This window comes from Autumnicola edwardsiae, from assembly GCF_031846505.1.
GTDB classification, from domain to species: domain Bacteria; phylum Bacteroidota; class Bacteroidia; order Flavobacteriales; family Flavobacteriaceae; genus Autumnicola; species Autumnicola edwardsiae.
Genome location: NZ_JAVRHP010000005.1, coordinates 1 through 57,671, shown reverse-complemented (window position 1 = coordinate 57,671; position 57,671 = coordinate 1). Strand labels below are relative to the sequence as shown.

Annotated in this window: 57 protein-coding genes and 5 tRNA genes (1 of these 62 running past the window's edge); 10 read left to right on the top strand and 52 right to left on the bottom strand. The window is 38.4% G+C overall.

What is annotated here, in order from left to right; genetic code table 11:
* The 22 genes from rpoB to RM529_RS01980 form a co-directional block, all read right to left on the bottom strand.
* Positions 1-541: the start of a DNA-directed RNA polymerase subunit beta gene (gene rpoB / locus RM529_RS02085; protein WP_311483089.1), read on the bottom strand. It extends 3,272 nt beyond the left edge of the window; only the first 541 of its 3,813 coding nucleotides appear in the window; the start codon lies at positions 539-541; the stop codon falls past the left edge of the window.
* A gap of 134 nt (positions 542-675) precedes the next feature.
* The gene (gene rplL / locus RM529_RS02080) at positions 676-1,050 is read right to left on the bottom strand and encodes a 50S ribosomal protein L7/L12 (protein ID WP_311483088.1); all 375 of its coding nucleotides are present in this window, start codon (positions 1,048-1,050) and stop codon (positions 676-678) included.
* 57 nt (positions 1,051-1,107) lie between these two features.
* Positions 1,108-1,629 carry a 50S ribosomal protein L10 gene (rplJ, locus tag RM529_RS02075; protein ID WP_311483087.1) on the bottom strand — a complete coding sequence of 174 codons (522 nt, stop codon included), beginning with the start codon at positions 1,627-1,629 and terminating at the stop codon, positions 1,108-1,110.
* A 9-nt stretch (positions 1,630-1,638) separates the two neighbouring features.
* Entirely contained in the window at positions 1,639-2,337 is a 699-nt protein-coding gene (gene rplA, locus RM529_RS02070; protein WP_311483086.1) for a 50S ribosomal protein L1, read from the bottom strand.
* A gap of 19 nt (positions 2,338-2,356) precedes the next feature.
* Positions 2,357-2,794: a 50S ribosomal protein L11 gene (rplK, locus tag RM529_RS02065; protein ID WP_311483085.1), complete on the bottom strand. Its 438-nt coding sequence runs from the start codon at positions 2,792-2,794 to the stop codon at positions 2,357-2,359.
* Positions 2,795-2,869: 75 nt separating this feature from the next.
* Entirely contained in the window at positions 2,870-3,421 is a 552-nt protein-coding gene (gene nusG, locus RM529_RS02060) for a transcription termination/antitermination protein NusG (protein WP_311483084.1), read from the bottom strand.
* Between the two features lie 10 nt (positions 3,422-3,431).
* The gene (gene secE, locus RM529_RS02055) at positions 3,432-3,629 is read right to left on the bottom strand and encodes a preprotein translocase subunit SecE (protein WP_311483083.1); all 198 of its coding nucleotides are present in this window, start codon (positions 3,627-3,629) and stop codon (positions 3,432-3,434) included.
* A 123-nt stretch (positions 3,630-3,752) separates the two neighbouring features.
* Positions 3,753-3,825: transfer RNA gene (locus tag RM529_RS02050), tRNA-Trp, on the bottom strand.
* A 59-nt stretch (positions 3,826-3,884) separates the two neighbouring features.
* The gene (gene tuf, locus RM529_RS02045) at positions 3,885-5,072 is read right to left on the bottom strand and encodes an elongation factor Tu (protein ID WP_311483082.1); all 1,188 of its coding nucleotides are present in this window, start codon (positions 5,070-5,072) and stop codon (positions 3,885-3,887) included.
* Positions 5,073-5,130: 58 nt separating this feature from the next.
* Positions 5,131-5,202, bottom strand: a tRNA-Thr gene (locus tag RM529_RS02040).
* Positions 5,203-5,481: 279 nt separating this feature from the next.
* Positions 5,482-5,554 (bottom strand) — tRNA-Gly (locus RM529_RS02035).
* A gap of 66 nt (positions 5,555-5,620) precedes the next feature.
* Positions 5,621-5,702: transfer RNA gene (locus tag RM529_RS02030), tRNA-Tyr, on the bottom strand.
* Positions 5,703-5,914: 212 nt separating this feature from the next.
* Positions 5,915-5,988 (bottom strand) — tRNA-Thr (locus tag RM529_RS02025).
* A gap of 98 nt (positions 5,989-6,086) precedes the next feature.
* On the bottom strand, positions 6,087-6,389 hold the full coding sequence (gene hpf, locus RM529_RS02020) for a ribosome hibernation-promoting factor, HPF/YfiA family (protein ID WP_311483081.1): 303 nt from the start codon (positions 6,387-6,389) through the stop codon (positions 6,087-6,089).
* Positions 6,390-6,422: 33 nt separating this feature from the next.
* Positions 6,423-7,313 (bottom strand): tyrosine-type recombinase/integrase, encoded by an 891-nt coding sequence (locus RM529_RS02015; RefSeq protein ID WP_311483080.1) that lies wholly within the window; start codon positions 7,311-7,313, stop codon positions 6,423-6,425.
* A 147-nt stretch (positions 7,314-7,460) separates the two neighbouring features.
* On the bottom strand, positions 7,461-7,655 hold the full coding sequence (gene rpsU, locus RM529_RS02010; RefSeq protein WP_311483079.1) for a 30S ribosomal protein S21: 195 nt from the start codon (positions 7,653-7,655) through the stop codon (positions 7,461-7,463).
* Between the two features lie 392 nt (positions 7,656-8,047).
* On the bottom strand, positions 8,048-9,217 hold the full coding sequence (locus tag RM529_RS02005; RefSeq protein ID WP_311483078.1) for an acyl-CoA dehydrogenase family protein: 1,170 nt from the start codon (positions 9,215-9,217) through the stop codon (positions 8,048-8,050).
* A 79-nt stretch (positions 9,218-9,296) separates the two neighbouring features.
* Positions 9,297-10,163, bottom strand: coding sequence for a ComEA family DNA-binding protein (locus tag RM529_RS02000; protein ID WP_311483077.1), 867 nt, complete (start codon positions 10,161-10,163; stop codon positions 9,297-9,299).
* Positions 10,164-10,177: 14 nt separating this feature from the next.
* Positions 10,178-12,256: an amino acid carrier protein gene (locus tag RM529_RS01995; RefSeq protein WP_311483076.1), complete on the bottom strand. Its 2,079-nt coding sequence runs from the start codon at positions 12,254-12,256 to the stop codon at positions 10,178-10,180.
* A gap of 157 nt (positions 12,257-12,413) precedes the next feature.
* Entirely contained in the window at positions 12,414-12,644 is a 231-nt protein-coding gene (locus RM529_RS01990) for a PspC domain-containing protein (protein WP_311483075.1), read from the bottom strand.
* Between the two features lie 16 nt (positions 12,645-12,660).
* Positions 12,661-13,941 carry a DUF2851 family protein gene (locus RM529_RS01985; RefSeq protein ID WP_311483074.1) on the bottom strand — a complete coding sequence of 427 codons (1,281 nt, stop codon included), beginning with the start codon at positions 13,939-13,941 and terminating at the stop codon, positions 12,661-12,663.
* A gap of 46 nt (positions 13,942-13,987) precedes the next feature.
* A complete protein-coding gene (locus RM529_RS01980; protein ID WP_311483073.1) occupies positions 13,988-14,692 on the bottom strand; it encodes an SGNH/GDSL hydrolase family protein in 705 nt (234 codons plus the stop codon).
* A 209-nt stretch (positions 14,693-14,901) separates the two neighbouring features.
* On the opposite strand from RM529_RS01980, the gene RM529_RS01975 reads away from it, so the two are divergent.
* Positions 14,902-15,150: a hypothetical protein gene (locus tag RM529_RS01975; protein WP_311483072.1), complete on the top strand. Its 249-nt coding sequence runs from the start codon at positions 14,902-14,904 to the stop codon at positions 15,148-15,150.
* Positions 15,147-15,527: a hypothetical protein gene (locus RM529_RS01970; RefSeq protein ID WP_311483071.1), complete on the top strand. Its 381-nt coding sequence runs from the start codon at positions 15,147-15,149 to the stop codon at positions 15,525-15,527. The genes RM529_RS01975 and RM529_RS01970 overlap by 4 nt, the downstream gene beginning before the upstream one ends.
* A 22-nt stretch (positions 15,528-15,549) precedes the next feature.
* Here the strand turns inward: RM529_RS01970 and RM529_RS01965 are convergent, their stop codons facing one another.
* Both RM529_RS01965 and RM529_RS01960 read right to left on the bottom strand, forming a co-directional pair.
* Positions 15,550-16,557, bottom strand: a complete 1,008-nt coding sequence (locus tag RM529_RS01965; RefSeq protein WP_311483070.1) for a PLP-dependent cysteine synthase family protein — start codon at positions 16,555-16,557, stop codon at positions 15,550-15,552.
* 102 nt (positions 16,558-16,659) lie between these two features.
* The gene (locus RM529_RS01960; RefSeq protein ID WP_311483069.1) at positions 16,660-17,892 is read right to left on the bottom strand and encodes an ABC transporter permease; all 1,233 of its coding nucleotides are present in this window, start codon (positions 17,890-17,892) and stop codon (positions 16,660-16,662) included.
* Positions 17,893-17,901: 9 nt separating this feature from the next.
* Here RM529_RS01960 and RM529_RS01955 point away from each other — a divergent pair, with 9 nt between their 5' ends.
* A complete protein-coding gene (locus RM529_RS01955) occupies positions 17,902-19,140 on the top strand; it encodes an exo-beta-N-acetylmuramidase NamZ family protein (RefSeq protein WP_311483068.1) in 1,239 nt (412 codons plus the stop codon).
* A 112-nt stretch (positions 19,141-19,252) separates the two neighbouring features.
* Here the strand turns inward: RM529_RS01955 and RM529_RS01950 are convergent, their stop codons facing one another.
* From RM529_RS01950 to RM529_RS01935, 4 genes are all read right to left on the bottom strand, one after another.
* Positions 19,253-19,555, bottom strand: coding sequence for a helix-turn-helix domain-containing protein (locus RM529_RS01950; RefSeq protein ID WP_311483067.1), 303 nt, complete (start codon positions 19,553-19,555; stop codon positions 19,253-19,255).
* 43 nt (positions 19,556-19,598) lie between these two features.
* Complete coding sequence (locus tag RM529_RS01945; RefSeq protein WP_311483066.1) at positions 19,599-19,940, bottom strand: type II toxin-antitoxin system RelE/ParE family toxin; 342 nt, start codon at positions 19,938-19,940, stop codon at positions 19,599-19,601.
* Positions 19,941-20,067: 127 nt separating this feature from the next.
* Positions 20,068-20,910 carry a thioredoxin family protein gene (locus RM529_RS01940; RefSeq protein ID WP_311483065.1) on the bottom strand — a complete coding sequence of 281 codons (843 nt, stop codon included), beginning with the start codon at positions 20,908-20,910 and terminating at the stop codon, positions 20,068-20,070.
* Positions 20,911-20,972: 62 nt separating this feature from the next.
* Complete coding sequence (locus RM529_RS01935; RefSeq protein WP_311483064.1) at positions 20,973-21,464, bottom strand: YkgJ family cysteine cluster protein; 492 nt, start codon at positions 21,462-21,464, stop codon at positions 20,973-20,975.
* Positions 21,465-21,475: 11 nt separating this feature from the next.
* On the opposite strand from RM529_RS01935, the gene RM529_RS01930 reads away from it, so the two are divergent.
* Both RM529_RS01930 and RM529_RS01925 read left to right on the top strand, forming a co-directional pair.
* A complete protein-coding gene (locus tag RM529_RS01930) occupies positions 21,476-22,189 on the top strand; it encodes a class I SAM-dependent methyltransferase (protein WP_311483063.1) in 714 nt (237 codons plus the stop codon).
* A gap of 80 nt (positions 22,190-22,269) precedes the next feature.
* Positions 22,270-23,040, top strand: a complete 771-nt coding sequence (locus RM529_RS01925) for a hypothetical protein (protein ID WP_311483062.1) — start codon at positions 22,270-22,272, stop codon at positions 23,038-23,040.
* Positions 23,041-23,338: 298 nt separating this feature from the next.
* On the opposite strand, the gene recQ is transcribed toward RM529_RS01925, so the two are convergent.
* Complete coding sequence (gene recQ / locus RM529_RS01920; RefSeq protein ID WP_311483061.1) at positions 23,339-25,537, bottom strand: DNA helicase RecQ; 2,199 nt, start codon at positions 25,535-25,537, stop codon at positions 23,339-23,341.
* Positions 25,538-25,620: 83 nt separating this feature from the next.
* Here recQ and RM529_RS01915 point away from each other — a divergent pair, with 83 nt between their 5' ends.
* The 4 genes from RM529_RS01915 to lptB are packed head-to-tail and all read left to right on the top strand — an operon-like array spanning position 25,621 to position 28,570.
* The gene (locus RM529_RS01915) at positions 25,621-26,586 is read left to right on the top strand and encodes a KpsF/GutQ family sugar-phosphate isomerase (protein WP_311483060.1); all 966 of its coding nucleotides are present in this window, start codon (positions 25,621-25,623) and stop codon (positions 26,584-26,586) included.
* On the top strand, positions 26,586-27,440 hold the full coding sequence (tatC, locus tag RM529_RS01910) for a twin-arginine translocase subunit TatC (RefSeq protein WP_311483059.1): 855 nt from the start codon (positions 26,586-26,588) through the stop codon (positions 27,438-27,440). Before RM529_RS01915 ends, tatC begins: the two co-directional genes overlap by 1 nt.
* Positions 27,430-27,783: a carboxymuconolactone decarboxylase family protein gene (locus tag RM529_RS01905; protein ID WP_311483058.1), complete on the top strand. Its 354-nt coding sequence runs from the start codon at positions 27,430-27,432 to the stop codon at positions 27,781-27,783. Before tatC ends, RM529_RS01905 begins: the two co-directional genes overlap by 11 nt.
* 46 nt (positions 27,784-27,829) lie before the next feature.
* The gene (gene lptB, locus RM529_RS01900; protein WP_311483057.1) at positions 27,830-28,570 is read left to right on the top strand and encodes an LPS export ABC transporter ATP-binding protein; all 741 of its coding nucleotides are present in this window, start codon (positions 27,830-27,832) and stop codon (positions 28,568-28,570) included.
* Positions 28,571-28,750: 180 nt separating this feature from the next.
* Here the strand turns inward: lptB and RM529_RS01895 are convergent, their stop codons facing one another.
* The gene (locus RM529_RS01895) at positions 28,751-29,515 is read right to left on the bottom strand and encodes a CDP-alcohol phosphatidyltransferase family protein (protein WP_311483056.1); all 765 of its coding nucleotides are present in this window, start codon (positions 29,513-29,515) and stop codon (positions 28,751-28,753) included.
* 676 nt (positions 29,516-30,191) lie between these two features.
* On the opposite strand from RM529_RS01895, the gene lnt reads away from it, so the two are divergent.
* Positions 30,192-31,778 carry an apolipoprotein N-acyltransferase gene (lnt, locus tag RM529_RS01890; protein WP_311483055.1) on the top strand — a complete coding sequence of 529 codons (1,587 nt, stop codon included), beginning with the start codon at positions 30,192-30,194 and terminating at the stop codon, positions 31,776-31,778.
* 210 nt (positions 31,779-31,988) lie between these two features.
* Here lnt and RM529_RS01885 read toward each other — a convergent pair whose 3' ends face one another.
* From RM529_RS01885 to RM529_RS01780, 22 genes are all read right to left on the bottom strand, one after another.
* On the bottom strand, positions 31,989-33,383 hold the full coding sequence (locus RM529_RS01885) for a sugar transferase (protein ID WP_311483054.1): 1,395 nt from the start codon (positions 33,381-33,383) through the stop codon (positions 31,989-31,991).
* 40 nt (positions 33,384-33,423) lie between these two features.
* A complete protein-coding gene (locus tag RM529_RS01880; protein ID WP_311483053.1) occupies positions 33,424-34,434 on the bottom strand; it encodes a glycosyltransferase family 4 protein in 1,011 nt (336 codons plus the stop codon).
* A 6-nt stretch (positions 34,435-34,440) separates the two neighbouring features.
* Positions 34,441-35,454: a glycosyltransferase family 4 protein gene (locus RM529_RS01875; RefSeq protein WP_311483052.1), complete on the bottom strand. Its 1,014-nt coding sequence runs from the start codon at positions 35,452-35,454 to the stop codon at positions 34,441-34,443.
* A complete protein-coding gene (locus tag RM529_RS01870; protein ID WP_311483051.1) occupies positions 35,408-36,736 on the bottom strand; it encodes an O-antigen ligase family protein in 1,329 nt (442 codons plus the stop codon). Before RM529_RS01870 ends, RM529_RS01875 begins: the two co-directional genes overlap by 47 nt.
* An 82-nt stretch (positions 36,737-36,818) precedes the next feature.
* Positions 36,819-39,197: a glycosyltransferase family 4 protein gene (locus RM529_RS01865; RefSeq protein ID WP_311483050.1), complete on the bottom strand. Its 2,379-nt coding sequence runs from the start codon at positions 39,195-39,197 to the stop codon at positions 36,819-36,821.
* A gap of 1 nt (position 39,198) precedes the next feature.
* Positions 39,199-40,137 (bottom strand): glucosamine inositolphosphorylceramide transferase family protein, encoded by a 939-nt coding sequence (locus RM529_RS01860; protein ID WP_311483049.1) that lies wholly within the window; start codon positions 40,135-40,137, stop codon positions 39,199-39,201.
* A gap of 57 nt (positions 40,138-40,194) precedes the next feature.
* A complete protein-coding gene (locus RM529_RS01855) occupies positions 40,195-41,193 on the bottom strand; it encodes a glycosyltransferase family 2 protein (protein WP_311483048.1) in 999 nt (332 codons plus the stop codon).
* A 59-nt stretch (positions 41,194-41,252) separates the two neighbouring features.
* Positions 41,253-42,791 carry a glycosyltransferase family 2 protein gene (locus tag RM529_RS01850; protein ID WP_311483047.1) on the bottom strand — a complete coding sequence of 513 codons (1,539 nt, stop codon included), beginning with the start codon at positions 42,789-42,791 and terminating at the stop codon, positions 41,253-41,255.
* 420 nt (positions 42,792-43,211) lie between these two features.
* Positions 43,212-44,351 carry a glycosyltransferase family 4 protein gene (locus RM529_RS01845; protein ID WP_311483046.1) on the bottom strand — a complete coding sequence of 380 codons (1,140 nt, stop codon included), beginning with the start codon at positions 44,349-44,351 and terminating at the stop codon, positions 43,212-43,214.
* On the bottom strand, positions 44,342-45,421 hold the full coding sequence (locus RM529_RS01840) for a glycosyltransferase family 4 protein (protein WP_311483045.1): 1,080 nt from the start codon (positions 45,419-45,421) through the stop codon (positions 44,342-44,344). Before RM529_RS01840 ends, RM529_RS01845 begins: the two co-directional genes overlap by 10 nt.
* The gene (locus tag RM529_RS01835) at positions 45,418-46,821 is read right to left on the bottom strand and encodes a hypothetical protein (RefSeq protein ID WP_311483044.1); all 1,404 of its coding nucleotides are present in this window, start codon (positions 46,819-46,821) and stop codon (positions 45,418-45,420) included. Before RM529_RS01835 ends, RM529_RS01840 begins: the two co-directional genes overlap by 4 nt.
* A gap of 105 nt (positions 46,822-46,926) precedes the next feature.
* Positions 46,927-48,045, bottom strand: a complete 1,119-nt coding sequence (gene neuC, locus RM529_RS01830) for a UDP-N-acetylglucosamine 2-epimerase (RefSeq protein WP_311483043.1) — start codon at positions 48,043-48,045, stop codon at positions 46,927-46,929.
* Between the two features lie 18 nt (positions 48,046-48,063).
* Positions 48,064-49,110 (bottom strand): N-acetylneuraminate synthase family protein, encoded by a 1,047-nt coding sequence (locus RM529_RS01825; protein ID WP_311483042.1) that lies wholly within the window; start codon positions 49,108-49,110, stop codon positions 48,064-48,066.
* 1 nt (position 49,111) lies between these two features.
* A complete protein-coding gene (locus RM529_RS01820) occupies positions 49,112-49,768 on the bottom strand; it encodes an acylneuraminate cytidylyltransferase family protein (RefSeq protein WP_311483101.1) in 657 nt (218 codons plus the stop codon).
* A gap of 61 nt (positions 49,769-49,829) precedes the next feature.
* Positions 49,830-50,738, bottom strand: coding sequence for a glycosyltransferase family 2 protein (locus tag RM529_RS01815; protein ID WP_311483041.1), 909 nt, complete (start codon positions 50,736-50,738; stop codon positions 49,830-49,832).
* Positions 50,739-50,740: 2 nt separating this feature from the next.
* Positions 50,741-51,991, bottom strand: coding sequence for a UDP-glycosyltransferase (locus tag RM529_RS01810; RefSeq protein ID WP_311483040.1), 1,251 nt, complete (start codon positions 51,989-51,991; stop codon positions 50,741-50,743).
* Between the two features lie 144 nt (positions 51,992-52,135).
* Positions 52,136-52,486 (bottom strand): GIY-YIG nuclease family protein, encoded by a 351-nt coding sequence (locus tag RM529_RS01805; protein ID WP_311483039.1) that lies wholly within the window; start codon positions 52,484-52,486, stop codon positions 52,136-52,138.
* A gap of 200 nt (positions 52,487-52,686) precedes the next feature.
* Positions 52,687-53,859 (bottom strand): non-hydrolyzing UDP-N-acetylglucosamine 2-epimerase, encoded by a 1,173-nt coding sequence (gene wecB, locus RM529_RS01800; protein ID WP_311483038.1) that lies wholly within the window; start codon positions 53,857-53,859, stop codon positions 52,687-52,689.
* Positions 53,860-54,837 carry a glycosyltransferase family A protein gene (locus RM529_RS01795; protein ID WP_311483037.1) on the bottom strand — a complete coding sequence of 326 codons (978 nt, stop codon included), beginning with the start codon at positions 54,835-54,837 and terminating at the stop codon, positions 53,860-53,862.
* Positions 54,834-55,742, bottom strand: a complete 909-nt coding sequence (locus tag RM529_RS01790) for a glycosyltransferase (RefSeq protein ID WP_311483036.1) — start codon at positions 55,740-55,742, stop codon at positions 54,834-54,836. Before RM529_RS01790 ends, RM529_RS01795 begins: the two co-directional genes overlap by 4 nt.
* Entirely contained in the window at positions 55,726-56,667 is a 942-nt protein-coding gene (locus RM529_RS01785; RefSeq protein WP_311483035.1) for a glycosyltransferase family 2 protein, read from the bottom strand. Before RM529_RS01785 ends, RM529_RS01790 begins: the two co-directional genes overlap by 17 nt.
* 19 nt (positions 56,668-56,686) lie before the next feature.
* Positions 56,687-57,634, bottom strand: coding sequence for a glycosyltransferase family 2 protein (locus tag RM529_RS01780; RefSeq protein ID WP_311483034.1), 948 nt, complete (start codon positions 57,632-57,634; stop codon positions 56,687-56,689).
* Positions 57,635-57,671: the final 37 nt, after the last annotated feature.

The window sequence follows — 57,671 nt, the reverse complement described above, 5'->3', positions numbered from 1 at the left end:
CAAATTCTATCCATGATCCTTTAAAAGGAATAACACGGGCAGAATAAAGTTTTGTTCCATTAGCATGGAAAGATTGTCCAAAGAAAACCCCCGGCGAACGGTGTAACTGAGATACCACTACACGCTCTGCACCATTGATACAAAAGGTACCACTTGGGGTCATATAAGGGATAGTTCCCAAATAAACGTCCTGCACGATGGTTTCAAAATCTTCATGTTCCGGATCTGTACAGTAAAGCTTCAACCTCGCTTTAAGCGGAACACTGTAAGTCAAACCACGCTCGATACATTCCTGGATGGAATATCTTGGCGGGTCCACAAAATAATCTAAAAATTCTAGTACAAATTGGTTACGGGTGTCCGTAATTGGGAAGTTCTCTAAGAAGGTATTATACAGACCTTCATTTCCCCGCTCTTCTGATTTTGTTTCTAATTGAAAGAAGTCCTGAAATGACTTGATCTGGATATCCAGAAAGTCAGGATAGTCAGGCCTATTCTTTACAGAAGAGAAACTCAATCTTTCAGTTTGCTTTGCTAACATCTATGGACGGAATTATAATTTGTTATATATATGGAGTGCGTTACAAGGACTGTGCCGTTATATACGCAAAAGGGTTTAGACCTTCAGGAGCGAATCCTGAGGCCTAAACCTAAATAATATTGCTTTTGTCAAGCTTATTTAAGCTCAACCTCAGCTCCTGCTTCTTCTAACTGTGCTTTTAATGCTTCAGCTTCATCTTTAGTAACACCTTCTTTTACTGGGGCAGGTGCACCATCAACTAATCCCTTAGCGTCTTTAAGACCAAGACCAGTAAGTTCTTTTACAAGTTTAACTACTGCAAGCTTAGCACCTCCCGGAGCTTTAAGGATTACATCAAATTCAGTTTGCTCTTCAGCGGCTTCTTCACCACCTCCGGCACCACCAGAAACAGCAACAGCTGCAGCTGCAGGCTCAATACCATATTCTTCTTTTAGAATATCAGCTAACTCATTAACTTCTTTTACAGTCAAGTTAACCAATTGTTCTGCGAAATCTTTTAAATCTGCCATTTTTCTATCGTTTTAAAAAGTTCTTTAATTTATAATTGTTAAAAAGTGCGTACGTATCTATCCTTCTTTTTCAGAAAGGGTTTTCAGAATTCCGGCTATTTTACCGCCACCAGATTTAAGTGCTGAAACAACATTTTTAGCAGGTGATTGCAACAATCCGATGATATCTCCAATAACTTCTTCTTTAGATTTGATATTTACAAGGGCATCCAGGTAATTATCGCCTACATATACAGCTTCTTCAACAAAAGCTCCTTTTAGAAGAGGCTTATCAGATTTTTTTCTGAATTCTTTTATAACTTTTGCCGGAGCATTTCCGGTTTCAGATAACATTATTGAGGTATTACCCTTAAGTACTGATGGGAGATCTGCGAAATCCTTATCAGTTGCTTCCATGGCTTTCGCCAATAATGTATTTTTAACTACCGATAGCTTAATATCTGCCTTAAAACAAGCTCTTCTCAAATTAGAAGTCGCTCCTGCATTTAATCCAGAAATATCTGCTAAATAGATGGTTGGAGAATCAGCTAACTGGGCAGTTAAATCTTTTATTACTTGTGATTTTTCTTCTCTTGTCATAATAACTTATTATTGCTCAGTAAACCTTTTAGTGTCAATTGCCACACTCGGGCTCATGGTGCTAGCCATATAAATACTCTTTATATAGACACCCTTAGCAGCCTGAGGCTTCAACTTTACCAGCGTAGTTAATAATTCTCTTGCGTTACCAGCAATTTTTTCAGCATCAAAAGATGCTTTTCCAACTGCAGCGTGAACAATACCTGTTTTATCAACTTTAAAGTCAATTTTACCAGCCTTAACATCAGATACTGCTTTCCCAATATCCATAGTTACTGTACCGGTTTTTGGGTTAGGCATTAAACCTCTTGGACCAAGAATACGGCCAAGGGGACCTAATTTTCCCATTACACTAGGCATTGTGACGATAACGTCAACATCTGTCCACCCACCTTTGATCTTCTCAAGATATTCATCCAATCCAACGTAATCAGCACCTGCTTCTTTCGCCTCCTCTTCTTTATCTGGAGTTACAAGAGCCAGGACCTTAACATCTTTTCCGGTACCATGAGGAAGTGTAACCACCCCTCTAACCATTTGATTCGCTTTACGTGGATCTACGTTCAAACGAACGGCCAAATCCACAGAAGCATCAAAGTTCTCGTTGGAAACTTCTTTTATTAAAGCTGAAGCTTCTGCCACCGAATATAGCTTACCGCTTTCGATTTTAGATTGAGCTTCCTTTTGCTTTTTAGTTACTTTTGCCATTTCTTAATTTCTTTTAGGATTAAAACGGTGCACTACCTTTTACAGTTATTCCCATTGAACGTGCTGTTCCGGCAACCATTTTCATCGCAGATTCTACAGTAAATGCATTTAAGTCCTGCATTTTATCTTCTGCAATAGCTCTAACCTGATCCCAAGAAACACTTGCTACTTTTTTTCTGTTAGGTTCCCCAGAACCTTTTTTAGATTTAGATGCTTCCAATAACTGTACTGCTGCAGGAGGAGTCTTGATAATAAAATCAAAAGACTTATCACCATAAACAGTAATCGCAACAGGCAATACTTTACCTTGTTTATCCTGTGTTCTCGCATTAAATTGCTTACAGAACTCCATGATATTAACTCCGGCAGCACCTAAAGCAGGTCCAACTGGTGGTGAAGGGTTAGCAGCACCTCCGCGAACTTGTAGTTTTACAACTTTACTTACTTCTTTTGCCATTTTCTAAATTTTTAGGTGATAGTTTGTTAGAGTGGAAGCTTTAAAAAACTATCAAAAAATATGTAACAAATATTGTTATACTTTTTCTACTTGCATGTAGCTCAATTCAAGTGGTGTCTTTCTTCCGAAAATTTTCACCATTACCTCAAGCTTACGTTTCTCTTCATTTATCTTCTCAACCGTTCCGTTGAAACCATTAAAAGGACCATCAATCACTTTTATAGTTTCACCTATAGTGAATGGGATTGCGACGTTGTCTTCCTTTACAGAAAGTTCGTCCACTTTACCTAACATACGGTTTACCTCAGATTTCCTAAGCGGTACAGGATCACCTCCTTTTGTTTCACCTAAAAATCCAATTACTCCGTTTATCCCTTTTATAATGTGCGGAATCTCTCCAATAAGATTTGCTTGCACCATAATATATCCTGGAAAGTAAACACGTTCTTTATTCACTTTCTTTCCATTTCTTATCTGAATAACCTTTTCTGTTGGAACAAGAACCTGATCTACCTGATCTTCAAGGCCGTGATGAGAAATCTCTCTTTCAATATAATCCTTGACCTTATTTTCCTGACCACTAACGGCACGAACTACATACCACTTTTTATCCTTTACCTCTGCCATTTGTACTTTTTTAAGATTTAATCCATTCGAAATACTGCTCTATTGCAGAGCTAAACAAAGAATCAACACCCCAAACTGCCAATGAGAAAATAATGGAAAATACAGCAACCAAGATAGTTAATCGCTGAGCCTCAGGCCAGCTTGTCCAGGTAACATGGTTTTTTAACTCGTTATAAGATTCTGATATGTAATTAACAATTCCTGCCATTTCTTGATTTATTTGCACGGATTGAGAGGCTACCTTCGACTTTTCTCAGGACAGGCTTCTCGCCACAATTTTTCTAGATATCCTGAAAATTTAAGGCTCCAATAAAGAACCAATTTTCTTTTGCACGGGTTGAGAGGCTCGAACTCCCGACACCTGGTTTTGGAGACCAGTGCTCTACCAACTGAGCTAAACCCGTAGATATAAAGGAAGGTATCCCGATTTGCAGCGGGATACCTTTATATATTCAATCCTGGATTAATCTAGAATCTCAGTTACCTGACCAGCACCTACAGTTCTACCACCTTCACGGATAGCAAAACGAAGTCCCTGGTTCATAGCAATAGCCTGGATCAATTCAACCGTAATTGTAAGGTTATCTCCCGGCATTACCATTTCAACTCCTTCTGGAAGACTAATTGTTCCAGTTACATCAGTTGTACGAACGTAGAACTGTGGACGGTAGTTGTTATGGAATGGAGTGTGACGTCCACCTTCTTCTTTCTTCAGGATATAAACCTCAGCTTTAAATTTAGCGTGTGGCGTTACAGAACCTGGCTTAGTAATTACCATACCTCTTGAAATCTGAGATTTCTCAATACCTCTAAGAAGAATACCAACGTTATCTCCAGCTTCACCTCTATCTAATATCTTACGGAACATTTCAACCCCTGTAATTGTAGAAGTAAGTTTACCAGCTCCCATACCGATAATCTCTACAGGATCCCCGGTGTTAGCTACACCAGTTTCAATACGACCTGTAGCAACAGTACCACGACCTGTAATAGAGAATACATCTTCGATAGGCATCAAGAAAGACTTATCAACATCACGCTCAGGTAGTTCGATCCAGCTATCTACAGCTTCCATCAAATCAAGAACAGATTTTGACCATTTCTCATCACCTTCCAAAGCTCCAAGTGCAGAACCTGAAATTACAGGACCATTATCACCATCATACTCATAAAAAGAAAGAAGGTCTCTTACTTCCATCTCAACCAATTCCAATAATTCTTCATCGTCAACAAGGTCAACTTTATTCAAGAATACCACGATTCTTGGAATACCAACCTGACGTCCTAAAAGGATGTGTTCACGAGTTTGCGGCATAGGACCATCTGTTGCAGCCACCACAAGGATAGCACCGTCCATTTGAGCAGCACCAGTAACCATGTTCTTTACATAATCGGCGTGACCAGGACAGTCAACGTGTGCGTAGTGACGGTTTGCAGTCGAATACTCTACGTGAGAAGAGTTAATGGTAATACCTCTTTCCTTCTCTTCAGGAGCATTATCAATTTGATCAAAAGCACTTGCTTCTGAATAACCAGCATCAGCCATTACTCGTGTAATCGCTGCAGTTAAAGTTGTTTTTCCGTGATCTACGTGTCCAATTGTACCAATATTAAGGTGCGGTTTGGAACGATCATAAGTTTCCTTTGCCATAATTAATACTTATTTAATCTTAGTTATATATTAGTGTTCAATTTTATACAAAAACAAGAGCCAACGACGAGAATTGAACTCGTGACCTCTTCCTTACCAAGGAAACGCTCTACCCCTGAGCTACGTCGGCTTTTAAAAGAGGCACTTCAAATACCCCGGCTCACAATTCACTATACCGTAAACAACAAAAATAACCCCAAACCTTATCAGGTTTTTAGGTTAATTATTACCTACAACAAAACAGAAAGTTTCATTACCTTCTGTTCTCAAATCCCAAGCCTGCAAATAAACAAAACAGAAGAATCGCAATCTAAATCAATTCTTTTCCTGAAATCGTCCTGAAGCAGAGAATTAAATTCACCACCTCTTCACAAAGCCATCACGAACTCAAAGTTCCAGACTTTTTTAGAGCGGGAGACCGGGTTCGAACCGGCGACATTCAGCTTGGAAGGCTGACGCTCTACCAACTGAGCTACTCCCGCATTCAAACGATAAAAGGCGCAAGAATTAATGTTTAACATTAGACCTTTAACCTTTTTCATTTTTTGTGGGGAGAGCAGGATTCGAACCTGCGAAGTTAAAAACAGCAGATTTACAGTCTGCCCTCGTTGGCCGCTTGAGTATCTCCCCAATTCAATTTTACACAATTTCACAGAACCATTATCGTTTTACCGACTCAGCCTTGTGATGGTATTTTTGCGGCTGCAAATAAATGTAAATTTACATTACCATCCAAAGCATTTCTTTAAAATTTTAAAGAACTTTCATCACAGTATTCAGGATCAATATCATACAACTGAAATATCACCGAAATGATCTGTAAATATCCTTCAAAATTTCAGAGCCGATGGAGGGACTCGAACCCACGACCTGCTGATTACAAATCAGCTGCTCTAGCCAGCTGAGCTACATCGGCCTTTCACTATTTTCTTCAATAAAAAAGCCCGCTATTTCTAACGGACTGCAAATGTAATTAAATTATTTATTTCTCAAAACATTTAAATAAAAAAATGCTTAAGCATGTGCACTCATTTTTTCTTTTTTCTTAATCAATTGCCGTTGCAGAGAACTAACACAATCATCTACACATTCTTCAAACCTCTTACAGGTCTTTTTCACCATTATATCGCCCCCGGGAATACTTAATAAAATTTCTGTTATCTTATTTTCCTTACCACTTGTGTTCTGAACTTTCAGATATACATCTGCAAAGACGATCTTGTCATAATAATTTTCAAGCTTGTCCAGTTTCCTTTGGATAAAATCTACCAGTTTCTTATCAGCATTAAAGTTGACGGATTGCACATTTACTTTCATGTTCTATAGATTTAGTTAAACAAATGGTTGAAATTAATCTTTCTTATTCCTGGGGTGAGCTAATTGGTGCACTTTAGATAGTTCCGAAATACTGTTATGAGTATAAACCTGGGTTGAAGCAAGGCTCGAGTGACCCAATAGTTCTTTTACAGCATTAAGATTCGCACCCTTATTGAGCAAATGAGTAGCAAATGAGTGGCGTAAAATATGAGGGCTCCTCTTTAACTTACCAGAAACCTTACTAAAATAATTATTAATAAGTCGATAAACAAAACTTTCATAAAGTTTCTTCCCACTATCTGTTATAAAAAAATAACTAGTTCCCGTGTGTTCTGCCGTTGCCGGTCTTTTATCCAGGTAAATTTCTATAGTCTCAAGAACAGATGGTAATAATGGCAAATAACGCTCCTTATTCCATTTACCTAAGACCTTCAGCATTTGGTTTTTGATATCTACATCATTGATCTGCAGCTCGATTAATTCAGCACGCCGTATTCCGGTGGAATAAAGGAGTTCGATAATCAATTTGTCGCGAATACTGCTAAAATCATCACCATCAACGAAATCCAAAACACTACCCACTTCTTTTTCTGAAAACGGAACCTGCACCTTTCCGCCCGTCTTTAAGGCTTTATGTTTTGCCAAAGGCGAAAATTCTATTTGTTTTGTCTTAAGGAGAAAACGGTAATATGATTTTAAAGAAGATATTTTCCGATTAATACTACGGTTCGAAATCCCGCTGTCAACCAGCCGCACGATCCAGTTTCGTATTTCCTGATAACTTATTCTGGAAATATCCTCTTCTTCATATTCCTGAAGAATAAATTCTGAAAATGATTCCAGATCATTTTTATAAGCTGTGACAGTATGAGCCGAATAATTCTTTTCAAGCTGAAGATAATCGATAAAGTGAGAATAGGTCATAAAAAAAACTGTTGGTAAACAAAGTTATAAAACTTTAATTTACCAACAGTTCATATATTCATACCAAAGAAGCAGGACTTCAAAGGCTTTTAATCATTCCTTTCCAAGAGAAAGAAACAGGATAATTCCTGAATTACAGAAATAAATCTAGATCTCTTCCTGATCTCTTAGATGCTGAATGTATTCAGCTTTTTGGATTTGAGCCCTACGTTCTACTGACGGCTTTGTGAAATGTTGACGGCTTCTCAACTGACGCATTGTTCCGGTTTTATCAAACTTTCTCTTAAAACGCTTCAGCGCTCTATCAATATTTTCTCCGTCTTTTACTGGTATTATTAACATAGTGTCACCTCCTTTCTTTAAAAATTATTTAAGATTGCAAATATAGACCATTTCTCTAAATCCGCAATTATATTTTGTTTTATTTCTGATCTTCTTTTCCTGAAATTATTTCTGAATGCTGAATTTTAAATTTAGAACTAAAAAGCATCAAAAAAACGTGTCGAAAGCTACTGCAGATCGATAATTGCCATTTTTGGTCATCCTCTTTATCACTGATCCCACTAACACATATTCTGAAAGTTGGGTGCTGAATTAAAAACATCCAAAAAGTGCCTCAGGAATTAATCAATATCGATAATTGCCAATTTAAGGCAAGCACAAATTCAAATTGCAGCTTTTTCAACCTGCAAACTGACACCTCTGAACTGCCAACTAAACTTTGAACTTCAAACTTACCGCGCTGCCGGCTTATATTCTTTTTTGTCAATTATCATCTTAGCGATAATTTCTCTTAAAATTTCAGAGGTGCCACCGCCTATAGGGCCCAATCTGCTATCCCTGTAAAGCCTTGCCAGCGGATAATCTTCCATATAACCATATCCACCAAGCATCTGTAGTGATTCGTAAATCACTTTATCTGCCATTCTTGTAGACAAAAGTTTAGACATACTGGCTTCCTTTACAACATACTGCCCTTCCCCCAGCCTCTTTGCGATAGAGTAATTAAATTCCCTGCACATTTCCACTTCACTGGCCATATCTGCCACGCTGTGTCGCAACGCCTGGAACTTATCAATTGTTTTTCCAAAAGCTTCCCGCTCAGACATATAGTTTATTGCATAACCCAGTGCATATTCTGCACGGGCATGGGCGTTAATGCCCATAATCAATCGCTCCATTGCAAAATGCTGCATAATATAGGAGAAGCCCTTATCCTTATCTCCCATAAGGTTTTCTACCGGCACCTCTACATTGTCAAAGGCCAATTCCGCAGTGTCAGACGCACGCCAACCTAATTTATCAAGTTTATTAGCCGAAATTCCGGGAGTTTCGCGGTCTATAATGAAAATACTCATTCCTTTATTTCCCTCCTCCGGACTTGTCTTTGCAGCCACCACGAGGTAATCTGAATAAACCCCGTTAGTTATAAAAGTTTTGGACCCGTTGATAATGTACTTATCATCTTTTTTTACTGCGGTAGTTTTCATTCCGGCCACATCAGACCCTCCAAAAGGCTCTGTAATACAAAGACATCCTATTTTATCCCCCTCGATACTCGCAGTAAGATATTTCTCTTTTATTTCCTGGCTTCCCTCGGTTTTTACGTGGGTCATTGCCAGGTAAGCATGTGCCCACATTGCGGCAGCAAAACCTCCAGAATCTATTTTTTGCAGTTCTTCCAGAAAGATAACGGTATAAAAAATATCCAGATTAAGCCCTCCAAATTCCTCTGGCTGATTAAGGCCAAAATATCCCATTTCACCAAATTTCTTCCAGATAAACCTTTCTATAGTACCGGACTTCTCCCATTTTTCTATATGAGGAACTACTTCCTTCTGAAGAAAATCCTGAAAGCTTTTTCTAAATAGTTGATGTTCCTCTGTAAAATACATATTGTTCATAATCTGTTTTTTTCACGGACCTCAATTTTAAAAAATGCAAGGCCACATAATACCAATTAAAAAGTACTTGATATTTATTTTAATCCAGCGTCAAATATAATTTAATCCTGTCAATTTTCTCTGAAGGAAAACTTTCTATTTTCGACAACTCTTCAAAAGAAGTTATTCCTTCGTGCAATTGCCGATAATTGACAATTTCCCTTGCCAGCTCATAGTTAAAATAAGGTATCTCCGAAAGTTCTATAACACTCAGGATATTTATATTCTTCTGAAGAAAATCCGGTTTCTGGATGACTTTGTAATTCCGAAGAATACTTTCTCTCGTCTCAAAAGTAAGGCCATAGATATCTTTTAACTGAATATCTCCCATAAATCCGCCTATTTTACTCCTGTAGTTAACGATACGTGCCGCCAATACTTCTCCAATACCATTCACCTTCATCAAATCTTCTGCCGAAGCTGAATTAAGATCCTTTTGTTTTATACTATTTACTTTTTCTGCGGAAGCAATACCGGCAGTTTTTCTTTCCTGTACCCAATCCGGAAATTTAAAATAAGGAGAAAGTGCACTAAGCAAAGAATCTGAAATTCCCGTAACCTTCTGAAAATTTTCAGAAGAATTTATCCATTTCCCCTTTTCCCGGAAGCGCAGTAATTTATCAATCTCATCTGGTGACATTCCAAGAGTATAGCCTTTAAAATCGGTAATATAATTCGGATTAAAAGGAAAAATCTTGACAGAATCATTCGAAGTACGTAACAGCTTTATAGAATCCACCTTCGCCTGGTAAACTTTTATTTCTTCCGAAGAAAGAGGCGTCTCTTCAGCATTAGAAGAAAAAGCAACTGTAAAGTAAAGTACCTGCAGAGCAATAATGATACATACCAAAAGAAAAATCCCATTTTGCTGACTTCTACTGAAAACAAAATGGGATTTAAATTTCATTTTATTATTAAAACTTAGGTGGACTTAAGTTTACCATCCTTAGTAAAAAGCTCTCCTGCTTTTAATTTCCTGAAGTATTCCTTCAAATCTGATCGTACTTCCCCAGACATTATATAAAGTCCTATAATATTAGGGAAAGACATTGCGAGAATCATCATATCTGAAAAGTTTAAGACAGCTCCTAAACTTACTGAAGCTCCTACTACTACAAATACAAGGAAAAGAAGTTTATAGACCAATTCTGTTCTTTTACTTTTTCCAAACAGGTAAGTCCAGGACCTCATCCCGTAGTAAGACCAGGAAATCATAGTAGAAAAGGCAAAAAGAAATACTGCTAAGGCAAGTACATAAGGAAACCAGGAGATAACACTTGCAAAAGCTTCAGAAGTGAGTTGTGCACCCCCTATTCCTTCTACCTCGTGCATTCCGGTGAAAATCAGAACCAAAGCAGTTAAGGTACAAACAACAACAGTATCTATAAACGGCTCCAGCAAAGCGACGAAACCTTCAGACGGTGGGTTGTGGGTTTTAGCGGTACTGTGCGCAATTGCAGCAGACCCCACACCTGCCTCATTAGAAAAGGCAGCTCTCTGAAAACCTACAATCATTACTCCTATTATTCCACCTTTTAAAGCAGAAGGGCTAAATGCACCATCGAAAATCGCATTAAATGCAGGTCCTATATTTTCAATATTTATACCTATAACAATAAGGGCCCCCAATACATACACACCGGCCATAAATGGCACCACCTTACCTGTTACATTGGCTATACTCTTAATTCCTCCAATAATTACAACTCCTACAAGAACGGCAACCACAAGTCCAAACCAGAATCCGTTTCCGGCAAGCCAGGAGAACTGACCCGCCAAAATTTCGAAAGACTGGTTGGCCTGGAACATATTTCCACCACCAAAAGAGGCACCAATACCCAGGATTGCAAAGAATCCCGCAAGGAATTTCCCAAGTCCTCTCATATTACGCTTTTCCAGCCCATATCGCAGGTAATTCATTGGCCCTCCAAATATTCTTCCTTCAGAATTGATAAACCTGTATTTTACTCCCAAAGTACATTCTACGAATTTTGAAGACATCCCTAGTAATCCTGCAATTATCATCCAGAAAGTAGCGCCCGCACCACCCAGAGATACAGCCACAGCTACACCTGCAATATTCCCCAAGCCAACAGTAGCCGAAACTGCTGTGGTTAGAGCCTGAAAATGAGTAATACTTCCTGGAGCATCGGGATCATCATATTTCCCTTTTGCAAGTTCAAGGGCATGTTTAAACCCTCTAATATTAATAAAGCCCATTCTTATAGTAAAAAAGGCCGCACCAAAAATAAGCCAAACCACAATAAAAGGGATATCGTTTGTTTGGGGATCTCCGTTGGGGTGAGCGAGGATTACCGGCTCATCATATTCTATTTCTGCCAGGTAATGTGCACCTGTTTCTATTAAATCCTCTGTATTTTCGTAATCATAAATTACATTTCCTTCCTCCACCAGGTAATTTACATTACCGCTGGCCTCTGCATAGACATTTGTGTCGCCTTCATTTTCAGAGGTTACTACAGCAATCTGTTCCCCGTTATTAACGTGTGCACCCTCTTCAACTAACCATTCTTTAAGTATGTACTTATTTTGAATGTTAGGCTCCCAACCCGGTGTCGCAACTTTTTTAATATCTGAATAGACAACAGGATCATAAATCCCAAGAGCAGAAAACGGATCCCAGAAAAGAATCTCCGTCATACTATCCACAATAGGAACAAAGGTTCCGTTAAAATGTTCTGTTATGGCTTCTGCTTCTACAGTATAATTTACAGTCCTTGTATTATTATTACTGTCTGTAATTACAATTTTGTAAGGTATGCCTTCTACAAGTCCTTCGGCACGGTTAGATTCCAAGGGAGTACTACGATTAGACCATTTGTAGGAATAAGGAGGAGTTCCTCCGGATACTTCAAGAGCGATAAATCCATCATTTATGATGTTCGTGGGATTTCCAACTTCGGCATCTACTTCAAGTTCCTGAGCAAATCCTGATAATAGCGGCAATAAAAGAATGAACGAAAGTAGGTACTTTCTCATATAGTCAATAAGAGTTTAGATAGGTTAATTTTTCCGCGAAGCAAGATGCTAAAAAATTAACCCTTTTCAAATTTTTACAAGTTAAATTCCAAAGAAATTGTTAAAACATATTTTTCAAAAATCCCGTTCCACAAGCTTCTTCCAACAGATCACCTGGTTACAGATCAAAAACAGAAGTCCGCTTTGTATAAACTAAATCCTTCAGTTTTAACCAGAAAGCAAGGATGAGATAAAACACAAAACCTATTCCCACGGTAAAAAATGATGCATATATAAAAAAGAGCCTTACGCTTTTTGCACGCATACCTAACTTATCTGCGAGACGGGAAGATACATAAAAACCATGTCTCTCAAAAAAGTAGCGGATATTATAAATGAAGCTGCGCATAGTGCAAAAATAAAGATTATTTTAGATTTGATTGTAAAAGACTAACCCCCAGTTCACAATCCATACATCTATTTTTATCGCAGTAGTTCCTTTTTAAATGCAACAGGGCCTGGGAATGGAGCGCATCTGAGGGAAGATTTGGTTTTAGCTCATAAAACCTTGAAACAACAGAGTTTTCTTCAGCAATTAATGTTCTGGCCACCTCGACAACTGGCTCTAGCGGCTTACCCATTTTACGGGCATAAACAAAGTTGAAAGGAATAACGGTGTTAATCAGGATCAAATTAATGAACTTCAAGGTTGTTTTCTTTTTCCTCTCGCGATGTTCTCTTCCAAAGTTGTAATGCGTAAGCCAGTAACCATCTACCTCAACCTGGAATTTCCTGATCAAACCCGTGAGATCTGAAAAATTTGTTACTTCCCTGAAAACATTTTGTTCAGAAGCGTAGATTTCTGCCAGCTGCATTAAGCGAATAGTAGGAAAATTGTCGGGTCGCAGCCTAAAAAACCTCGGTTTTGTTATTCCAGAATTGTTAAGAGTATATTTGTGCTTTAGGTATCTGTAATTCTTTTTTAGATCCTGGAAATAAATATCTTCATAATCACTTTCAAGCAAACCAGCCTGCCCCAGCAAAAGTGACTGTAGAACCTTTTTGTTGCTGAAATTCTTCTTAATTATCCTGAAGTCAAAACTTCCTGCTATTTGTAGAAAAGCTTCTCCGTTCACATTTAATCCAAAATTTTTGGCCAACAGCTGAAACAACACTGCTTCCCAATCATTTCCGGTTTTCTTAAGAAGGTTAGTGATTAGCATCGATTTCTCCTCCAGCCTTTCAAAATACATTCTTTCCAGCCAGCGGTCTGTCTTAAACAAGTCGAGTTCCGGAAAAAATTTCTCGCAATTTATCCAGTTTTTATCAGTAGAATTAAGACGATTGTATTGTTCGAGAACATTCATATTCACCAAGTTCTCCAACTCTAAAGTGGGCACTGCGGAATTCTCCTTTCGGAAGATATCCACATCATGCTGCCAGACTACATGCAGGATGACATTATCATAATTTTCGTCAGTCTCGTGGTGATGAGCGTACCAATCTGAAGATTTTATGTGTATTTCGACATTTCCAGCCCACAATTGCTTCCCAATTTTTATCCGGGCGTTAAAGAAATCCGGGCCTGAAAGCTGATTATGCATCCCAACCTCAGAAATTAATATTTCCTCACCATTGGTTGTCCTTGCTTCCTGAAATTTAAACTTTTTGAATTTCCAGAGATAATGTAAAAAATCTTCCCGCATCTACTAAATGTAGACAAAATATCCTTTTGAAAATCAATTACATATATTATTCTGAAAGTTTTTCAGCAACTTTTGCCACAATATCCTCAACCCAATATCTATACATCAACCCACTGGGGTGGAGACCGTCCTGAGCGACCAGGTCCGGATCTCTCTCAGCTTCCCGGGAAATAGGAGTAATATTAAAAAAATCTACTTCATAGTCTTCAGCCACCCTTCTAAAAACCGCATTATATTCATCGATTTCTTCAGAAATAGCTTCAGCATTCGCCTGTCCAAAAGGAGTTGCACCATAATCTGGAATACTAAGTGCGAAGACTCCGTTTTCCCTGGTTTTACTGTGATTTATAGCCTTTCTAAAAACCTGCCTTAATTCCTCTTCATATTCATCAATAGGTTTATTTTGATACTGGTTATTAACACCAATTAGAATAGAAACCAGATCAAAATCCCGCTGTACATTCAGCTCATCCTCTATACCACGAAGCAAATTCCTGGTTGTCCAGCCCGTTTTGGCAATAATTTTTGGTGGCGCAACCTTATAACCCCTTTCTTTAAGGGCTTCCATTAACTGCACCGGCCATCGCTCATTCACCTCAACACTTTCACCAATAGTATAAGAATCACCCAAAGCCAGGTAGCTGTAATTCATATCTTCGGAATCTGTAACTTCTGAATTAGCTGTTTCTGAAGTGGAACTACAGGCAGACAAGAGGACTAAAAAAAGCAGAAAACTGATTGTTCTTTTCATAGGAAGAATTTAAGTTCAAAATAACCTATTTTTCAATAACTCAAAACTTTTTAATCTGCTTTTACTGAAATAGCTGTGTCTCTTAAAAAATCAGTCTTAAGGGCAAGTTAAACTTCCCTGAAAACAAGCAATAGTTTTGAATAATTGCACGCTTTAACTATCTTTTATTACTGAAGAATTAAACCTCTTCAACAATAAAGCAGAAACCTATGGAAGAGCCGGCTGAAAAAAGGAACAAATCCAATTCCAATCCCGAAAGGGATAGTGAGAATAATTTTAGGGAGGAAAGAGCCAGTCGTAGATCTGCCGCTTCCAAAAAAAAGATCGATAAAACCTCTTATAGAAAACATAAAAATCCAGTTATCAGGGCCCTTTCCAAAACAGGTTATACCGTCTGGATTGTGGTAATGGCCATTGGGCTGTTAATGGCTTTTATTGTTTCAGTAGCTTTGCTATGAAAATTCTTTACATTTCTTTTACAATATATGTACTTACTTTTATCTCCTTCGAAATCCTGAAATTCTTTGGAATTCCCCTTCCCGGCTGGACAACCTCCTATCTTAACGATTTCCTTTGCATGCCTATAGTGCTTACTGTATGTTTAAAAGCTGTTCACTTTATTGAAAAAAAATCTTCCATCACATTAAGCCTGCCTCAAATTTTGATCCTCACTTCTTTTTATGCCGTGTATTTTGAATTATTACTGCCGCAAATAAGTGCCCGCTACACCGCCGACTTTCTTGATGTTCTTATTTATTTCAGTGGAACATTTTTATTCTATTTTTTGCAGTATATAAGTTTCCGAAAATCAGGAAGAAACAGAAAAGCTGCCTGAATTGGGCAGCTTCTTTAAATTCTTAGGAAATTTCATCTTCCACCGGACCTTCATCCAGAAAGCCTTTTTTCCGCATCCAGTCATCATTAAACATCTTTCCGACATATCTGCTCCCGTGATCGTGAAATAGCACCACCACAACATCATCCTTCTTAAAATGTTCTTTTAACTGAAGCAGTCCTTTTGCTGCTGCCCCTGCACTGTTTCCCAGGAAGAAGCCTTCTTCCTTGGCCAGTTTTTGGGTGTAAATTGCCGCATCTTTATCGGTTACTTTGGTGAACCCGTCAATTATATTAAAATCTACGTTTTTTGGCAGGATATCCTCACCAATTCCCTCTGTTACATAGGGATAGATTTCATTTTTGTCGAATTCCCCGGTTTCATGATACTTTTTAAACACCGAACCATACGTATCGATTCCCCAAACTTTAATATCCGGATTTTTTTCCTTTAAAAATTTTCCAACTCCAGAAATGGTGCCTCCCGTACCAACACCAACAACAAAATGCGTTACTTTACCATCGGTTTGTTGCCAGATTTCGGGTCCGGTGGTTTCGTAATGCGCCCTGGTATTTGCCAAGTTGTCGTATTGATTCACATACCAGGAATTTGGCGTTTCTTCAGCAAGTCTTTTTGAGGTCGAGTAATAAGATTGCGGATCCTCTGGCGCAACATCTGTAGGGCAAACCACCACTTCACTGCCCACTGCCTTTAAAATGTCAATTTTCTCCTTGCTTTGTTTATCTGAAAGCACACAGACCATTTTATAACCTTTTACAATGGCGGCAAGTGCAAGGCCCATCCCCGTATTCCCAGAAGTTCCCTCTATGATTGTCCCGCCCGGCTTCAGCAAACCTTTTTCTTCAGCTTCTTCTACCATTTTTAGGGCCATCCTGTCTTTTACAGAATTTCCGGGATTAAAAGTTTCGTATTTGGCAAGTACAAGCGCATCGATGTCCTTTGTGATTTTATTCATTTTCACCAAAGGGGTGTTACCAATTGTACCTAGTATATTTTCTTTATAGTCCATGCTTCTTCTTTAGTTCGGCAAAGGTAAAAAATTGCACCCAAACCTCGTTGTTCAGTATTAAATTCGCAAAATAATTAGCAAAATACGTTCCGATAATTGCAATTATTCAAATTTCATGGCTTTAACCGGAGAAATTTTCGAAATAATTACTGAAGGTATCAGCAACATCAACATGCAGAGCACCAGAGTCCCAACGTTTACTGCCAAAATGTAATTCCAATGAAGATAAACAGGCACTTCGGTCACATAATAGGTGCGGGGATCTAACGGAAAAAGTTTAAAATATTTCTGAAGAACCAGCAAACCAAGCCCAATTAAATTTCCCCAGAACAAACCCTGGAAAATAAGGTAGGCGGCATTATAAAGAAAAATTTTCCTGATATTCCAATCTGTACTTCCCAAAGCTTTTAGAACACCTATCATTTGTGTTCTTTCCAGGATAAGGACCAGCAGCGCAGTGATCATGTTAATTCCTGCCACCAGGATCATAATACCAATAATAAGTGCTGTATTAAAATCAAAAAGGGACATCCACTCAAAAATGGCATAATACCTTTGGGTAATCGTTTGCGTATCCAGAAAAGAACCTGTATTCTCATACACTTCATTTCCTTTCCTGTCAATCTCATCAAAATCCTGGACAAAAACTTCAAAATTTCCTACCTCATCATCTTCCCACCTGTTTAAACGCTGAATATGCCTTATGTCCGCAATCATATACAGCTCATCAAACTCCTGAAAACCTGAATCGTAGATCCCCGTAATTTCAAAAGCCCGTAATAAAGGCCGCTCATTCTCTGCCCTTAAAAAATATGTTGGCGCCTGGTCCCCAACTTTAAGCTGAAGGCGGTTCGCCAAATAATCTGAAATTAAAACTTGATCATTTAAAGTACTATCAACATCTGGCAATTCTCCTCTTACCAAAAATTCCCTGAAGTATTCCCAGTTATAATCCTCTCCCACACCTTTCACTATCACGCCTTCAAAATCTGTCGCAGTCCGAATTACGCCAAATTTTGTGGCTACCGCCTGGATATGACTAATACCGTCTACGTTTTCAAAATCCGGATAAAAATCCTGATTTTTAGTAACAGGCTCCAACGTGACCTGCGAACTGTTATTATCGTAATTGGAAATATTGATATGGCCGTTAAAAGCCGCAATTTTATCCCTGATTTTCTCCTGAAGCCCAAGGGAAGCAGCAAAGGAAAGCAACATCATAATAACGCCAATAGCAATAGCAACCACAGCTATTTTCATTATAGGTGCAGAAATACTACTTTTATACTTTTTGGTGCTAATAAGCCGTTTTACAACGAAAAACTCGAAATTCAAACCAGTTCCATGATTAAAAGGTTATTCAAAAGTACATTTTTATTCGTTCTTATTGCTTTTCTTTCCTGCGGAAACACACACAATAAGCCGAAAATTGCCAAAAATCAGGTACCATCAAAAACAGAAGAAAACGCCGCTTCTTCTGAAGAAATTGTCTTGGCTGCAAACAGAACAGCTACTTATTTACCTCTGCTAAAAGGAAAAAAAGTTGGTATTATAGGGAACCAAAGTTCTCTTATTAAGAGAAGTAATCAAAAATATACCCATTTAGTAGATTCGCTGCTTGCTTTAAATGTTGACGTACAAAAAGTTTTTGCTCCGGAACATGGTTTTCGCGGAAATGCCGATGCCGGCGAGGCTGTAAAAGACGGAAAAGATCCGAAAACAAGGCTTCCGGTTATCTCCCTCTACGGAAACAATAAAAAACCGACAGCAGCGCAACTGGAAGGGATTGATATTCTCATTTTTGACCTTCAGGATGTGGGAGCGAGATTCTACACTTACATTTCTTCCCTGCATTATGTGATGGAAGCTGCCGCCGAAAATAACATTCCCGTACTTGTTTTTGACCGCCCGAATCCGAATGGAAATTATATTGACGGACCTATTCTTGAACCGCAGCACCAAAGTTTTGTGGGCATGCATCCTGTACCAGTGGTCCATGGACTCACAATGGGAGAATATGCACAAATGATTAATGGAGAAGGATGGCTTAAAAATGGCGCAAAAGCAGATTTACAGGTTATAGAAATGGAAAATTATAACCACTCAAAAAGTTATGCTCTTCCTGTGAAACCATCGCCAAATTTGCCAAATGAACAAGCTATCCAGCTTTATCCCAGTCTGTGCTTTTTTGAAGGCACCAATGTGAATGCCGGCCGGGGAACAGAAAAGCAATTTCAGGTTTATGGATCTCCATTTCTAAACAAAGAAGTTTACAACTTTACCTACACACCAGAGTCAATGCCGGGTGCTAAAAATCCGAAACACCTTGGAAAAACCTGCTTTGGAGAAGATCTCAGCAAAATTGAAGTTCCGGAAAAAATAAATCTGGAATGGCTAATACAGGCTTATCAAAATACTTCAGACAAATCTCAATTTTTCAATTCCTTCTTCACCAAACTTGCGGGTACAACAAAACTTCAGCAGCAAATAGAAATCGGACTTTCAGCCGAAGAAATCAGGAAAAGCTGGAAAGAAGGACTGGAAGCTTTTCAACAAAAAAGGGAGCAATACTTGTTGTATTAACTCCCTTGTTTTGTTGTAGCGTAATAAATATCACTTTATACTCTAACGCTCGAATTAACAATATCTCCACAATTGCAGCTTACATTTGCCACTAGAACTTTTTCACTTCATTTTAAACGTCAAGTGATAATTTTAAGCTTCCGCCTAATCCTTCTCGAATTATTCTCATCAAGGTCGAGAGTCGGATATCGCTGGCATTATTTTCAATTCTCGAAATATAGTTTTTTGTCGTCCCTACTTTCTTAGCGAGTTGTTCTTGTGTCAGATGCTGTTTTTTTCTTGCTTCTTGAATTAAAACACCAATTTTATAAGTCTCAAATTCTTCCTGGAATTTGTCACGCGATTCAGTTCCGGATTTACCGTATTGTTCGTCCAAATGGTCATCAAATGATGTTATTCTTTTATCTGTTTTCATAACTCTAATATCGCATTGTAATATTGTTACCGCCTTCATTTTATTATTTCCCCTCCAAATATTCCTTTTTTAATCTTTCCGCTTTTTTAATTTCCTTTTTGGGTGTTTTCTGCGTTTTCTTTTGAAAACCGCTCAATAATATAATTAAATTACCCTCATCGAAAAAACAGAAAATGCGAAATATTCCATTTCCTGCTGAAATTCGCACTTCCCACAATCCATCCGTATTTGTAAGATATTTTAAAAATTTTTCTGGCACAATACGAGTGGTTTTTAAAACCAAAAGTGTCCAGTCAATCTTCTTACGAACAGCGAGCGGCTGTTTTAAATAAAAATCCTTGAAATGATTCTTATAAATTCCGATTTCTCGTTTAAATTCGTTCAATCCTGAGCGTTGTAAAGATTCAGTTCAAAGTTACCTAAAAAGGTAATGTTTTCCAACTGCATAAAACGAATTGTGATTTAAAAGATAACCTTCAGTATTAATGGCAACTTTAAGTAATTGCCAACAATTAAATTTCTCCGAAGAGAATTTTAGCTTTTTGAGTGAATTCATCACTGGTATCGTAGGTGCTGAGACTTTCCTTCCATTCAGATTTTCCCGCAACATCCATACCTCTTGAACAACAATAATTTAGGTAGTAGTAGAGACTAAGATTCTTATCATTTATCTCTTCCAGATTAAAGTTCCTAGCCATTTTCCTTGCTACCTTATCGTAGTCTCCGGAATACAAAATTGGCACCAACTCCAACAGCTCAATCTGCTGGTTTACCCAATCGTAATTAGACTGCTTTTTGTCCAATAGTTTACTCGCATCTTTTAAATATTTCTCAGATACGCGCAGTACATTTTCTCGCACGTCTTCTTCCAGGTAAAGGCTAAAATCCTGATATTTCCTTGCAAGCCTAAGTGCAGTATGATATTTCTGACTCTTAAAATAAGCAATGGATTCCATCTGCACAAAAGAAGTCTGAAGCGAATAATCCTTTAAAAGCCTGGCTACTTCTGCTTTAGACATGTATCCCTTCTTATGAAATACTACATCTCCATTTCCGTTTAAAATAAAAACATCTGGAATGGCCCTAACATTATATTCGTTTGCTAAACCACTTTCCTGATCAATATCGATTTTTACCGGAACAAAATTTTGCATTAAGGCTTCAATTTCAGGATCTTTCCAGGATTCCGCATCCATCATCCTGCAAGGGCCACACCAGGTTGCCCAAAAATCGACTATAATAAATTTGTTTGTGCCCAAGGCCAGCTTCTTGGCATCTTCTAAAGATGTAAGCCAGTTAGCAGCATAAGAGTTAAAACTAAAGAAGATCAGAACCAAAAAAGTAATTTTTTTCATAAAACAAGAAGTTCCCTGCAAAATAGAATTTCTCTTAAAATCCTCCTAAAAATCCAGGAAATTTATTTTATCCTGGCTTTCATTTTCTCCACAATATTGTACGCAGCCGGGCAAATAGCTGTGTTTTTAATAGTCAAATTGGAAATTTTATGAAAATCTTTACGATCGGTATGCGGGTATTCACGGCAGGCTTTTGGCCGTACATCATAAATAAGACAATAATTATCTGGAGCGAGAAATGCGCATGGAACTTCCTGCAACACGTAATCTTTATCCTCATCTACCCGCAAATACTGCTCAATAAACTGCTGCGGCTTCAGCTTTAAATGCTTACTTATTTTTTCAATATCTTTATTGGTAAAAAGCGGGCCCGTGGTTTGACAGCAATTTGCACAATCAAGGCAATTGGTTTGCGCAAATTCCTCTTCATGCAAGTCCTGCATTTGCCTGTCCAGGTCCTTTGGGGGTTTCTTTTTAAGCCTTGAGAAAAATTTCTTATTTTCCTTATGCTTATCTTTGGCCTTTTCCGGAAGGTTTTCTAAAATTTCCTGCATACGGCAAAGATATGAATAACAAGCACAACGATATATTCGGAAAAGCAATTTCCGCTTATTTTCACCAGAAAGATGAAACGGACATTACTGTACATTCTCCCGATTTTGATGATGACGTAATTCCCGTTCCTTATCTCTTCAGAAATTTCAGGGAAATGCCTGAAATTGAACAGGTAGCGTTAAAAACCTGCTACGGAAAAGTTCTCGATGTTGGCTGTGGCGCAGGCAGTCATTCACTTTATCTTCAGAACAAAAAAAAGTTACAGGTTACTGCTATAGATACTTCTGAAGGGGCTACCGAAATTTGCCATTTAAGAGGAGTAAAGGATACGCGGAATGTAAATTTCTTCGATCTTAAAGATCAAAAGTTTGATACTATTCTTATGCTAATGAATGGCACAGGAATTATTGGAAATCTTAAAAACCTGAATTTTTTCTTTAAACATCTTTTATCCATTTTAAATCCCGGTGGGCAGTTACTTATAGATTCTTCCGATTTAAATTATTTACAGGATGACGGGGATGAGGAACTAGAAAATAAATACATTGGAGAACTTCAGTTTCAGTTAAGTTATAAGGGCGAAAAATCAGAACCGTTTGATTGGCTCTATATAGATTTTGATTCGCTGAAGTATATTGCAGATTACAATAACTTTGACTGTGAATTGTTAAAAAACGGACCTCATTACGATTATCTGGCCAGATTACAACCAAAGAAGAAGTAATTTTATAATTTAGGTGCCCGAAATATAAAGCAACAGGTTAGAAAATGCATTTTGAGAAGAAAAAATTTAATGCTACAAATTTGAAGATCAATAAATTTCTTCTCATCCTTTGCATTTTAAGCTTTACCATTTCCTGCAGTACAGAGGAGGAGGAACTTAGCGACAGAATAGACAAAAGCGTAAACTTGCGCGGATTAGGCGATTCGGCAAGGGAACTTTTGAGTGACGAGGAATTTAAATCCATGAATGTAGAAATGGTTTATGTGGAAGGGAATCAACCTGCAGAGGCCGCCCTTAACAGCTTTAAGTCTTTTCTCGAAAAGAGGACTTTTAAACCCGATGGCATCAATATTTCATTACGCGCCGTCCCTTCTTCTGGAAAAGCGCCTTTTTCTATTGAAGAAGTTGTTGAAATTGAGAAAGAAACCCGGACTGTTTATAACGCCGGTGACGAAATTGCAGTTTACATTTATTTTGCCGATGGTAGCCATGAAGGTGACGAGAACAACAAGTTCACGTTAGGATCGGCTTACAGAAATACTTCAATGGTTATTTATGAAGAGACAATTAGAAACTTTTCTTCCGGCATGGGTTCCCCGTCCAGGAGCACTGTTGAAGCTGCAGTACTAAATCATGAGTTTGGCCATTTGTTCGGATTGGTAAATATAGGAACAGAACCACAATCTGACCACGCAGATCCCGAAAATGACGGGCATTGTAACACTTCAGGCTGTTTAATGCGGGCTTCCATAGAATTTGGAAGTGGAATCCTGAATTTAATCGATGAAAATGGTGTTCCGGAACTGGACGCCGAGTGCATCAGGGACCTCCAATCCAACGGGGGTCGATAATTGGCAATTTTGAAGGCACACTCTTTTCGGTATATTCAGAATTTTAAAATCAATAATTGCATTTTTGAAGCCCAGGCTTTTTGGAAGCAGTTAAATAGTAAAAGGACAATAACTGCCATCTTCAGCATCATTTCTTTTTTTAAAATCTCAGTTAATCGGCGTCATCTGCGGGAAAATTTTATTGTATATGTAGTATAAAACCGATAATTGACAATTTTGAGGTCGCACTTTTTTCCGCCGAGTTGTGAAACTGACAACTGACAACCCATAACCCATTTTCACTTTTCACTCAAAAAGACTAATTAGCAACTTCACTTATAAATTTAATGCGGTAAAGACGTAGCTCCTCGTCATCATAATCCCCGTCAAATTCCTCTAAAGCATCGTCGATCTTATCGGTTTCGGCTTCAAGAAAATATTCGTGAATTTCTTCCTGCTGGTCTTCATCCAGAATATCCTGAAGGTAATAATCGATATTAAGTTTTGTCCCGCTATATACAATTGCTTCCATTTCCTTGATAAAATCGTCCATTTCCATTCCTTTAGCTGAAGCAATATCGTCTAATGGCAATTTTCGATCTACACTTTGGATAATATATAGCTTAAGTGCAGAATTTGCTCCGGTAGATTTTACTACAAGATCATCTGGCCGGGTAATATCGTTTTCTTCGACATAGCGGTCAATAAGCTGAACGAATTCTTTGCCGTATTTTTTAGCTTTCCCTTCTCCTACCCCAAAAATATTACCTAATTCTTCAATGCTTACGGGATATTTCAAGGCCATATCTTCCAAAGATGGATCCTGAAAAATTACAAATGGCGGCAGCTCCATTTTTTTGGCAATTTTCTTCCTTAGATCTTTCAGCATTTTTACAAGTTGCTGATCTATTGCTCCACCCGCTTTTTTTGATGCTGAAGGTACCGCCTCTGTAGTACTATCGAAAATATGATCTTCGGTCATCATGAAAGAAGTAGGCTGCTGAAGATATTCTTCGCCCGCCGGGGTAATTTTTATGACTCCGTATGTTTCGATGTCTTTCTTCAAATAACCTTGTACCAGCACCTGCCGAATGAGTGCCATCCAAAATTTGCTGTCCTTATAACTTCCTTTACCAAACAGAGGGTGTTCATCTGTTCGATGGGAGGAGATCATAGCGTTCGATTTCCCTTGTAACGTCTTTACAAGATCTTTTGATTTATAAAGTTCTTTTGTCTCTTTTACAGTTTTAAGCAACAGCGCCACTTCATCCTTTGCTTCTACATGTGACTTAGGATAGCGCATGTTATCGTCCATAGCAGCACCTTCACCTGTTTCCTGATCAAATTCTTCCCCAAAATAATGTAGGATAAATTTTCTTCTGGAAATAGATGTTTCAGCATAAGCCACGATTTCCTGCAAAAGGGCATGCCCAATCTCCTGTTCAGCAACAGGCTTGCCGCTCATAAATTTTTCCAGCTTTTCAATATCTTTATAAGAATAAAAAGCAAGGCAGTGGCCTTCTCCCCCATCACGGCCAGCGCGACCTGTTTCCTGGTAATAACTTTCTATACTTTTGGGAATATCGTGGTGAATTACAAACCGCACATCTGGTTTATCGATTCCCATTCCAAACGCTATTGTGGCCACCACCACATCTATATCTTCCATAAGGAACATATCCTGATGCCTGGACCTGGTCTTAGCCTCAAGACCAGCGTGATAAGGCACTGCACTTATTCCATTTACCTGAAGCGTTTGAGCTAGTTCCTCAACTTTTTTCCTGCTAAGGCAGTAAATAATACCCGATTTCCCTTCGTTCTGCTTTACAAACCGAATAATATCAGCATCGACATTTTTTGTCTTTGGTCTTACTTCGTAATAAAGGTTTGGCCGGTTAAAACTTGCCTTAAAAGTTTTGGCATCTGTGATTCCAAGGTTTTTCAGGATATCCTCCTGCACCTTTGGAGTTGCAGTTGCGGTAAGGGCAATAATTGGGATATTATCTCCTATACGTTTTATAATGTGGCGAAGGTTGCGGTATTCTGGCCTAAAATCATGGCCCCATTCACTAATACAATGCGCTTCATCTATGGCTAAAAAAGAAATAGTCTGCCCCCTTAAAAATTCCACATAATCCTCCTTGGTCAGAGATTCGGGGGCCACATAAAGCAGTTTAGTTATTCCGTTACTGATATCCTCCTTTACTTGCCGTACTTCGGTTTTATTAAGCGAAGAATTAAGAACGTGGGCAACCCCGTGTTGTGAAGAAATCCCACGAATTGCGTCTACCTGGTTTTTCATTAAGGCAATTAATGGAGAAACCACAATCGCTGTACCATCGGCAATAAGGGCCGGAAGTTGGTAGCACAATGATTTTCCTCCCCCGGTTGGCATTACCACAAATGTATCTTTTCCTTTTACGATACTGGTAATGACTTGTTCCTGAAGCCCTTTGAACTGACTAAACCCAAAGTATTTCTTCAGTTGTTGATGTAAATCAATTTCCGTCAAACTCATTCAATTGTCTTACAATTTTACATACATTTGCAATACTAAATATACATATTTCTTTAGGACTTACAATTCATAATTCATCTAATTTGAAACTTCAAGAGAAAATTCTAACTGCTGCAAAAGAGACTATTTCTACCGAAGCCAAAGCGATTGCAAATTTAGAGCACTTGATAGATGAGGAGTTTGTTGAGGCTGTGGAAACTATTTACAATTCTACCGGAAGAGTTATTGTTACCGGCATAGGAAAAAGTGCAGTTATTGGCAATAAAATTGTTGCTACTCTCAACTCTACCGGCACTCCGGCTGTTTTTATGCATGCCGGCGATGCCATTCACGGAGACCTTGGTACTATCCAGAAAGAGGACGTGGTTCTTTGTATTTCGAAGAGTGGAAATAGTCCGGAAATAAAGGTCCTCGTTCCATTTATTAAGAATTTCAACAATACCCTTATTGCCATTACAGGCGATAAATCTTCTTTTCTTGGTCAGGCTGCAGATTTTGTCCTTAATTCTTACGTAGAGAAGGAAGCTTGTCCGAATAATCTTGCACCAACAACAAGCACAACTGCTCAATTGGTAATAGGTGATGCTGTGGCAATCTGTCTTTTAAAGCTAAGAGGTTTTTCCAGGAAAGATTTTGCCAAATATCATCCCGGTGGCTCTCTCGGTAAGAAATTATATCTACGAGTTAGCGACATCACCAGTCAAAACCAAAAACCTCGGGTCTCTCCTGAAAGTAACATAACTGAAGTTATTTTGGAAATTTCAGAAAAAATGTTGGGTGTTACTCCGGTTATAGAAAATAATGAAATTATAGGTATAATTACAGACGGAGATATTAGAAGAATGCTTAAAAATAATGAGGAAATTAAAGGCCTCACAGCAAAAGATATTATGAGTGCGAACCCTAAAATCATTAGTCATAATGCATTAGCGGTTGATGCTCTTGAGATTATACAGGAAAACAAAATTTCCCAATTACTCGCCGCTGAAAACGGAAGGTACACCGGTGTGGTACACCTTCATAACTTAATACGCGAAGGAATTTTATAATGAAAAAAATCGCTTCTCCTCAACCACCTGAGCAGGAACAGGAAATGTCTTTCCTGGATCACCTGGAAGACCTTAGATGGCATCTTATTAGAGCCACACTTTCTGTTGTAATAGCAGCAGCAATTGCCTTTTTGGCAAAAAGTTTTATTTTTGATGTTCTGCTTTTTGGACCAAGCAGGGGTAGCTTTTTCTCTTATAGCATGCTCTGCCGTATTTCGAACTTTATTGGGATTGATGGCGGATTTTGTTTTGACGAAATGCCTTTCAGGATACAAAGTAGAACAATGGGTGGACAGTTTTCAGCACATGTCTGGACCTCCATAACAGCAGGTTTTATTGTCGCCTTTCCTTATGTAATCTATGAATTCTGGAAATTTGTAGCTCCAGCCATGCACGAATATGAAAGAAAAAATGCAAAAGGTTTTATTTTTGTTTCCTCAATGCTCTTTTTCCTTGGTGTACTATTTGGATATTATGTTGTAACTCCTTTATCAATTAATTTCCTGGGGAAATACCAGGTAAGTGAAACCGTTTTTAATGACTTCGATCTTAGCAGTTATATAAGTCTTGTTAGAGCCTCAGTTTTGGCCAGCGGACTTATTTTTGAACTGCCGATCGTTATTTACTTCCTTACAAAAGTAGGAGTGGTAACTCCCGATTTCCTGAGGAAGTATAGAAAATACGCCCTCGTTATCGTATTAATACTCTCTGCAGTCATTACACCACCGGATATTGTAAGTCAGATAATTGTTGCTATTCCGGTGCTTATTTTATATGAGGTAAGTATTTTTATTTCAAAGGTGATCTATAAAAGAGAGTTAAAAAATTTAAAGAAAAAAGGTGATGGCCAATAAAGTAGAAGATTTTAATATATACAGGCAGCAAATGAATGATAAAATCCTGAATGAGAACAATAAAGTTCTTAAAAGGATTTTTAACCTGGACACCAACGCTTTTACAGAAGGAGTACTGGACAAAAAAACTAAGGAACTGCTTGGCCTGGTAGCCTCTGTGGTCCTGAGATGTGATGATTGTGTAAAATATCATCTGGAATCCAGCTATAAGCAAGGTGTGGCACGTGAGGAAGTTATGGAAACCTTGAGTATCGGAACTCTTATTGGGGGAACCATCGTAATTCCACATTTGCGAAGAGCTTTTGAATATTGGGAAGCATTGGAAGAAACTAAAGAAGGATAATTATTTTGGTATAATTACTGCTTCAATCAGCATTAAATAATCAGGAATGAAATTACGCGCCGAGAAGTTAGTAAAATCTTATAAAGGACGAGAAGTTGTTAAAGGCATTTCCCTGGAAGTAAACCAGGGAGAAATCGTTGGTTTGCTGGGTCCAAACGGAGCCGGAAAAACCACTTCTTTTTATATGATTGTAGGACTAATTAAGCCTAACAGCGGCGACATTATCCTAGATAAGATCAATATTACTAAATATCCTATGTACAAGCGGGCGCAAAATGGTATAGGATATCTGGCTCAGGAAGCATCTGTCTTTAGAAAATTAAGTATTGAAGACAATATTATGAGCGTATTGGAGCTCACCTCACTTTCTAAAAAAGAAAGGCAAATAAAGATGGAGTCACTTATAGAAGAATTTGGACTGGGCCACATTCGTACAAATCGTGGTGATTTGCTAAGCGGTGGAGAGCGACGGCGTACCGAAATTGCCAGGGCACTTGCTACCGATCCTAAATTTATTCTTCTGGATGAGCCCTTTGCCGGTGTTGATCCTGTTGCGGTGGAAGACATTCAGAGAATTGTAGCACAGCTGAAAAATAAGAATATCGGCATTTTAATTACAGATCACAACGTACAGGAAACACTTGCCATCACCGACCGTACCTATCTTATGTTTGAAGGTAATATTTTAAAACACGGCCAACCTGAAGAATTAGCTGAAGATGAAATGGTAAGAAAAGTTTACCTGGGTAAAAATTTCGAACTCCGTAAAAAGAGACTTTTTGATTAGATACTGTTGCCTGTTGTGGGTTTTGGGTGGTCAGTTTGTGGAGTGTGGAGTTCTGAATAGGGTTGACCTTTTTTGAAGTTGATTATTGGCTCGCACGTCTTATTCAAAAAAATCTTTACATTCTTTCCTCTCTTCTCTTTTTTAAAACTTTTACAAACTCTCACTATTCACCACTCACCATCATTCCAACACCTTCTTCTGATCCCCAAAAATAAGGGACAACAGCACATAACTGATAATAATTACTGGTATAGCGGCAAACTGAAGCAGAATAACCAGGATGAGACAAAGCAGAATAAAAATGTACCTCAGCTTATTATTTGTAAATGACCAGTCAGAAAATTTAAGTGCAAATAATTTTACTTCAGCATTTAAAAGATAACAACTCAGCAAGGTTAGTCCTATAAGGAACCATTCATTCAGGATTAGAGAAGAGACAATTTCTCCCGGCTGAAAGGAAAGAATTAACGGTAAACTCAAAATAAGCAATGCGTTGGCGGGTGTAGGAAGGCCTATAAAAGAATCGGTTTGCCTGTCGTCTACATTAAATTTTGCAAGCCGGTAAGCAGATGCCAGTATAATCAAGAGACCAATAAGGGCAAGATTATTAAAATTCCACTCCATAAAAGTATCATCTACATTCCAGTCGGTAGAAGTCCCACTGCTGGTATTGGGAAGCGCAATATTCAGCATTTGATACATTACAATACCGGGTACAACACCGCTCGTTACAGCATCTGCCAAAGAATCTAATTGAAGCCCCACCTCACTTTTTACATCCAAAGCACGAGCTGCCAACCCATCAAAAAAATCAAAAAATATCCCCAGGGCAACAAATAAAGCTGCCATTATGAGACTGCCCTGTACAGCAAAAATAACGGCAATGCTGCCACTTAACAAGTTTAGAAGTGTAATGAAATTGGGGACGTGCCTCTTTAGATCCATAAAAAATTTTGTATGAAGATACTAAAGTAAGAATAAATATGACGTATCTGTTGTTCGTAGTTTATGGTTTAGCGTTTCAGTTGTTTGTGGTTTGTGGTTTGTGGTTTGTGGTTTGTTTGTCTGTTTGTCTGTTTGTCTGTTTGTCTGTTTGTCTGTTTGTCTGTTGACTATCTAAAAGAGTTAAAAAGTTAAAGAGCTAAAAATAAAAGACACACCACACACTTAAAGTTCAATTAGGAATGAGGCACCAATCAAATGTGGAGTTTGAATATAAAATCTAATGGCAGCCTCAAATGGCAAATATCGACCTATAGTTTATACCACAAATACACAAATAATTTTCTCCAAAAAGTGACGAGTGAAAATAGGAAAGTTGATCTTCTTTCCTGTATCATCTCAAAAAGTCAAGTGCCAAAAATGGCAATTATCGGCCTATAGTTTCGCCACGAGTACACCATAAATTCCCCTGCAAAAAAGTGAAGAGTGGAAAGTGGAGAGTTCGTTTTTTCCTCTTTCCTCTTTCCTCTTTCCTCTAAAAAGTTACACCTCAAAAATGGCAATTATCGACCTGTACAAAAACACTACTTCAACAATTGGCACAATAATAGGTTTATGCTTACCAGTTTGTTATTTTTGAATGCTCCTACAATTCATCAGTGAAAAAGAGATATCCGGAATGAAAAATATTTTACTGGCATTTTTAAGCGGAATTATACTGGCGCTGGGTTGGCCTACTTACGGTTTTCCATTCTTACTATTTGTTGCTTTCACACCCCTTTTAATCGCGGAATTTAGAATCAGAAATTTCTATGCTTACAGCAAGTTAAAGGTTTTTGGCGTGGCTTACCTCACGTTCTTTATCTGGAACCTTATTACCACCTATTGGATCTATTTTTCCACTCCTTTTGGCGGGACCTTCGCTATTCTTGCGAATTCGTTGCTCATGAGCCTGGTGTTCCTTATTTATCATGTGGTAGCTAAGAGGGTCAATTTTACCGCAGCTTCATCATTCCTGGTTAGTATTTGGATCGTTTTTGAAAAAATTCATCTTAGTTGGGATTTTTCCTGGCCGTGGCTTAACCTGGGCAATGGATTTTCAGAATATCATAATCTGATTCAGTGGTATGAATACACCGGTACTTTTGGCGGTACGTTGTGGATCTGGCTTGTTAACATCGCTGTTTTTAAAGCAGTTTTACTTTACCGGGAATATCGTGATAAGGCAGTTATCTACCGCGGAATATTTAAAATTACACTCCTTCTGCTTATCCCTATTTCTGCCTCCTATATTATTCGGAATACTTATGAAATGCCGGAAAGATCCATGGAAGCCGTTGTTCTACAACCCAATATCAATCCTTATACCGAAAAATATAATACGAACGACACCCGTATTGCCGAATTACTCACCAATTTAACCGAAGAAAATACAACACAGTCTACAGATCTTCTTGTTGCTCCCGAAACAGTCTTTGCAGATGGTACTGTGTTACAGCAATTTGAAAATTCTGAAGCAGCTTATTTTGGACGACAGATCGTAAGGAAGTACGATAATTTGAATTTTTTGGGTGGCGTCTCCTTTTATCAACGCTTTAGTGATCCTGCCCAGGTGCGTCCGCAAAGCAATCAGATAGGAACAAACGACTGGTACGACGACTACAATTCGGCTTTTTTAATAAGTGATGGTGAGTCGCAACTCTATCATAAGTCAAAGTTGGTCGTTGGGGTTGAAAATTTTCCGTATCAGAGTTTTTTAAAGCCGATTTTAGGGGATATAATGATTGATTTAGGCGGAACAGTGGCCATGAAAACCACTCAACCGGACCGTGAAGTTTTTAAACTCGATAATGGTGCTTTTGCGGCCCCCATTATTTGTTACGAATCTGTGTATGGTGAATATGTTACCGGTTATGTAAAAAATGGAGCCGAATTTCTTGCAATTATCACCAATGATGCCTGGTGGGGAGACACACAAGGCCACCAGCAGCATTTAAGTTATGCAAAATTAAGAGCTATTGAAACCCGAAAATCTGTAGTACGAAGTGCCAACACCGGAATTTCTGCTTTTATAAACCCTCTTGGCGATGTTGGTAAGACTTTGGAATACGAAAAACGCGGAAGCATTAAATCTGAAGTATTTCTAAATGATGAAAAAACTTTTTATGTAGAATACGGCGACTATATCGCCCGCGTAGCTCAGTTTCTGGCACTTTTTCTCTTCTTATTTGCTATGGTAAAGTATAAACGGCACAGACCGTTGTAAGTTAGTTGTTCGTCGTTTGTAGTTTGTTGCTTGGTTTTAGCACAAATGAAAAGGTGAGCACGGTGGAATGTAATCTTCAGTTGTGAGATGTCTTTTGTCGGTTAAAAAGTGGAGAACGGAAAGTTTAGGGAAACGCAGGCAAACGTTAAACTTTAAACTTTTCAACCACGGTCTACTCCGAACTCCGAACTATAAACTCTGAACTTCTCATCATTGTCCTCTATAGAAAATAACCGTACTAAACGTTTTTAGTAGAATATCAATATCAAGAAATAATCCCCTGTGCTTGATGTAGTACAAGTCATATTGAAGTTTTTCCAGGCTGTCGGTATGGGAAGTTCCGTAGTTGGCCATTACCTGCGCCCAGCCGGTGAGCCCCGGTTTTATTACATGCCGCGTTTCATAAAACGGAATTGCTTCAGATAATTCTTTTACAAAAACCGGTCTTTCGGGACGGGGTCCTATCATGCTCATTTCCCCCTTAAGCACGTTTAGAAACTGCGGAATTTCATCTATTCTTGAACGTCTTAAAAATTTTCCGAAGGGAGTAACCCGAAGATCATCCTTTTGTGCATACTGCGGTCCTGTGACCTCAGCATCGTGAAGCATTGTCCTGAATTTCAGGATTCGAAAAGGTTTTCCGTATTTCCCTATCCTTGTTTGAGAATAAAATAACTCCCCCCTGTTTCCAACCAGGTTACCCAGCACGATAAAAGGTAAGATAAATAAGCCAAAAAGTATGCCTGCAACAGCAGCGATTACATCAAAAATGCGAAAAGACAACCTGTAAAACTGATTTGCATTATTCCGGCTAAAAGGAAAGTAACGATAAAAATCCTTGTCCACCTTGTCTACAGGAATCCTCCTCGTGGTTTCCTCATAAACATGATAATAATCACGTATAGGAAATCCCTTCATTAGCAACTCATTAAGCTGGTTGTAAAGGGTAATCATCAAATTTCTTTTATGTGCATGTGCCACAATAACTTCATTAATATGGTACTCCTCAACCACAGCAGATAATTCTTCAACTTTAAAGCGTGTTAAACCTTCATAATCAAACCCGGCATCGTATTCCTTTTCTGTATTAATAAATCCAATGACAGAATAATTAGGATCAGAATTGCGAAGTGTCTCTGCAATTAACTTAATATCAAAAGAATCGCCCACAACGAGCACCCGTTTATAAAAACGCGGAGTGGTGATTAATGCTATATAAGCATACCGCCACAGCAACAATATCCCGGCAATGGAAAGAAAAAAGAAAAGGATTTGCAAGCGGTTTTCCGGTAAACTGGGTGTGATAAAAGGAGTTAAAATGTAAAAAAGTACTGTGAGGGAAGTAGCGAGGACCACATTCTGAAAAACTTTATCAAACCTACTGGCCTTCTGAAGGTCATACAGTTCAAAAACGGTCGCAAAAAAATTTAAAAAAGCAACAAGAACCACGGTCCACACCCAATATTGGCTGTCTATCCTGAAATAACTAAATTGAAAGACTACACCTACAATACTCAGCGCAAGCAGTACGAAAAAGGTGTCAAAAAGGCGCAGAAATATCTTTCGCTCGGAGATTTCGAAATGAAATAGTGGCTTATCAGACATTTGTAGGTTAATTGGGGCAATGGCGGTAAAGATATAATTTTTAGCTCAGCAATTCCAACCAATCGTCTTTAACTCTTCTCCAGTCATAAATCTCAGCTTCTTCCCGGGCATTACGGCTAAAGCTTTCTGCCTTACCGGGATTATGAATTAAAAAGCGAATTGCCTCAGCAGCTTCAACTTCGTCATTTTTATTTATAAGAAGGCCCTGCTCCCCGTTCCTGATTAAATACGGAATACCTCCTACATTGGTAGAAATTACAGGTAAACCTAATGCCATTGCTTCAATCACACTTACCGGAGCATTATCTGTATTGGCAGTATTAAAAAAAATATCATATCCTGAAGCTAATTTGAGCCATTCTTTTTTTCGGAGTTTCCCCGTGAATTTAACCGGAAGGCTGTGAACTTTAGCAAATTTCCTGCAAATTTCAAGGCTCCCATCTTTTTCCGGGCCAACCATACAAAGTTCAGCATCGGGAAAATCTCTTATTATTATCTTCAAAACCTTTAAAGCCAGCATAGGATTATATACTTCTGCAAAGGATCTCACCCAGATTATTTTAGGACGAATTTTCTTACGTAAACTGAACTTATAAGTTTCAAGCGGAATGGAATTCGGGATATACTTTAGATTATCAAAGCCATATTCTTTAAAAATTTCCATAAAATACCGTGAAGGCGCTACATTGCAATAAGCCTTTCCAAATAATTTATTACAGGCATCTTTGTTTTCTTTTAACCGCTGTTCAAGATTTCCGCCATGTAAAATTGGTATATAAGGGATTTTAAGGATTCTGCACAGCCTTGCACACTGCACGGCATACAAAAAATTCTTTGTGCTATAGGTATCGATCAGTACAAGATCTGAGCTTCGAAAATTTGCTACAATTACCTGCAACATATCCAGCAACCTTAAAATCTTGTTTTTTTTTGAAGAGGCCGTCTTGAGGTAAAAGCCCTGTTCTCTCAGTAATTCTGAAAGCGTATCTATAGCCGTGGGCGAAGCTCCGTGTTTTTCAAGCTTATTACCAATATAGATAAGTCGCTTCATTCAAATCTATTTCAACACCCGGTTCCAATCTTCTTTCACGGTTTCCCATCCAAATTGGACCACTTTTTTGCGGGCTTCTTTACATATTTCCCTGGTCTTGGAAACATCCTCCATTAGTCCGGAAATGGCTTCTGCCATCGCTTTCATGTCATTTTCAGGAACAAGTACTCCGTCCTTATTATCTTCAATAAGCACCGGCATACCGCCCACATTCGTGGAGATCACAGGGAGCCCAAGGCTCATAGCTTCAATAACACTTATAGGAGTATTATCTATAGTAGTTGTATTTATAAAGAAATCGTAGTCTGCAGAAAGTTTTGCCCATTCCTTTTTCTTTAATTTACCGGGAAACCGAACTGGCAGCCTATGCTTCCGGACGTAAGATCTACAGGTTTTCATACTGCCATCTTTTTCCGGGCCCACCATACACAATTCCGCATCGGGATACTGCTTTAAAAGTTCGGTAAGGACTTTAACAGCCAGTAAGGGATTATATCTTTTCTGAAACCGTCGCACCCATAAAAGCTTCGGCTTAAATTCATTCCGCTCCTTAAAAGGATAATTTTCAAGCTGAATGGCGTTCGGCACAATTTCAACATTATCAAAGCCCTTTGCTTTAAATACGTTGTATAAAAATTTAGAAGGGGCAACATTTGTTTTCGCTTTCCCAAACAAATTTCTGCTATAGGCCATAGAATCTTCAAGCCTTTCAGGAAGGTTCCCACCGTGAAGAATGGGTATATACTCCAGTTTAAAATACTGGCATGTTCTGGCAACGAGGTAGGCATAATAAAAATTCATCGCACCATAGGTATCGATAAGAACAATATCTGTGGTTTTCCTGAATTTCGCCACCAGCCCCAGCATCTCAACAAGGCGCAGGCCTTTATTACTTCTTGTGGAGGCGGTTTTCACAACATAACCTTCCCTCTTCAGCATTTTACTGAAAAAAGAAATATAAGTTGCCGTAAAGCTACTTACCCGCAAGTCGTTTCCTATGTAAAGGATCCTTTTTTTCATCTACAATATATAATAATGCCAGCCCATATACGAAAGCCGGAAGGGCAATTCGCATGGCAGAATGGTTTATTGTCAAAAACCAAAATGCTAAGAACGCCAAAAAATAATAATTGTTCCTAAATTTTGTCCAAAAGATTACAGGAACAAAGATAAGAATTAGGATTGCCACAAGTCCAAGAAGACCATGTTCAGACAATAACCGGCTAACTTCATTATGAGATGCAGTTTCGGTTCCTGCCTCTTCAGACCTGAATTCTTTTGCTTTTCCCACCCCAACTCCAATCACAGGATTATAATAAAAGCCTTTAAGTTCGGTAATAATTAATTCTGCCCTCCCGGTGGTAATATCATCTTCAAGTTTACCCGAAGCGTCACGATTAGTATACCGGTAGGTGATTAATCCCTGTGTCTGGACGGTTATAATGGTGAAGGTGGTGACTACTGCAAAGAAAAGCAGCGCCAGTTTTTTTATCAACCTGGACTTCGCTTTGGAATCCTGTTTTATAAAAAAGATAAAGAGGAAAGCAATTATACAGGCCAGTGCAGTAAACACTCCTCCCCTCGAGAAGGTAACAATGGCCCTGTAACTCATAAGGGTTAGCAAAACCAGGTCGATGAGATTAATAGTCCTGTCTTTGATGGTAAAAAGGCGCGTACAAACTAAAAAAGCGCCAAGGCCCATAACTGTAGATATTTGATTAGGGCCATAACCTCCCGAAGCTGCATAATTGGAGTTTGTTCCGCTCATAAGCGCCTCCCCAATACTGGGTGTATAGAAATAAAGATACGCCATATTAGCAACAAGCGGCATCAGCAACATCATTAAGACATAATTAAATTCTACTTTAGAAATTTTCTTGTAGTAGCAATACAATGCTGAAACTCCCAGGCAAACCGGGCCACTCAGGTTAAACGCAATCGCTTTCCTGAAAACAACATCATAATCCAGTGTAAATGAAGCTACTACCACCCCCGGAAATAAAATAAAAAGATAAATCCAAAAAGGCACCGTCCTGGAGGAGGTCCCTTTATAAAACATCCCAATAAGAAGAAACAGAATAACCGAATATTTTCCGGTTTCGTAAAAAACCATCCCTCCGTTCATTCTAAAGAAAACCTCTGCTCCGGCCATATAAGCAGCAGCCATTAGCACCTCATTATTTTTATTTTCCTTTAGAATTACGTAGATAAGCAGACTCCCCAACACCCCAAAAAGCAGGAATTGGGCGGCAGGACGATAGAGGTAAACTGCAAATCCCATGAGCACATGGAAGAGCAGCACTTTTAAATAGGATATGTAATCTAGCTTCTGAATATGAAGAATTTTTCCAGCGGCTAATTTACTATTTGTCTGAATTCTAAACTCATAACTCGTGATAAAATTCCATAACTTTAAGAATTACTTTATCTACAGAATAATTTTTCTTTACATCACGCTTTAATGCCTTAGCATCCTTTTCACTTTTTTCCTTATTATGATAATAAGAACTGATAGCATTAGCCAAAGCACCAGGATCTTCCGGCTCCACCATCAAGCCATTCTTTTTAACAACTTCCGGAATTTGCCCCACTTTTGTAACTACAACAGGCAGTCCCGCCAATGAATATTCCAGCAAAGCCAGGGGCAATCCTTCAGATTGGGAGGATAATACGCCAATATCAGCCGCCATTAGATATTTATAAATATCGCCCTGCTCTCCATATAAATGTATATGTTCCTGAACCGGCGAGCTGGCAATTTTCTCCTGCAGGTTTTTTGAATAACCTGTACCGGAATCATCACCAATAAGGTGTAAACTCACAGGAAACTGTTTAATAAGTTTTTCAAAAGCTTCCAGCAGCGTAGCATGATCTTTTTGAGGACGAAAGTTCGCCACATAAATTATTTTAAACTCATTGTCTTTACCTTTAAGCCGGAATCCTGGCTTGAATTCTTCTGAAGGAGAGGCAACAAAGTTATTTATATAAGTAACTCTGGGACAATGGAGATTTTCAATCGCCCACTCTTTTAGATCTGAATTTACTGAAATAATTCCGTTAAAAAACCGGGAAAAGAAAGCCAAAGGCTGAAGAGGCCTTTTTTCCAGAAATTCACTATTTCCGTAATGATCGTGCCATACCAGCTTAAAGCGGCCACCAGCTAATTTTAACAAACCAGCCAAAAAATAAGAAGTGCCGTGGGCATGAACAATGTTTATTTCTTCTTTTTTAAGGAAATTCTTCAGCTTAAAAATCGCCGACAAATCAAGACTACTTTTTTTGTTCAGAAATAAATATCCGGCTTCAGCTAAAAGATCTTTTTTCAGTAAACCTTCCTTTCGGGTACAACAAAGATAGGTTTTGTCAATTTTTCCGCTAAGAGCATTGGCATAAGCAACGGCCATCTTTTCTGCTCCTCCCGGGTTTAAGGAATCTATTAATTGAAGGATACGGAGAGGTTGCCTGTTGTGGATTCTGGGTTGCTGGTCTTCAGTTGTCAGTTCTAAGTTGTCGGTTGTGAGTTGGGGGGAATCGGTTGTCGGTTCCTTTAATGAATGGTGGTTGGGATTTGAGGTGTTATGCCCCAGAATTTCCTGAATTGCCTTTTCGAACCTCTCTAAAGTATATTGCTGACTCCAGTTTTGTGCTGCTAACGAAATCCCCTTCATCTGCCCAGAATTTTTTAATAGTTCCTCAACATCATTTGCAATTCTCTGATGCCATTCTTCAGCTTTAGCTCCCCCTTCTGGGGTAGATGGGACTAAAATTCCTCTTTTTGCAACAGTAGTTCTTTCGAGAGCTCCCCCTTCGGGGGCGGGGGGGGCTCCCAGCATCCATGGCACACAGCTAACAGTGGTTGCTATTGGAATGCAACCAAAAAACATGGCTTCAGCAACAGCCTTTGGCCAACCTTCACTTTTTGAAGGCAGTATCAAAAAATGGCAATTTTCGTACTCCGTTTTCAACTCCTTCAATTTTACATTTCCATAAAAGCTAATCCAAGCGCCCAACCTGTTCGTTTTTACATATTCTTCCAGCTCTTCCCTTAAAATTCCGTCTCCAAAAAGATCCAGTCTCACCTCAACCCCTTTTTTCTGAAGTTTTTCTATAAGTTGAATGGCAAATTTTGGCCCTTTTCCTTCCACAAGGCTTCCTACGAACATAAAACGATAGGGAGAACGGAAATTCTTTTTAAATTTCCCCTTTTCGGTTTCTGAAAAAGAGGCAGTGAAAAAAGGCACAATATTGGCCGACTGATTTGGCCAATTTCCATAGGCCAGAACTTTAATATTTCGGCTTAAGAATATGTTGCTTAAAATTTTCTTCTGAAGTTTATACGTCCATGGCTGCACAGCTTCAGGGTCCCAATTTCCCGCATATTTCACAGTTTTTGGCTTCTTCGGAAAAAAAATCTGAAGAAAACATGCTATTAAACTCACATTTCCAGGGCACCGAAGATGGATATGATCTGCTTCCCGCATCACCTTCAATATTCCCCAGATCACTTTCGGCAGTTTAAAAACTGAGTTTATGCTTTGGACAATATTTGTAAAATTCAGGGCCGGGATTTGGTAAAATTCAGTATCAACTTCAGTATAAGAAGTTTCTATGGCAGCGGGAGCACCGGAAATTTTTGGAGCAGTGATTAATAGTTTATCTACAGATTTCAGCCAGATATTCATTTCATTTATATAAGGCGCATAGGAATAAAATTTCCCCTCCTGCTCCTTGTGCAAAATGTAGCTGATAATTCCAAATTTCATATTACTGAAACAGATTGTAAAAGTCGGAATATACAAATTTTAAGCTGCGCTTAAACTGAAAGTAGGTTTCCCCGGTCCTGTTATAATCACCGTCGTACACCATATAATATTCCGGCCCAACCTTTTGAATATCCAATTGATGCATCCCGCGGTTAAACCATTTGATATTTTCCTGCGGACCAAGATATTCTTTTTGCTCCCGCACCAATTCCAGATGATTGTCTTTATTGGATAACCTGAAAATCGAAATTGCCGAGCCATATCCATACCTGCGGTCCTGAATTGGCAAATAATGATTGCCATTTAGTTCGAAAAACCTACCTCCCGGCCGGGTTTCATTTCCCAGCCGACCTGTATAATTCTCTGCTTCTTTCCACTCACCGGTAAGAGAATCTGCCGTAAACATATACTGCTGCATATGCTCGTCTACAGCCACAATAAGGTTCAAATCCTCAGACAATAATATAGCCGGATCTTTTAAATTTCGGTTCTTAATAAGCGTATCAGTTTTTTGCCATTTATAAGGAAAATCAACAGACTTATACAAAATCACATTCCCTGTCTGACTCGTTTCCGGAAGCATATAATATTCATTTTTATGCTTAAACACCTGCGGAAAAGAGAGGTGAAAATTTTCATCCAACACAACACCTTTGTATTCATAATTTTCTCCTTCAGCCGAAGTAAAAAGAGCAATACCTGCTTCATTTTCCCCTTTCAATTCCGTAAAAAGGTAGAAGAGATCATTTTCTCTCATAAAAAATGGGTCAGCTATATAATGTCCGGTCTTATTCAGAAAGCTGTCTACTTCCATGTATGTGATGATATTCTCCTGGTTGATAATTGGCTTTTTTAGCACCTCATCTGCATAAGAATATCCTACCGACCATTTGCCAACCACAGGGTTTACGAAAGGGTAGAAATAATTTAAAGTCGACAACAAGAAAATTACTGCCAATAAAAAAATACCGAAATATGTATAAAATCTCTTCCTCATCTACCTTGGAACCTTTGGCTTATTCCAGAGCAAACTCCACCAGCCCGAAATTCTCCCCAGACTTTCTGTAAACGCCGCTTTTTTTTCTGAAGTGCTAACTACATTCCCTAACCTGATTAATGTGAGCAGCCATGCTGTTGCGTGCCATTTAAACTTCGCTTTCAGGGGCGGATTTCGAAATTTTACCCGCCACACATACCAGCCATTTCGAAGCACCATTTCGCCATATTTAAATTTATTTGGCCTTCCTCCTTCTTCGTGATAATGATAAAGTTTAGCATTTGTATTTACATAGAGCTTCCCAACGTTTGAAGCCCTAAGACAAAAATCCATATCTTCATAAAGTCCGTAGCCCTGAAAATATTCTGAAAAGTTTATCTTCTTAAAAAGGTCAGCTTTATAGGAAGCCACTCCTCCCATAAAAAATTCCACAGGATATGTTTTTCCGGAAGGTGGCAAAAAGCCGGTTGAAAAGCCATTCGAGAAGTCCGGCATATAACCGGGAGGCTTGTTACTTAGTAAATTTAATTTTTTCCTTAAAACATTTCTGCTTCCTAATTTCCTTTTCCAGCCGTCCAGGTAAAATTCGTCAAAAGCAACCTTGGGTATATCTGATTCTCGCCATTCAACATCATCAATAATATAACCTCCCACGCCTACAGTATCGGGAAATTCAATATAAGTACTTATTAAATTTTCAAAATATGAAGGAGTCAGCACAATGTCATCATCCAGAAAACAGACAATTTCAGAAGACGCGGCAACTTTTTTTATTCCGAAGTTTCGCTGCTTTGTGAGTCCGCGATCTTCTTCACTAACCTGAAAACATTCGAGGTTTTCAAATTGGTTTTCTCGCAGAATCTTTTCGGTATTCTGATCAGTAGATCCGTCAATTATCAGAATTTGATGAGGATATAAATACTGCTCCTGTATAGAATTAAGAAGCTTAAGCAACGCCTGCGGCCTTTGGTAGGTGCAAATGATCAGGGAAAAATTCATTGCTGTAAATATACAGTTTTGAATTGTCAATTTTCAATGAAGGATAAAAGGAGGCAATTTCACGCTTCCTGCTTCAGTAATTTCATTGCCCAGGTGTGGCTTTTGTTCCATCTTTCCCGCATATTTTTTATATAAGCGAAAGGATTTTTGATTGGCTGGTTCCGGTAGAACTTAATAAACAGCGAAGTTTTATATCCCCTTATTTGCTCCAGTGTAAAATACTTAATTGCGAAAGCCATTACTGTAGGAGAAGGTTTTGGCAGAAGTTTTTCCTTCTCCCAGTCCATCACAGGCTTTTGCCGGAATCCTCCCATTGGTGCTTTTAAATGCCGAATTTCGAGATTGGGATGATAAATGATATCACAACCCTCCTGCCGCAGTTGCATTCCGTAGTCGGCATCCTCTCCAAAACCATGTTCAAAAACAGCAGAAAATCTGCACTTTTTTGCAAATGAGCTCTTCACTATACTCGTCCCCGCACCAAAACTTCCCCATTGCTTTATTTTATGAAAAACTGTTTCTTCTCCGGGTTGTTTGCAATTTATATTAACCGCTGAAAAGTGATATCTTGTTGCTTCGGAAATAACTTCTTCCAATAAATCAGGCTTCAATCGAATATCATCATCTGCAAAAAATACCCAGTCCGAAGTGACTTCGGCCAAAGATATATTCCGGGCATTGCAGGCTCCGGTCTTGTGAATAAAGTGATGGATGATCTGAAATGGCCATTTTCGGGTATGTAATTCCGGTAACGCTGAAACAGAACCTACCTCCGGATTCTGTTCCACGATAATTGCCGTTTTTGGAAGCAGGCTTTGGTGGCTAAGATCCTCCAGCACCTGCAGCAAATACTGCGGCCGTCCCATGGTGGGAATGATAACATCTATGGAATCGGAAATCTGTCTTGCTTCATGTTCCAGGTGCACTTCCGGTAGATTTATTCTCCTTTGAAAATGCTTTTTTTTAAAAAAAGACTGGAAATAAGCCCACAGCGGAAGTTTATGCTCATATTTAAACAAACACCAGAATAAAATTGTAGTCCAGATGCTATTATAATTCTGAAAAACAAAAGAAAACAGCTGACCACTAGTAGCTGTAGCCTGTAGTTCCTGTTTTTCAAAAGATTGTACTAATTCGGGGTTGCTATAACAAAAAAGACCATTCTGCTGCCCGATTTTCGCTACGGAATTCAGCAGGTAATCAAAATTAGAAATACTTCCGAATAGATCTTTAAACCTCAACAACACTTCTCCGTTTATACCACCAACATCACTGCTCATTTGCCAGGTGGGATATTTTACCTGCCGGTTCACATTCACAAAAGGCAATTGATCTACATACCCTATACTTTCCGGAAGAAACGTTATTTTTACTGCATAAGAAGCCATGATCAGGTTGTGGTGGAAAATCTTATTCCAATTTTTCCTTACCAAATACTCATACAATTCCTCCTCACACCAGCCAATAACCTCATTGGGATAATTTTCTGCTAATTCCCAAAAAGCAGCCACACAACCCGATGATTCCACCTTTATTTCCTGTTCATTTTTCAGAACACGAACCACGTTTTCACCATTTTTATGAATCAGGAAAATCATTAAGGAGCATTAATTTTCTTCAAAAGTAATATTTTTAAAATAACCATCCTCACCCCCCGCCCTCTCCGAAGGAGAGGGAGCCAGCTCCGTGAGTTACTTCTCCCTGCCATTGCGAGCGGAACGCAGTGGAGCGACGCAATCTGTTGTGGAGGGAGTTACAAACTTGTTTGGAGGATGCCTCGTGAGATTGCTTCAGTCGCCTTTTTGGCTCCTTCGCAATGACAATTACAATCATGATCCCACCGGCATTGCGAGCGGAGTGCAACGGAGGGACGCAATCTGTTGTAGAGGAAGTTACCATCATGTTTGGAGGATGCCTCGTGAGATTGCGTCGGCCTCCGGCCTCGCAATGTCGAGTACTTTAAGGCATTGGGCGCGCGGGATTATGTCACCCTCCGACCTCGCAATGACTGCATCCACTTAACTCCCCACAACCTCCTTATAAAATTCTATATTCTGCTGCACAACTACTTCGGTGGAGAAGTTCTTTACCACCTGCTTCCTTGCAGCCTTTCCCATCTGGTTGGACAGTTCAGAGTTGTTTAGTAACATCAAGATTTTTTCAGCGTAGGCGGAATGACTGACTGGATTTTCTGTATATCCGGTTTTTCCGTCCAACATTACTTCTTTGGCCCAGCCAATATTTGATGTGACCAGGGCTTTCTCCATTGCCATGGCTTCCAGCCAGGTCATTGGCAGGGCTTCGGCAAAACTTGGCAGCACAATTACCGCAGCGGAAGCTATGTACTCTTTGATCTTTTCATAAGGCACTCCGGGAATATGCCGTACCTGTCTTTCAGCTTCCGGAGAAAGTTTTTCCTGAAAAAGCTCCAAAGTTGATCTGTTTTTAAAGATATCCTGCACATCCTTTCCCAGGAGCAACAATTTAACTTCAGGATTTTGCGTCACGACTTTATTGAAAATCTCTGCCAGCTCCAGCACTCCTTTTTTCCTGATAAGGCTTCCGAAGTAAAGTAGCGTATCTGGCTCGGTGTCTTTGGAGGGTGGACTAAAATAATCAGTATCCACAGAATTAGGAATGACCTCCATCCTTTTCTTCAGTTTAAAAATCTCAGCAGTTTTTTTTGCCGTAAATTCACTAACCGATAAAAGCCGATCTGCACTACTTAAAGCTTCTTTTTCAAACCAGAAATTTTTCTTCTTCTGTGGCCGCCCTTCCAGTGTACAGAAGTAGGCATCGCTGCCATGCATCCTGATGACCAGCGGACAACGCAGCTTCATAAAAGCAGTAATTCCCGTCCAATCGGGTGCTTCAATGGCTTCTATTTTATCTATTGCAATGAATTTATTCAGGTAATTCTGAAGAAATTTCCGGTACAGATACCAGCCTCCCACTTTATATTTCCGTTGACGGATCAAATGGAATCTGATACCATCTTCAGTAAATATAGCGCCCTCTTTCTGCCCATATACAAAAACGGAAACTGCTACTCCTTTCGCCGCCAATGCAACGACCATATTCCCGATACTGGTACCGATCCCTGCGGAAGAATTCACCTTTGAATGGGGAAATTCCGGAGTTAAAAAACCTATATGCATGGAAGTAGCTTTAGGTGATCTGCGACCATTCGTTCTAAATTATACTCTCTTTCTATTAATTCGTTCAGATCCTGAGAAATGTTTAATTCTCCGGTCATCACATTCTGCAGTAATTCTGTCAACTCCTTAATATTTCCGGCCTGAAATATAAATCCGTTCTGTCCATGAGTAATAATTTCCTGATTTCCACCTACCGGAGTGGTAATCACCGGCACATTAGCCGCCAGGCTTTCCAGGATAGATAAACTAAAACACTCCATGTAGGTAGGTTGCAGCATATAAGAGTAGTTCCTGAAAAGTTCCGGCAGGTGCGGACTGCTTCCCTTAAAGCTAAACTGCTCCTGCAGATCGTATGCCGCTACCATTTTCTCTAAATCCTTTTCAAAAGGTCCCTCCCCAAAAATGTCAATTTTCAGCAATTTCCGTACAGGCTCGGGTAAAATCCTGACGGCTTCAATTAAATCCTGAATACCTTTGGACTCTCTTAAATGTGAAGCCACAATAAGTTTTCCCAGGTTCTCGTCTGTTCGTTTTGAATAAACAGAAGTATCAATTCCATTATAAACGACCTTCGTCTTCTTCGTGAGGTTACTGCCGTAATCCTGAATAATACAATCTGCGGTATATTGGGAGACTCCCACGAAACAATCTACATAATTGGAGTAGAGCCTGCCCTTTAGCTTGTTTTTTATTCGTTTTTTTAATGGAAAGCCATGCAGCGGACGCGGATTGTGGTCTACTGCAATGATGTAAGGCTGATTATTACTTTTTAGCTGTTTATAAAAGGAAGTACAAAGCGCCAGGAAATGCGTGACCACAATATCGAAACCTTCATTTATCCTTATATAATTTAGGGCAGAAGCCTCCACAGATTCCTGCTGCCCTGCCAGATGAAGCTCAAAACCTGAATAAAAATCAAATTTGCTTCCGCCGGAAAAAAACCAGGTCAGTTTATGCCCTTTTTGAAGCAACTCTTCATTATAAGCTTTAAAGAAGCGATCCATTCCACCGATGCGATCAGGTTTCAGTTCGTAGTTGCAAATTACCGCTATGTGTTTCCCGTGGCTCAAGTTCCTGAAAATTCTTTTAAAGCTTTAGCAATTCTTGCACTGGTTCCTTCCAGCGGCTTTCCTATTTGCATCTTGAGTAATTCCTTTTGTTCTTTAAGTCGGGTATTCGGATTTTTCAGGCTAAAATTGATTTCCCGAAGCAATTCCTCTTCATTTTTTACAATTGCTACTGCGCCGCTCTCCATCACACGCTCATAATGGCTGTACTTCAAATATTTTTGATCATCATAAAGATCATTTTCCTTTGTGCCGAAGGTCGGATTTATTACAGGTTTGTCAAACAACATAAAATCCAGGCTCATCGTGGAGCACATATTTATACTTAAATCGGAGTAATTTAAAACACCTCTTAAATCCACCAAATCACTTTCTGAAGGCACTCTCTGCGACCAGGGCTCAGGGTGATCTTTTCTCGAAATAAACCACTCGGGATAGTTCCACCGAATAAAAGGAAATTTTTCTTTTAGAAAACTAAATCTTTCAGGCTCTTCCGCAGGGGAAGTCCGTACTAAAAGGTTTACAGGTTCAGAAATTTTTTCCTCTGCAATAGCAGTAGCTATGATTTCAATATAAAGTTCATCATTCCTGCTGGTCGAAATATCCCCACAACTGTAACAGATCGTTTTCTTATCTGATGACAATCCGTGCTTCTGAAAAAATTCCGGTTTACCCTCTTCATATCTCTGCATTACATAAGGTTCAAATTGTGGAGTTCCGACTATTCTCACTGCATGGCCGGAAGTTTTGGGATAAAAGTACAGTAATTCCTGTTTCATCAATTCACTCCACACCAGGAAGGAATCAAAAGGAGCTGCCATCCGACCTTTGGAGGCGAGATTGTCCCAACTGAAAATAAAAGAACCTGTTTTGATCTTCAGTTTATTTGCGGCATATACTAATGGGATTACATAAGGCGGACGTTGATGTGTAAAAAATAAAAAATCAGGACGATCATTCTGTAAAAAATCTACACATTCTCTGGAAACCTGATGATTTGCGATGGAACTCAGTTGTTTCTTTTCAAGAAAACTTATAATCTTTTCAGAATGAAAGTGGCGTGTCAGATAGTAGATGAGTCTCGTAGCTTTTCCACGGTTTGAAGCACTGCTGCTTTTATTTGCTTTTAAGTTGTCATTAATTCCGAAGAATTTTTTGTGTAACTGCAAATGAGCCACTTCTTTAAATTTTCGCCAGAACCATGTTTTAAAGGGCTCTACAAAAACCGGTAACTCTACAATTTTTATATTTTCGGATTCATGTGCATCAAATACTGACGCAGGCAAACCGGAGTAAATAATAACTTTTTCAAATCGTGCAGCTGCCTCGTTGAGAAAATTGCTCAAATAAAAGTTCCTGTAGCCTACACCATCAGTAATAACCAGCCCCAGAGTTTTATTCATACTTTGCTTGTTCCGCATATATAAAGAAACATAGATTAACTGCAAAAGTAAAAGAAATCAACAGTTATTCTGTTACGAGGGAATTAATGAAGATACGGGAGAATATTATATATCCCGAAACTGCTTCTGATGGTTAATACTCCAAAACTCTGATGAACTTAGCGACTCCAGGAACTTTTCATCACTCTTCCCGTTTCCAAAAGCCGGTTTATAAGATTCCATTGCAGGATGAGGTGTTTTTAATGCGTTCAGGATATCTTCCTGCATGTAAGAAGTATTCAGAATATGAGTATGCAAGGCCCTGTTTTCCTGCCGCGTACCAATGTTTATAGTTGGTATCCCATAGTAAGGAGCTTCACGAATACCCGCACTGGAATTACCTACTATGAATTGAGCATTTTTTAAAAGCACCAAAAAGTATTCAAAACGTATCGAGGGAAAAATTTTAAATCTGTCATTATTCTTTAGGAGTTCATATTCTTTTAAAATTAATTCACTCCCCAAATCATTATTGGGATAAACAACCACATAATTAATATCATCTGCCAACAAGGCGTTTACAAAATTCTCTGCATATTCCGGCATCTTATCATATTCTGTCGTGACAGGGTGAAACATGGCAACTCCATACTCCTGAAAAGGAATTTCATAATACTTTTTCACCTCTTCCAAAGTTGAAAGATTTTCCGAAAACATGATATCCACATCGGGAGAGCCTATGTTGTAAATGGATTCTTTAAGTTCTCCCATTTGCAGCAGTCGGTTTTCTGCAGTTTCATTTGAGACAAAATGTACGTGGCTTAATTTACTAATAGAATGTCGGATAAGTTCATCCACAGTACCCGAAACTTCCCCTCCTTCAATATGCGCCACCAGGATATTATTTAAAGATCCTACAATTGCCCCAGCAAGTGCTTCCACTCTATCCCCATGGACGACAATTAGATCCGGCTTCAGTTCTTTTACATAAGCAGAAAAACCTTCTATGGTTTTCGCCAAGGTGAGATCCATTGTAGCTTCAGAAGTTTCATTACTGAATTCATGGATATTCTTAAACCTGCATTTTTCAATTTCATAGAGGGTATAGCCATACTTTTCTATGAGGTGCATTCCTGTAACAAAAATATGTGCTTCAAAATCCTGATGGTCCTGTAAAATTTGGAACAGGGATTTTATTTTACCAAAATCTGCACGAGTTCCAGTTAAGAAAGCTACTTTCTTCATTATTTGTGTAATTACTTTCTAAGAAACAGCAATATCTTTCCAGGTTAATTGAACATCATCACCAATATCTGCGGCGGCTTTTTTCCCCAGAAGCTCTTTAAATTTTTCTGCAGGAATTTCACCGCTGCCCGGCCGTTTCACCCAAATGTTATCTTTTGTCAAAACTTCCCCTTTTTTGACCGGTGCAATGGTACAGACGGTGGCAAAAGCAAAATCTATAGTTACCTTTTCCTCTGCTGCCGGTTTTTTTTCACCTCCCCGCATGATTGCAATTTCCGCCGAATTCTTTATCAATTCACGGCAAGCCTGTTCATCCATACTGCAGGTGATATCAGGACCTGTTCGACGCATGTGATCGGTAAAATGCCTTTCCAGGATGGAAGCCCCCAATGCTACTGCCGCAAGACAGGAATTGTTGTTCAGCGTATGATCTGATAGTCCAAAAACTTTGTCAGGGAAAGCTTCATGAAGTTGTGTCATAGCACCTAATCTTACCAGGTGAACCGGAGTTGGATATAAATTAGTGGTATGTAATAGCGCTACAGGTACATTTGCTGCATCAAAAATTGCGACCGCTTTTTGCACGCTGGAAATACTGTTCATGCCGGTGCTTAAAATTACCGGCTTTCCAAAAGATGCTATGTGTTCCAACAGGGGATAATTATTGCATTCCCCACTCCCAATTTTAAAAGCAGGAATATCAAATTTTTGCAGAAGGTTGGCAGCTGCCCTTGAAAATGGAGTAGAGATAAAAATCATTCCATTGTCTTCCACATACTCCTTTAAACTTAACTCATCTGCTTCATTTAAAGCACAACGTTCCATAATTTCGTAGATGGAAACATCTGCATTTCCCGGAATAACCTTCTTTGCAGCTGAAGACATTTCATCTTCCACAATATGGGTTTGATGTTTTACCATCTCGGCCCCTGCACGCTTTGCCGCATCAACCATCTCCTTCGCAACTTCTAAAGAACCTTCATGGTTGATGCCGATTTCAGCAATGACCAAAGGTGGATAATCCGCACCGATTTTTCTTCCTGCTATTTCTATAAATGGGTTCATTTTATTCTGATTTCTTTTTTCTTCTTCCCAACAGGAATTGGGCGTATTCAAGATCTTTTTTAAGGTCGATATCAACTTCAGCAAAAGGATGATCCACAATAAACGGAAAATTATTTTTCCCTAATATTTTTTCATTTAAAATTAAAGATGCTTTCGTAATATATAACAACCCGTTTTCATAATAGAGCGGGTCAAGATCCTGACTGCGCTGTCCCGGCTTATAATTGAACGGTAAAAACCGGTTGTTTTCTATTTTTCCGAACTTTTGAAAGCTCCGGGTAACAGTCATCAGACTGTCATAATCCCCATCTTCAAATTCTTTAAAAGCTTCTGCCATTAGACGCTGTGGCCGTAAGGGATTAGTTGGCTGTAACAAAAGCACATTTTCCACCTCTTCTTTTATCGTTTCAAGCACGTGCTTTAAAACCGAGCTCGTATTCGAGGTATCTGTGCTTAAGTCTTCAGGGCGGTCTATGACCTCAACTCCTTCTTTTATAGCAGTTTCTTTTATTTTGGCATCATCTGTAGAAACAATTATGCGGTCTAAAATATCATTATTTGCCCTAGCATAATTGATACTATGAACAATCAATGGTATACTATCTAGCGGTAAAATATTTTTCCCCGGCAGTCTTTTGGAGCCTCCACGGGCTGGTATTATGGCTATTGTTTTCAGTTCCAGTTGATTTTATGAATTAGATTTTTCTTTAACGAACAGTTCAGCTACTGCTTTTCGATGGCGGATTCCAATAAATCTTTGTTTTTGCAAGTTCCGAATATTTTCGAAATTCTTCTTTAGTCAATGCTTTTCTTTGCTTTAAAATCCTTCTCAGGTTACGCAACATATCTAAGCAAGAAAGTAGGAGTGATTTAAGAGCTGAAAAATTCCCTTTAAGAATTTTTCTTCGTAATTGACTCCAGATGGATCCAAGAAATCGTTTTGGAATATTATTGGCAGGATAAAATATTAAATAATTGTACCAACCAGCACTTAGGGACCTTCTCATTCTTTCCACATAATCATTTTCAAGCTTCCTGCCCTTGTTGCTAACTCTATGATGGATTAATACCTCTGGAAGATATTCTACCTTCCACTGTTTTTTCAGTAAATGTAAAGATGCGAACTCTTCTTCACCATAAAACCTGTACCACTCCTGATAATCTGGTATGTCATGCCAAGCCTTCATTCTCCAGGCATGCCCACATCCTACATAGCTCTGGACTCTTTGAGTTATTTCATCAGATGCGTAGCAATAAGGTTTTTCTGCTCCCCAAAATATTCTAAAGGCAATAACTCCACAGCTTGGTTTTTTTTCAAAATGGTCTGCAATTGCAGATAAGTAACCGTTGCCTAAAAAATTGGCATCATCATCTAAAATAATAGCGTATTCAGTTTTCACCAAGTTCATCAGTAAATTTCGGTTAAACAGGTATCCTTTATTTACTTCATTTTGAACCACATGAATATTAGGATACTTATCAGTGACGTAACAATAAGTACCATCTTCAGAGGCATCATCACAAACTATTATGGTGACTTTCTTATCCATTAGTTTTGATAAAGTTGCTAAAGTTTTTTTCAACTCATGCAGACGGTTTCTTGTGGCAATTAGAATTGAAATCTCCATTTTCAAATAATTTGATTCATAATCTTCTTTAAGTGGTGTGAAGAGAGATATTCTTTAAGATCTGATCGTTCCATGCTAATCATTTTATTATTTTCTAGCCAGCTATTAAATAATTTTTCTAGAAGATCAAGAATTTTAGCCTCGTCGTTAGCTTTCGACCAGTAAGGATACTCTTCACCTAATAAACGAAAGGATTCGCTATTTCTTGGTCCCAAGAGTAAAATTGGCTTAGCAGCTTCAATACAATGAGGGAATTTTCCGGGGAGAAACGGACTGATTTCTGCTTTGGATTCAAGAATGATATTTACAGACACGTTCTTCTGCAAAGCCAAAACTGTTTTATAATTTAAATAGTCATTTAACCTTAGCTGGGGAATTTGATTCGCCACTTGATGAAGTTTTTCCCGATGATAAGAAGACTGACCAATAAGTAATAATTCCGCATCTTTTTTTGCCTCAGGTATTTTTGTAGTGAATTTTTGAAATGCATTAATTAGATGAAACGGAGATCTTTGTTTCATTAGATTTCCCGCATGTAGAAGTGTGAATTTTCTAGGATTAAAAAAATGAGGTAACTCTACTGAATTTTCATCCTCAATAAGCTGATGTGGAAGAATTACTTCTTTTCCTTCTAACTTCGGAAATTTAGAATTCATCCATTCCTTTAACAGTACACTGGGAAAGGCTGTCCACTTGCACTTTTCCGAAACATTGCGAAAAAAATCAATTTTCTTTTTATAGCCAGGTTCGCTCCAGTTGTAAGGTTCAGGATAATAGTGAAACGGATAGGGATCGTGGATATAAGCCATCCATTTGTTGTGAAGTTTTGGAGTATTCAGCAAAGCATAGTGCGGTCGGAAACTGGCTCCTTTGCTTAAGGTCAGGACAATATCCGGTTCAAAAGTTTTCTCCTTTCTTAAAGCTGAAGCTATACTTTTTACATCATTAAAAAATGTAAAGGAGAAGCCAAAAACCGGTTCCAGATATTTCGCCAGGTTTACCTTGAGTTTATGCTGAAGTTTCCTCTGAAGCCGGCTTAACAGGAAAAGCGGATTAAACTTTTTTTCTTTGATAGCCACACATCGTATTCCCGGTAACTGAATTTCCTTTCGTGTATAATGATATACCAACACCTCAAATCCGGCATCCTTTAAATTCAGTATTAATGCCACGTTGGCTTTGGAGCCGCTACTGTCCTCCACATTAATAGATTCGGCAACAATGAGGATTTTCTTTTGAGAAGTAGATTGCAACAGCTTTGGGTTTGGGATAAAGATATGTATTTGATAATACAGGGACAAGCACCACTTCAACAGGAGTGAGGCACTGTAATAGTCAGGCTGAGCCTGTCGAAGCCTGAACCACGCACACCCACTTCGACAAGATCTGTGGGAATGCTATTTTAACGGCTGGCCAGAGTCCTTCGGCTGCGATCTGGAACCTGTCGAAGACTTACCTTGTTCTGTATAATTCTTAGAATATTCTACTAATCTTTCCCAGTTTTCTTCAATAAGGGCTTTTTTCTTTCTCCTACTCCAGCCCTTTAATTGCTTTTCTAATTTGAATGCCTGGTGTGGATCTGTAAATTGTTCATACCATTTTAGTTTTACTGGTCTTCTTGTAAATGTGTAAGCATCCTTGTAATGCCCAGAATTATGTTGATATAATCTTTTTTCAAGGTTTGAGGTCACTCCGGTATAGAATGATTCATCTGAACATTGTACAATATATACGAAGAAAAGCTTCATCTTTTAAATATAGGAATTAAAGATTAACAATTCGACAGACTCAGTGGGACGCTGAGAACTCAACAGTACTCCAAATTGGCAGGCTGAGCCGATCGAATCCAGTTTGGAACCACGCACACCACACTTCGACAAGCTCAGTGGGACTGAGGTAAAAATCAGTTTGATCCCACAATAGGCAAGCTGAGCGTGTCGAAGCCTTTTTACATCGAAGCCTGTTTAATCAGAAATTCTACTATTCTCTCTGCAGCCTTACCATCACCATAAGGATTCGGCTTTTTATTCAGGTCTGGTGGATTCTGCAATAAACGAATTGTTTCCTCTATTATCTTTTGTTTGTTAGTTCCTACAAGCACAGAAAACCCTGCTTCCACTCCTTCCATTCGCTCAGAATATTCACGGGTGACCAGCACAGGTTTTCCAAAAGCAGGAGCTTCTTCCTGGATTCCGCCGGAATCCGAAATAATTACTTCAGCCCTTTGCATCAGCCATAGCATTGTTGGGTAAGCGACCGGTGAGATAAGGTGGATATTTTTTTTATCGCCCAAAAGATGGTTAACAGGCTCTTTTACTTTTGGATTAAGGTGCACCGGATAAATTATTTCAACATCATCATTTAAGGATAATTCGAGCAACGCTTCTCCAACTTCTTCCAAACCTCCTCCAAAATTTTCCCGGCGGTGCCCGGTAACGAGGATCAGCTTTTTTTCTATACTCAATAAAGCTTCTAATTCTATAATTTCCTGACTTAAGCTTTTCCCTGCCAGTTTTCCCGCGGCCCAATGTAGTGCATCTATCACCGTATTTCCAGTCAATACAATTTGGTCTTTTGAAATTTGCTCTTTTAAAAGATTTGCACTTGCTTTCTTTGTCGGAGTAAAATGGACATCTGCAATTCTACTGATTAGCTGACGATTGATCTCCTCGGGAAATGGAGAGGTTTTATTGTAAGTACGTAACCCCGCCTCCACATGCCCCACTTTTATCTGCCGATGAAAGGCTGCCTGCGCAATCATACAAGCCGTAGTAGTGTCTCCATGCACCAGCACAATGTTATGAGAATGAGCCTGTCGAAGGCCATTTCCATCGGTCTCGCTGAGCCTGTCGAAGCGTCGAAGTCCCAACCAATCATCTAATACCTCATCCATCCCGATAAAAATAGATGCACTTAAACCATTAAGGGTTTGGCCTGCTTTCATCAAATCAAGATCATAATCGGGAGTGATTTCAAAAAAATCTAAAACCTGATCCAGCATTTCCCGATGCTGTGCCGTTACACAAACCTTAAAAGCAATTTTCTGCTTCTTAAGTTCACGAATAACAGGTGCCATTTTTATGGCTTCGGGTCGTGTACCAAAACAAAGGAGGGTTTTCATCTATATTTTCTTTAATTTTCGTAGTATCCTGAAAAAGTTTTTTCTGATAGAATAAGGAATTTTGGAAGATTTAGCCTTTGGAATACTGTGAAAGTAATCATTTTCAATTAGCGCATTCTGTTTTAAAGAAAAGTCTCCACTGACATCATCCATGCGATTTCCCATGTGGTAGGCAAAACTATTAACTGTAGAAAGGCGGTAATACCCCAAAATATCAGCAGGTTCATCAAGGAAATTTTCCTCATAGCCTTTTTTGAATTTATTTTTTGGAAAATCTGATTGATGTTCTAAAACTTCTTTCCGATAAGTTGCCACGTAGTGATTTGCCCCTAATAAAACTGGGGATTTACCGTTAAGATAATATTGCTTTTCCTTCCAATCGTAGGGATGATTATTTCTTCTGAGCAAGGCCTCGTTTCCCAATCCTTGGAGAAAAAGTTCGCAGTCTTCATCAGGAACAATTTTACCATACTGAATAGAATTAAGGAACTTATCATAAAATACCGAAGAGTTATGGTAAAGCGCGAGATTTTGGGAAGGCACAGGGGATACTACTCCAGCCTGGGGATAATTTTCAAAAATTTCAAATACAGCTTTTTCCCATCCACTGAAAAATAAAACATCGGCATCACATATCGTTATAAATTCCTCAAAACTGCCTCTCGCCTCACTTATGGCAACAAAAACTTTACCCCTGTTTTCAACATGTATAACATGTTTATCCAGCTTTTTAGCTTTTAAAAACTTCTCTATAAGAGTAGTCGCAGCCCCCCCACAATTATTATTAACCACTGTAATTACAGTGGTTTTAGGATTGATTGTTTTGCTTAAAGAATTAAGGCATCTTTCCAGAACATCAATACTTCCTGCATAATATTCGCTCCCAATATCCGGGATATAAACAGGAATAATAATGCGGTGGTATTTTTTCTGATTTATTTCGTTTTTATTTTTTTCAGGATTGACGCCTTTTCTCATCTTTTGAAAATGAATTTTTTCGAAAATTTTAAATATTGCCAGATATCTCCATTTTTGAGAAAAAGGCTCGAAATATCTGTTATAAGAAAAAAATTCTTACGATTATTAAGTACACACTTTTCTAATTTAGAAATTAATATTGCTTTTCTATGGGCAGTTAAAATATCTTGGTGATTTATAAAAAGATATTTATAAAACTTATAAGATGCTAAATTCTTCTCTTTACTAAAACGCTTATTGCCAGATATATTTATAGTACTTGATCTTATATATACCCTTGAATTTCCGATTGAAAGTATATCTCCATAATTGGAAAACTCGATTAAAGCTAGATCATCAGAATGCCACGCTAAAGGAAAATTTTTAAATCCTTTTTTTTCTAAATTTGGTCTATAAAAAATATATTCACTCAACGAACTTCTTGCAGACCCTGTTATTTTATTGAACAAAAAATTGGTAGAATTTTCTATATACTGATGTTTATGAACTTTTGAAATTTTTTTATTTTCCACATCAATTATTTGACTACTAAACCGAATTATTCTAATTTTTCTAAAATCAACTTCATCGATTTTCTCATAAAAATTAGATACACAATTCTTAGAGAGCATATCATCATCTCCTAAAATCATTATCCATTGAGATTTGGGAGCATTGTTTATACAGCGATGCCAATGAGCAGTTAAAGAATTGGAACCAAGATTATTTTCAAACTTTTTATAATAGATTGATAAAGTACCTTGAAAAGAATTAATTATTGACCTAGGATCTTCAGGGCTTCCGTCATCGCCAATAAAAACTTTAAAGTTCTGACTGGTTTGATTTTCCAGAGACAATAATGTAGAATCAAGAAATGTCTTTTTGTAATAGGGAATTACTATTGTTAAGTTATCGGATAATTTCAAAACTTTTGAGTTTTATATAGATAAGTAATATCCAGTATTTAAAGTTAATGGGATGAGAGTTTTCTTTTATATATTCACTAATTCTTTTTAATTCTAAAAGGTTTTTATTTTTTATAAATTTTGCAGTATAAGATTTAAGCAAAAAATATGGAGCATTTTTTTTTTCTAAAACCATATTTAAAAATTTCTCTTCAAATAATTTTGCCGAATTTAATTTAATAGAAGGATCGCTATATAAATTACTAGTAATTGATTTATTATGCTTTCGATACCAAAAAAGAACTAATTTAATAGGCTCATATTTGATTTTTTCTTTATAAAATACTCTCAAGTAAAATTCTTTCTCTTCTGCGTAAAATAAATCCTCTAAAAATCTATAATTTTTTAAAATATAAGCTTTCCAAAGAGGCCCGGAAGAATTTAAATCTATCTCATTTAGATAAAAAGATTTTAATAAATTATCTGTGGTAACTGAGCACAAACCATCATCAGCTTTATCTAAATTAAATTCTATAGTTTCTTTATTATGAAATTTTCTGTATTGACAGAGTGTTAAATCAATTTCGGGATTATTTAAGAATGGTTCCATTTGAAGTTCCAGTTTTCGTGGATGCATAATATCATCATCATCGAAAAATTGAATAAATCCTGCTCCCCGTTTCGCAGCCAGATCCAGCCCATAATTACGAGTTCCGGAAAGTCCGGGTTTGTATTTCTCAGTTTTCCGGAAATAAGAAAAACGGGATTCCTTTTCCAGATAACTGGAAATTACCACTTCTGTATTATCCTTAGAGTGATCATCAACGATAATACATTCCCAGTTATGATAAGTCTGGGCAATGATCGAATCCAGAGTCTCACCAACTAAAGCCGACCTGTTAAAGGTAGCCAGTAAAATAGTAATTTTGGGACTGGGGTCTTCCATTGTTGCTTCTAGAAATAATTTAAATTTTAATTAACAGCAGTTTATATATTATACGGCTATAGATTTCATGAAAGCCGATCAAAACTCTAAATCTCAATTTACTAAAAAATGAAAAATTGCTCTCTTTAGAAATATAACGATTAGCTTTATTGATATATTCTTTACTATGATTTTCAAGCAAGAACTGCCTTATGAGAAAACCCGCTGCCTGATTATTTAATAAATCATTTTCAGCAAGGTAATCCCATATTTTTTGATGAATAACAATTTCAGAACCTCGCTTGAGTATCCTGCTATTCATAATCCTGGTAAGGGAAACTTCATGGGCGCGATAATAGAACAACGTTTGATTCAAAACAAGAGATTTTGGTCGATATCTAAATAATATCCTTAAAAATAATTCCTTCTCCTCCCCATACTGCAAACTCTCATCAAACCTCTCATCTTCGAAAAGTTTTGCCCTGAATAAGGGTCCTCCTACGTTTAGCCGGAGCCTTGTAAATAGAAAATCTTCGGCCAGAGAAATAGTATTTATTAATTCAATATGATCTATAGGGACCATTTTTGCCGATGAAGAAAACCGCTCATACCTGCAAATACTTAACTCAAGGTCGGTATCCTTTACAAAAAGAGTCACCTGCAGCTCTAGTTTTTTCGGGTGCATTAAATCATCATCGTCAAAGAATTGGATAAACTGTGCCTTTCGTTCCTTTGCTATATCCAGCGCCATGTTGCGACTACCTGAGGGACCTTTACAATAATCTTCGGCTCTTAAAAAACAGCTGAAACGTTTATCTCTTTCACTATACTTCCTAACTTGCTCCACAGTATCGTCACTTGAATGATCGTCCACAATAATACATTCCCAGAAAGAATAGGTTTGATTTCTTACGGATTCAAGGGTTTCTAGTAAAAGTTGCGCCCTGTTATAGGTAGGAATTAAAATATATATTTTTTCATTCTTCATCGGTTGCTATATCTCACATATACTCTTTAAAAGCCGG

Excerpts from the sequence above, each read along its gene's own strand:
- rplL (WP_311483088.1), bottom strand. The coding sequence starts at position 1,050 with ATGGCAGATTTAAAAGATTTCGCAGAACAATTGGTTAACTTGACTGTA.
- rplJ (WP_311483087.1), bottom strand. The coding sequence starts at position 1,629 with ATGACAAGAGAAGAAAAATCACAAGTAATAAAAGATTTAACTGCCCAG.
- rplA (WP_311483086.1), bottom strand. The coding sequence starts at position 2,337 with ATGGCAAAAGTAACTAAAAAGCAAAAGGAAGCTCAATCTAAAATCGAA.
- rplK (WP_311483085.1), bottom strand. The coding sequence starts at position 2,794 with ATGGCAAAAGAAGTAAGTAAAGTTGTAAAACTACAAGTTCGCGGAGGT.
- nusG (WP_311483084.1), bottom strand. The coding sequence starts at position 3,421 with ATGGCAGAGGTAAAGGATAAAAAGTGGTATGTAGTTCGTGCCGTTAGT.
- secE (WP_311483083.1), bottom strand. The coding sequence starts at position 3,629 with ATGGCAGGAATTGTTAATTACATATCAGAATCTTATAACGAGTTAAAA.
- tuf (WP_311483082.1), bottom strand. The coding sequence starts at position 5,072 with ATGGCAAAGGAAACTTATGATCGTTCCAAACCGCACCTTAATATTGGT.
- hpf (WP_311483081.1), bottom strand. The coding sequence starts at position 6,389 with ATGAAAGTAAATGTGCAATCCGTCAACTTTAATGCTGATAAGAAACTG.
- RM529_RS02015 (WP_311483080.1), bottom strand. The coding sequence starts at position 7,313 with ATGACCTATTCTCACTTTATCGATTATCTTCAGCTTGAAAAGAATTAT.
- rpsU (WP_311483079.1), bottom strand. The coding sequence starts at position 7,655 with ATGTTAATAATACCAGTAAAAGACGGAGAAAATATTGATAGAGCGCTG.
- RM529_RS02005 (WP_311483078.1), bottom strand. The coding sequence starts at position 9,217 with ATGAACAATATGTATTTTACAGAGGAACATCAACTATTTAGAAAAAGC.
- RM529_RS02000 (WP_311483077.1), bottom strand. The coding sequence starts at position 10,163 with ATGAAATTTAAATCCCATTTTGTTTTCAGTAGAAGTCAGCAAAATGGG.
- RM529_RS01995 (WP_311483076.1), bottom strand. The coding sequence starts at position 12,256 with ATGAGAAAGTACCTACTTTCGTTCATTCTTTTATTGCCGCTATTATCA.
- RM529_RS01990 (WP_311483075.1), bottom strand. The coding sequence starts at position 12,644 with ATGCGCAGCTTCATTTATAATATCCGCTACTTTTTTGAGAGACATGGT.
- RM529_RS01985 (WP_311483074.1), bottom strand. The coding sequence starts at position 13,941 with ATGCGGGAAGATTTTTTACATTATCTCTGGAAATTCAAAAAGTTTAAA.
- RM529_RS01980 (WP_311483073.1), bottom strand. The coding sequence starts at position 14,692 with ATGAAAAGAACAATCAGTTTTCTGCTTTTTTTAGTCCTCTTGTCTGCC.
- RM529_RS01975 (WP_311483072.1), top strand. The coding sequence starts at position 14,902 with ATGGAAGAGCCGGCTGAAAAAAGGAACAAATCCAATTCCAATCCCGAA.
- RM529_RS01970 (WP_311483071.1), top strand. The coding sequence starts at position 15,147 with ATGAAAATTCTTTACATTTCTTTTACAATATATGTACTTACTTTTATC.
- RM529_RS01965 (WP_311483070.1), bottom strand. The coding sequence starts at position 16,557 with ATGGACTATAAAGAAAATATACTAGGTACAATTGGTAACACCCCTTTG.
- RM529_RS01955 (WP_311483068.1), top strand. The coding sequence starts at position 17,902 with ATGATTAAAAGGTTATTCAAAAGTACATTTTTATTCGTTCTTATTGCT.
- RM529_RS01950 (WP_311483067.1), bottom strand. The coding sequence starts at position 19,555 with ATGAAAACAGATAAAAGAATAACATCATTTGATGACCATTTGGACGAA.
- RM529_RS01940 (WP_311483065.1), bottom strand. The coding sequence starts at position 20,910 with ATGAAAAAAATTACTTTTTTGGTTCTGATCTTCTTTAGTTTTAACTCT.
- RM529_RS01935 (WP_311483064.1), bottom strand. The coding sequence starts at position 21,464 with ATGCAGGAAATTTTAGAAAACCTTCCGGAAAAGGCCAAAGATAAGCAT.
- RM529_RS01930 (WP_311483063.1), top strand. The coding sequence starts at position 21,476 with ATGAATAACAAGCACAACGATATATTCGGAAAAGCAATTTCCGCTTAT.
- recQ (WP_311483061.1), bottom strand. The coding sequence starts at position 25,537 with ATGAGTTTGACGGAAATTGATTTACATCAACAACTGAAGAAATACTTT.
- tatC (WP_311483059.1), top strand. The coding sequence starts at position 26,586 with ATGAAAAAAATCGCTTCTCCTCAACCACCTGAGCAGGAACAGGAAATG.
- RM529_RS01905 (WP_311483058.1), top strand. The coding sequence starts at position 27,430 with ATGGCCAATAAAGTAGAAGATTTTAATATATACAGGCAGCAAATGAAT.
- lptB (WP_311483057.1), top strand. The coding sequence starts at position 27,830 with ATGAAATTACGCGCCGAGAAGTTAGTAAAATCTTATAAAGGACGAGAA.
- RM529_RS01895 (WP_311483056.1), bottom strand. The coding sequence starts at position 29,515 with ATGGATCTAAAGAGGCACGTCCCCAATTTCATTACACTTCTAAACTTG.
- lnt (WP_311483055.1), top strand. The coding sequence starts at position 30,192 with ATGAAAAATATTTTACTGGCATTTTTAAGCGGAATTATACTGGCGCTG.
- RM529_RS01885 (WP_311483054.1), bottom strand. The coding sequence starts at position 33,383 with ATGTCTGATAAGCCACTATTTCATTTCGAAATCTCCGAGCGAAAGATA.
- RM529_RS01880 (WP_311483053.1), bottom strand. The coding sequence starts at position 34,434 with ATGAAGCGACTTATCTATATTGGTAATAAGCTTGAAAAACACGGAGCT.
- RM529_RS01875 (WP_311483052.1), bottom strand. The coding sequence starts at position 35,454 with ATGAAAAAAAGGATCCTTTACATAGGAAACGACTTGCGGGTAAGTAGC.
- RM529_RS01865 (WP_311483050.1), bottom strand. The coding sequence starts at position 39,197 with ATGAAATTTGGAATTATCAGCTACATTTTGCACAAGGAGCAGGAGGGG.
- RM529_RS01855 (WP_311483048.1), bottom strand. The coding sequence starts at position 41,193 with ATGAATTTTTCCCTGATCATTTGCACCTACCAAAGGCCGCAGGCGTTG.
- RM529_RS01850 (WP_311483047.1), bottom strand. The coding sequence starts at position 42,791 with ATGATTTTCCTGATTCATAAAAATGGTGAAAACGTGGTTCGTGTTCTG.
- RM529_RS01845 (WP_311483046.1), bottom strand. The coding sequence starts at position 44,351 with ATGCATATAGGTTTTTTAACTCCGGAATTTCCCCATTCAAAGGTGAAT.
- RM529_RS01835 (WP_311483044.1), bottom strand. The coding sequence starts at position 46,821 with ATGAATAAAACTCTGGGGCTGGTTATTACTGATGGTGTAGGCTACAGG.
- neuC (WP_311483043.1), bottom strand. The coding sequence starts at position 48,045 with ATGAAGAAAGTAGCTTTCTTAACTGGAACTCGTGCAGATTTTGGTAAA.
- RM529_RS01825 (WP_311483042.1), bottom strand. The coding sequence starts at position 49,110 with ATGAACCCATTTATAGAAATAGCAGGAAGAAAAATCGGTGCGGATTAT.
- RM529_RS01815 (WP_311483041.1), bottom strand. The coding sequence starts at position 50,738 with ATGGAGATTTCAATTCTAATTGCCACAAGAAACCGTCTGCATGAGTTG.
- RM529_RS01805 (WP_311483039.1), bottom strand. The coding sequence starts at position 52,486 with ATGAAGCTTTTCTTCGTATATATTGTACAATGTTCAGATGAATCATTC.
- wecB (WP_311483038.1), bottom strand. The coding sequence starts at position 53,859 with ATGAAAACCCTCCTTTGTTTTGGTACACGACCCGAAGCCATAAAAATG.
- RM529_RS01795 (WP_311483037.1), bottom strand. The coding sequence starts at position 54,837 with ATGAGAAAAGGCGTCAATCCTGAAAAAAATAAAAACGAAATAAATCAG.
- RM529_RS01785 (WP_311483035.1), bottom strand. The coding sequence starts at position 56,667 with ATGGAAGACCCCAGTCCCAAAATTACTATTTTACTGGCTACCTTTAAC.
- RM529_RS01780 (WP_311483034.1), bottom strand. The coding sequence starts at position 57,634 with ATGAAGAATGAAAAAATATATATTTTAATTCCTACCTATAACAGGGCG.